The sequence below is a fragment of the Lampropedia puyangensis genome (assembly GCF_004833285.1).
Classification (GTDB): Bacteria; Pseudomonadota; Gammaproteobacteria; order Burkholderiales; family Burkholderiaceae_C; genus Lampropedia; species Lampropedia puyangensis.
Window position 1 is genome coordinate 1 of the sequence record NZ_STFG01000022.1, and the last position, 53,380, is coordinate 53,380.

Annotated in this window: 41 protein-coding genes and 1 tRNA gene; 23 read left to right on the plus strand and 19 right to left on the minus strand. The window is 56.2% G+C overall.

From position 1 onward, the window contains the following. Nucleotides 1-141 precede the first annotated feature (141 nt). Together E9531_RS14660 and E9531_RS14665 are read left to right on the plus strand one after the other, a co-directional pair. On the plus strand, nt 142-1,932 hold the full coding sequence (locus E9531_RS14660) for an acyl-CoA dehydrogenase C-terminal domain-containing protein (protein ID WP_136574521.1): 1,791 nt from the start codon (nt 142-144) through the stop codon (nt 1,930-1,932). A 208-nt stretch (nt 1,933-2,140) separates the two neighbouring features. Further along, a complete protein-coding gene (locus E9531_RS14665) occupies nt 2,141-2,743 on the plus strand; it encodes a cob(I)yrinic acid a,c-diamide adenosyltransferase (RefSeq protein ID WP_136574522.1) in 603 nt (200 codons plus the stop codon). 39 nt (nt 2,744-2,782) lie between these two features. Here the strand turns inward: E9531_RS14665 and E9531_RS14670 are convergent, their stop codons facing one another. From E9531_RS14670 to E9531_RS14735, 14 genes are all read right to left on the minus strand, one after another. Beyond that, a complete protein-coding gene (locus E9531_RS14670; RefSeq protein WP_136574523.1) occupies nt 2,783-3,208 on the minus strand; it encodes a hotdog fold thioesterase in 426 nt (141 codons plus the stop codon). Nucleotides 3,209-3,490: 282 nt separating this feature from the next. Continuing rightward, complete coding sequence (locus E9531_RS14675; protein ID WP_136574524.1) at nt 3,491-3,997, minus strand: universal stress protein; 507 nt, start codon at nt 3,995-3,997, stop codon at nt 3,491-3,493. 125 nt (nt 3,998-4,122) lie between these two features. Further along, nucleotides 4,123-5,481, minus strand: a complete 1,359-nt coding sequence (locus E9531_RS14680; RefSeq protein ID WP_136574525.1) for an XdhC family protein — start codon at nt 5,479-5,481, stop codon at nt 4,123-4,125. Then, nucleotides 5,474-6,058: a nucleotidyltransferase family protein gene (locus tag E9531_RS14685; protein ID WP_136574526.1), complete on the minus strand. Its 585-nt coding sequence runs from the start codon at nt 6,056-6,058 to the stop codon at nt 5,474-5,476. Before E9531_RS14685 ends, E9531_RS14680 begins: the two co-directional genes overlap by 8 nt. Before the next feature lie 4 nt (nt 6,059-6,062). After that, a complete protein-coding gene (locus tag E9531_RS14690; RefSeq protein WP_244610138.1) occupies nt 6,063-6,626 on the minus strand; it encodes a (2Fe-2S)-binding protein in 564 nt (187 codons plus the stop codon). Then, nucleotides 6,619-8,904 (minus strand): xanthine dehydrogenase family protein molybdopterin-binding subunit, encoded by a 2,286-nt coding sequence (locus tag E9531_RS14695; RefSeq protein WP_136574527.1) that lies wholly within the window; start codon nt 8,902-8,904, stop codon nt 6,619-6,621. Before E9531_RS14695 ends, E9531_RS14690 begins: the two co-directional genes overlap by 8 nt. 11 nt (nt 8,905-8,915) lie before the next feature. Continuing rightward, entirely contained in the window at nt 8,916-9,713 is a 798-nt protein-coding gene (locus tag E9531_RS14700) for an FAD binding domain-containing protein (protein ID WP_136574528.1), read from the minus strand. Between the two features lie 25 nt (nt 9,714-9,738). Continuing rightward, the gene (locus E9531_RS14705) at nt 9,739-10,269 is read right to left on the minus strand and encodes a nucleoside deaminase (protein ID WP_136574529.1); all 531 of its coding nucleotides are present in this window, start codon (nt 10,267-10,269) and stop codon (nt 9,739-9,741) included. A gap of 58 nt (nt 10,270-10,327) precedes the next feature. After that, on the minus strand, nt 10,328-11,194 hold the full coding sequence (locus E9531_RS14710) for an ABC transporter permease (protein ID WP_244610139.1): 867 nt from the start codon (nt 11,192-11,194) through the stop codon (nt 10,328-10,330). Between the two features lie 8 nt (nt 11,195-11,202). Then, nucleotides 11,203-11,976 (minus strand): ABC transporter ATP-binding protein, encoded by a 774-nt coding sequence (locus tag E9531_RS14715; protein WP_136574560.1) that lies wholly within the window; start codon nt 11,974-11,976, stop codon nt 11,203-11,205. 86 nt (nt 11,977-12,062) lie between these two features. Continuing rightward, nucleotides 12,063-13,055 (minus strand): ABC transporter substrate-binding protein, encoded by a 993-nt coding sequence (locus E9531_RS14720; protein WP_136574530.1) that lies wholly within the window; start codon nt 13,053-13,055, stop codon nt 12,063-12,065. Between the two features lie 41 nt (nt 13,056-13,096). Beyond that, nucleotides 13,097-13,972 (minus strand): alpha/beta fold hydrolase, encoded by an 876-nt coding sequence (locus tag E9531_RS14725; protein WP_136574531.1) that lies wholly within the window; start codon nt 13,970-13,972, stop codon nt 13,097-13,099. Between the two features lie 10 nt (nt 13,973-13,982). After that, a complete protein-coding gene (locus tag E9531_RS14730; RefSeq protein ID WP_136574532.1) occupies nt 13,983-14,933 on the minus strand; it encodes an isopenicillin N synthase family dioxygenase in 951 nt (316 codons plus the stop codon). A 208-nt stretch (nt 14,934-15,141) separates the two neighbouring features. After that, nucleotides 15,142-16,068: a LysR family transcriptional regulator gene (locus E9531_RS14735; RefSeq protein ID WP_136574533.1), complete on the minus strand. Its 927-nt coding sequence runs from the start codon at nt 16,066-16,068 to the stop codon at nt 15,142-15,144. A 352-nt stretch (nt 16,069-16,420) separates the two neighbouring features. Between E9531_RS14735 and E9531_RS14740 the strand changes: the two genes are divergently transcribed. From E9531_RS14740 to E9531_RS14755, 4 genes are all read left to right on the plus strand, one after another. Then, complete coding sequence (locus tag E9531_RS14740; protein WP_136574534.1) at nt 16,421-19,018, plus strand: Ig-like domain-containing protein; 2,598 nt, start codon at nt 16,421-16,423, stop codon at nt 19,016-19,018. A 400-nt stretch (nt 19,019-19,418) separates the two neighbouring features. Next, a complete protein-coding gene (locus tag E9531_RS14745) occupies nt 19,419-20,633 on the plus strand; it encodes an efflux RND transporter periplasmic adaptor subunit (protein ID WP_136574535.1) in 1,215 nt (404 codons plus the stop codon). A gap of 11 nt (nt 20,634-20,644) precedes the next feature. Further along, on the plus strand, nt 20,645-22,693 hold the full coding sequence (locus tag E9531_RS14750) for a MacB family efflux pump subunit (protein ID WP_244610141.1): 2,049 nt from the start codon (nt 20,645-20,647) through the stop codon (nt 22,691-22,693). Between the two features lie 18 nt (nt 22,694-22,711). After that, a complete protein-coding gene (locus E9531_RS14755) occupies nt 22,712-24,247 on the plus strand; it encodes an efflux transporter outer membrane subunit (protein ID WP_136574536.1) in 1,536 nt (511 codons plus the stop codon). Nucleotides 24,248-24,294: 47 nt separating this feature from the next. Here the strand turns inward: E9531_RS14755 and E9531_RS14760 are convergent, their stop codons facing one another. Then, nucleotides 24,295-25,215, minus strand: coding sequence for a DMT family transporter (locus E9531_RS14760; RefSeq protein ID WP_136574537.1), 921 nt, complete (start codon nt 25,213-25,215; stop codon nt 24,295-24,297). A gap of 150 nt (nt 25,216-25,365) precedes the next feature. Further along, nucleotides 25,366-26,790 carry a metalloprotease PmbA gene (gene pmbA / locus E9531_RS14765; RefSeq protein WP_136574538.1) on the minus strand — a complete coding sequence of 475 codons (1,425 nt, stop codon included), beginning with the start codon at nt 26,788-26,790 and terminating at the stop codon, nt 25,366-25,368. Between the two features lie 81 nt (nt 26,791-26,871). Between pmbA and yjgA the strand changes: the two genes are divergently transcribed. From yjgA to E9531_RS14785, 4 genes are all read left to right on the plus strand, one after another. Continuing rightward, nucleotides 26,872-27,540 (plus strand): ribosome biogenesis factor YjgA, encoded by a 669-nt coding sequence (gene yjgA / locus E9531_RS14770; RefSeq protein WP_136574539.1) that lies wholly within the window; start codon nt 26,872-26,874, stop codon nt 27,538-27,540. A gap of 73 nt (nt 27,541-27,613) precedes the next feature. After that, entirely contained in the window at nt 27,614-28,666 is a 1,053-nt protein-coding gene (locus tag E9531_RS14775; RefSeq protein ID WP_136574540.1) for an NAD(P)-dependent alcohol dehydrogenase, read from the plus strand. Between the two features lie 45 nt (nt 28,667-28,711). Next, the gene (locus tag E9531_RS14780; RefSeq protein ID WP_136574541.1) at nt 28,712-29,173 is read left to right on the plus strand and encodes an HD domain-containing protein; all 462 of its coding nucleotides are present in this window, start codon (nt 28,712-28,714) and stop codon (nt 29,171-29,173) included. A gap of 71 nt (nt 29,174-29,244) precedes the next feature. Then, entirely contained in the window at nt 29,245-29,832 is a 588-nt protein-coding gene (locus tag E9531_RS14785) for a TetR/AcrR family transcriptional regulator (protein WP_158291803.1), read from the plus strand. A gap of 31 nt (nt 29,833-29,863) precedes the next feature. On the opposite strand, the gene E9531_RS14790 is transcribed toward E9531_RS14785, so the two are convergent. Then, nucleotides 29,864-31,132: an ABC transporter substrate-binding protein gene (locus E9531_RS14790; protein ID WP_158291804.1), complete on the minus strand. Its 1,269-nt coding sequence runs from the start codon at nt 31,130-31,132 to the stop codon at nt 29,864-29,866. A 591-nt stretch (nt 31,133-31,723) separates the two neighbouring features. On the opposite strand from E9531_RS14790, the gene E9531_RS14795 reads away from it, so the two are divergent. The 8 genes from E9531_RS14795 (at nt 31,724) to rpoC (ending at nt 46,265) form a co-directional block, all read left to right on the plus strand. Continuing rightward, complete coding sequence (locus E9531_RS14795; RefSeq protein WP_136574544.1) at nt 31,724-33,370, plus strand: acyl-CoA dehydrogenase family protein; 1,647 nt, start codon at nt 31,724-31,726, stop codon at nt 33,368-33,370. 115 nt (nt 33,371-33,485) lie between these two features. Beyond that, the gene (locus tag E9531_RS14800; RefSeq protein WP_136574545.1) at nt 33,486-34,994 is read left to right on the plus strand and encodes a class I adenylate-forming enzyme family protein; all 1,509 of its coding nucleotides are present in this window, start codon (nt 33,486-33,488) and stop codon (nt 34,992-34,994) included. Nucleotides 34,995-35,258: 264 nt separating this feature from the next. Then, nucleotides 35,259-35,690, plus strand: coding sequence for a 50S ribosomal protein L11 (rplK, locus tag E9531_RS14805; protein ID WP_136574546.1), 432 nt, complete (start codon nt 35,259-35,261; stop codon nt 35,688-35,690). Nucleotide 35,691: 1 nt separating this feature from the next. Further along, nucleotides 35,692-36,390 (plus strand): 50S ribosomal protein L1, encoded by a 699-nt coding sequence (gene rplA / locus E9531_RS14810; RefSeq protein WP_136574547.1) that lies wholly within the window; start codon nt 35,692-35,694, stop codon nt 36,388-36,390. A gap of 253 nt (nt 36,391-36,643) precedes the next feature. After that, nucleotides 36,644-37,144 (plus strand): 50S ribosomal protein L10, encoded by a 501-nt coding sequence (gene rplJ, locus E9531_RS14815; protein ID WP_136574548.1) that lies wholly within the window; start codon nt 36,644-36,646, stop codon nt 37,142-37,144. A gap of 81 nt (nt 37,145-37,225) precedes the next feature. Then, complete coding sequence (rplL, locus tag E9531_RS14820) at nt 37,226-37,597, plus strand: 50S ribosomal protein L7/L12 (RefSeq protein WP_136574549.1); 372 nt, start codon at nt 37,226-37,228, stop codon at nt 37,595-37,597. A 313-nt stretch (nt 37,598-37,910) separates the two neighbouring features. Then, nucleotides 37,911-42,029: a DNA-directed RNA polymerase subunit beta gene (rpoB, locus tag E9531_RS14825; RefSeq protein ID WP_136574550.1), complete on the plus strand. Its 4,119-nt coding sequence runs from the start codon at nt 37,911-37,913 to the stop codon at nt 42,027-42,029. Between the two features lie 21 nt (nt 42,030-42,050). Next, on the plus strand, nt 42,051-46,265 hold the full coding sequence (gene rpoC / locus E9531_RS14830) for a DNA-directed RNA polymerase subunit beta' (protein WP_136574551.1): 4,215 nt from the start codon (nt 42,051-42,053) through the stop codon (nt 46,263-46,265). A 138-nt stretch (nt 46,266-46,403) separates the two neighbouring features. Here the strand turns inward: rpoC and E9531_RS14835 are convergent, their stop codons facing one another. Further along, nucleotides 46,404-46,790: a cupin domain-containing protein gene (locus E9531_RS14835; protein WP_136574552.1), complete on the minus strand. Its 387-nt coding sequence runs from the start codon at nt 46,788-46,790 to the stop codon at nt 46,404-46,406. Between the two features lie 90 nt (nt 46,791-46,880). Further along, complete coding sequence (locus tag E9531_RS14840; RefSeq protein WP_136574553.1) at nt 46,881-47,693, minus strand: AraC family transcriptional regulator; 813 nt, start codon at nt 47,691-47,693, stop codon at nt 46,881-46,883. 263 nt (nt 47,694-47,956) lie between these two features. On the opposite strand from E9531_RS14840, the gene rsmB reads away from it, so the two are divergent. The 5 genes from rsmB (at nt 47,957) to E9531_RS14865 (ending at nt 53,224) form a co-directional block, all read left to right on the plus strand. Beyond that, entirely contained in the window at nt 47,957-49,330 is a 1,374-nt protein-coding gene (rsmB, locus tag E9531_RS14845; protein ID WP_244610142.1) for a 16S rRNA (cytosine(967)-C(5))-methyltransferase RsmB, read from the plus strand. Between the two features lie 5 nt (nt 49,331-49,335). Continuing rightward, nucleotides 49,336-49,971 (plus strand): DUF4390 domain-containing protein, encoded by a 636-nt coding sequence (locus E9531_RS14850; RefSeq protein ID WP_136574555.1) that lies wholly within the window; start codon nt 49,336-49,338, stop codon nt 49,969-49,971. A gap of 12 nt (nt 49,972-49,983) precedes the next feature. Then, entirely contained in the window at nt 49,984-52,296 is a 2,313-nt protein-coding gene (locus tag E9531_RS14855; protein WP_136574556.1) for a sensor histidine kinase, read from the plus strand. 26 nt (nt 52,297-52,322) lie between these two features. Further along, on the plus strand, nt 52,323-53,018 hold the full coding sequence (locus E9531_RS14860) for a response regulator (protein WP_136574557.1): 696 nt from the start codon (nt 52,323-52,325) through the stop codon (nt 53,016-53,018). 130 nt (nt 53,019-53,148) lie between these two features. Beyond that, nucleotides 53,149-53,224 (plus strand) — tRNA-Phe (locus E9531_RS14865). Nucleotides 53,225-53,380: the final 156 nt, after the last annotated feature.

Sequence of the window (53,380 nt, forward strand, 5' to 3'; positions counted from 1 at the left end):
CCTCGTGGCTGATTTGTTTGCTGCTGTGCCTGAGTTGATTGAAAAGCTGTAAGCGCAGCGCGTATGTGTGTTTGATTGAAGAAATGGCATCCTCAGTGGTGCCATTTTTTCATTTTTGAATGAAAAGAGAATGAGGCAACTATGAGCTACAAAGCCCCCGTCAAAGATTTGCTGTTCAACATGAAGCACCTGGCCAATATCGAGGCCGTTGCACAACTGCCTGGCTTCGAGGATGCCGGTCTTGACACTGCACAAGCAGTGCTGGAAGAGTGCGCCAAATTCAATGAGGATGTGATTGCGCCGCTGAATGTGGCAGGGGATTTGCAGCCATCGAGCTGGAAAGATGGCGTGGTCACCACCACGCCTGGCTTTAAAGAGGCGTTCAAACAATACGCAGAAGGTGGCTGGCAAGGTTTGCAGCATGCCCCCGAGTTTGGTGGGCAAGGTTTGCCAAAGACCATTGGTGCTGCCTGCCAAGAGATTCTCAACAGCGCCAACTTGAGTTTTGCACTGTGTCCTTTGCTCACCGATGGTGCGATTGAAGCGTTGGTCACGGCTGGCAGCGATGAGCTCAAAGCCACATACCTGGACAAGCTCATCTCTGGCCAATGGACAGGTACGATGAATTTGACCGAGCCACAAGCCGGGTCAGACCTGGCATTGGTGCGCAGCCGCGCCGAACCACAGCCAGATGGCTGCTACAAAGTGTTTGGCACGAAAATTTTCATCACCTATGGTGAGCACGATATGGCTGAGAACATCATCCATCTGGTGCTTGCCCGTGTGCAAGGTGCACCTGAAGGCGTCAAAGGCATCAGCTTGTTTGTGGTGCCTAAATTCTTGGTCAATGCCGATGGTTCATTGGGCGCTCGCAACGATGCCCATTGCGTCAGCATCGAGCATAAATTGGGCATCAAAGCATCTCCTACTGCGGTGCTGCAGTTTGGTGATAACGGTGGTGCCACTGGTTATTTGGTGGGCGAAGAAAACCGCGGTTTGGAATACATGTTCATCATGATGAACGCCGCCCGTTACGCAGTGGGCTTGCAAGGCATTTCGGTGTCCGAGCGTTCTTATCAACAGGCCGTGGCCTACGCCCGTGAGCGTGTGCAAAGCCGTCCTGTGGATGGTTCGGTCAAAGGCAGTGCCACGATCATTCACCACCCAGATGTGCGCCGCATGCTGATGACCATGCGCGCCCTGATTGAAGGCACCCGCGCCACGGCCATCACGGCAGCTGCCGCCTACGATGCAGCCCACAAACACCCTGATGCGCAAGTGCGCCAGGACAACCAGACTTTCTATGAGTTTATGGTGCCATTGGTCAAAGGCTATAGCACCGAGATCAGTCAGGAAGTGACGGCCTTGGGCGTGCAAGTGCATGGCGGTATGGGGTTTATTGAGGAAACCGGTTCTGCTCAGCATTACCGCGATTGCAAAATCTTGACCATCTATGAAGGCACAACCGCGATTCAAGCCAATGATCTGGTGGGCCGCAAGACCGGCCGTGATGGCGGTGCCGTTGCCAAGGCCATTGCTGCGCAAATCGAGCAGACTGAAGCCCAGTTGAGCGCTTTGGGTGGCGAGCCTGCACAAGCGGTTGCCCGTGAGCTAGCCCTTGCCCGCCAAGCGTTTTTGGACGTTGTGGATTACATGGTCGCCAATGGCCGCGAGAACCCCAACGCCGCATATGCAGGCAGCGTTCCTTATTTGATGCTGGCGGGTAATTTGGTCGCAGGCTGGAACTTGGGCCGTGCCCTGTTGGTTGCCAGTGCACAATTGAGCCAAGGGGAAGACAAAGCCTTCTATGAGGCCAAGATCACCACGGCGCATTTCTACGCAGAGCACATCTTGCCGCGCACGGCCGCGTTGCGCAGTGCCATCGTTAACGGTGGCCACAGCGTGATGGAGTTGCCAATGGATGCGTTCTAAGCCCAACATAACCCTTGATTTGCAGTTACAAAACCTTGTCGTACTACCTGTACTGATTTGGTTTCGTACCTAGTCTCAATTGCAAACCTTTGGTTTGTAAGGGGGTGTTAGCAGTTCAAAGCGACCTTCGCTACCGACACCCCTTTGCGGCGCAATCGCAAAGGGGTTTTTCAACGTGACAGGGCATTGGCACCTGAGGAGGCTGGACATGGGCAACCGGTTGAGTGCGATTACCACGCGCACAGGGGATGATGGAACGACAGGGCTTGGCGATAACACGCGCTTGTCCAAGGCCTCAACACGCATTGATGCGATTGGTGAGGTGGATGAACTCAACTCCCACATTGGTTTACTGCTATGCGAGCCGTTGCCTGCAGATGTAAGCCAACTGCTTCAAGGCGTGCAGCACCAGCTTTTTAATTTAGGCGGTGAGCTGTCCATGCCGGGCTACCAGTTGCTGCAAGACGATGCGTTGCACACATTGGATGCAGCACTGGTGCAGTACAACGCCCATCTGCCCAGATTGAAAGAATTTATTTTGCCTGCAGGCAGTCGCTCTGCTGCGCAGGCGCATGTCTGTCGCACCGTAGCACGCCGCGCTGAGCGCGCAGTCGTGGCCATAGGCCAAACCGAATCTATGCTGCCCGGGCCGCAGCGCTACCTCAACCGCTTATCTGATCTGTTGTTTGTGTTGTCGCGGCACTTAAACTTGAACCATGGTGAGGGGGAGGTGTATTGGCAAAGCGAGCGCCTTAAAGCCCAAGGCGAAGGTGCAGACGGCGGCGACCGCGCTGAAAAGGCTGCTGATTAATCAATCAGCAAGCCGGCCTGAACACCTTATCAACTTCTTTTATTGTCCGTTGCCCAAAATCGCCATGGTGATGCGCGAGACGCACACCAGTTTTTGCGCTTCATCGTGGATATCAATTTGCCACACATGCGTGGTGCGGCCAACGTGCACTGGGCGAGCCGTGCCTGTCACCCAGCCAGAAGTCACGGCACGCAAGTGATTGGCGTTGATGTCAAGCCCCACTGCATGGTGTCCTTCTGGCGCCGAGTAATAGGCGCCCATGGAGCCTAGGGTTTCAGCCAGCACCACGCTACAGCCGCCATGCAATAAGCCAAATGGCTGTTTGGTACGTGCATCCACCGGCATACGGGCGCGCAGAAAATCTTCGCCAATTTCTACCACCTCAATGCCCAGATGGGAGACCGCGGTGTTGGCCTGACTGCGCTCCATGATGTCTTTGCTGATGTCTTTTTTCCAGATCGCCATGGCGCTACGCCCTTTATTCCAATAGAGGTCATGAGACAACATGCAAGCGCGCTGGGCTCTGATTCGGCGCATGCCGGTTTACTGCCGCACATGGGGCCGTGTTAGGCGGAAATTTGTCAGGCACAGCGGGCGCTCATGCTGTATGTTTGAGGCCCATCAAGCCGATAGGCTTGGGCATTGTACGGCGCTCAGCTTGTGCCAGGCTGTCGCCTATGTTGGGGCAGAAGATGGAGCAAGCGCATTGCCTAAACAGCGCTGCGCTTGTGCATGTTCTGATGTCCTTCAGATCAAGGGCGGCGCAATGGTGGGGGGCTCTTGGTTGGTAGACGCTGTTTTTTCGGCATCGTTGTTGCGCACCACTAAAACCGGCACCTGTACAGAACCCAGAACACGGTCTGTGGTGCTGCCAAGAAGAAATTTCTCTAAACCAGAGCGGCCATGCGAGGCCATGATGATCAGAGAAATACCACGCTCCTGCACCGCCTGTGAGATGGTGTTTTGCACAATGGAGCCTTCAAGCGACAAGGTCTCAACCTGCAAGTTGTCTGCCTCTAAAAGACTGCGGGCTTTTTGCAGGGCCTGTTCAGCTTGCTCGCTGGATTCAGCCACGTACTGGGCTTGTCCGTAAGCCAAGTCGGTACCAATGCCGGTGAACGGGTAAGGGTCAACGACATACAGCACCAGCACTGAACTGCCGAATGCCTTGCCAATGGCACGTGCATGGTCGATCGCGCAAAAAGAAGTGTCGGTCCCGTCAATGGGCACCATGATATGGGAGTAGTTGGGCATCGCTGAACCTCCTGTCAGTGGGTTGAGATGAATGCTGTCCAAGCACCACGGCTCAATAGTAGCGCGATTTTGCTGCTGTGTGGACGACGATATCCATCAAGACCAGTTGCACGTCTCAATATCGTTTATGCCGCAGGTTCAGTCTGGTTGCTGTGTGGTGGTGCGCAGGCAGGGCGTTGTGTGCGTTTGCGCAGTACAAAGTAGTAGCGGCCTGCTTGCAAACCGTGCTCTACCAAGGTATGTCCACTTTGCTGTGCATAACGGGGAAAATCTACGGCAGAGGCGGGGTCTGACGTTTCAACGCGCAGCAATTGCCCTGCGCTCAAGGTTTGCAGGGCTTGCCTGGCTTTCAAGATGGGAATGGGGCACTCGTCTGAGAAGGCATCCACAACCGCTGCCACTGCGGTCACTGTTGGTGCGCTGATAGGTGGTTGTACTGCTTTACTGCGCTGGGAGGCAACAATGGCGTGCTGCGGCATGGGAGCCTTGCGCACAACGTCGCAATGCCCAGCGGTCTGGGCCGTGTTGGTGTGATGACGCACAGCTAGCACCTGGGCCATGATGCTGACGGCTATTTCAGGCGGGGTTTTGCTGCCAATAGCGAGGCCGGCAGGGCCATGCAGGCGGGCGATGGCATTTGGCGAGAGACCACCAAATGCCGCCAGGCGGGCACGCCGCTTGGCGGCGTTGGTGCTGGAGCCGATAGCGCCTACATAAAACGCTTGGCTTTGCAGGGCTTCGATCAATGCCACGTCATCGAGTTTGGGGTCGTGCGAGAGGGTGATCACGCAACTGCGTGCGTCGGGCGCGAAAGCGTGCACGGCATCGTCGGGCATGGCACCCGTGGTGTGTATGTCCTGCGCGGATAAACGGGCCTGCATGCCGCTGCGCGGATCGCAGACAGTGACCTGGAAACCATTGAATTGCGCCATGGCGGCCAAATAGGTGGCAATATCGCCAGCCCCAATCAGCAGCATGCGCCAGGCGGGGCCCAACGTGCACTGCATGCTGTGGGCATCGCAGTGCAGTGCAATGGCTGTGCTGGCGGTGGCGCAGTGCACAGCGCCGGTATGCAGATCCACTCGCTTGTGCATCAATCCCCCGGCGGCGATGGCTTCTACCAACGTGCGCAGTACGTGCGCATCAGGGTTGAATTCCAGCAGCAATTCGAGTGTGCCGCCGCAAGGCAAGCCCAGTTGATGCGCTTCCTCGGAGGTGATGCCGTAGTGCCGCCGCTCTGGTGCTGCGTTGCTCCATGCGGGAGCGCCGGGGGTGGGCAGCAAGCGGGTGCGTAATGCGTCTTCAATACACCCCCCGGAAACGGAGCCGACGGTGTCTCCGTGGGCATTCAATGCCATGAGTGAACCCACGGCCCTTGGCGCGGAACCCCAAGTGCGCAAGACAGTCACCAATACGGCAGGAATGTGCTGTTCGCGCCATTGCATTGCACTGCGCAGAACGTGCAGCTCGGCATCATCAGGCATGATCAAACGGTCCTTTCAAGTGGTGTTGGTGCAGGGCTTTTGCCAGCAGGTATGGGGTGTCCACGTCGATCACGATGCCACTGTCAGGCACCGGCAGCTCATACACAGCCCCAATTTCACGGGTTTGCTGCACGATGGCCTTGGCGCCGCAATCGCCGCGCAGGTTCAGCAACGCTTGCTTGTGCTTGGCGGCAAAACCAACGGGATGGCCGCGCTGCCCTTGGTAGCACGGTACAACCACACTGGCAGGTTGCGTTTGCAATGTATGGGCCACTGCGCGCAAGGTTGCAGCTTGTACCAAAGGCATGTCGGCGGGCAGGATGAGCCAGCCCGCCGCGTTGGCTGTGCTGGCTACGCCTAGCGCGATCGAGTCGCCCATGCCGGGTGTGCCACCAGCGGGGCGCACAAGGTGCCATGCCAAACCGCTGCTGCGCACCTGGGCCAAGGTGCTCTGCAGCACGCTGGTGCCTGCAAAATCGGCATCAAGCTTGTGGCCATGCCCACCTGCAGCGCGAAAGCGCGTGCTTTGCCCGGCTGCAAGCACGAGGACGATGATCGGCTGCGGTACTGCAGGCATGGCGCTACACGGCTGGTGGCGGCAGGGTTTCGGCAGGGAACAGTTGGGCAATGGCGCGCCGGATGCCGCCATACCCAGTGCAGCGACAGAGGTTGCCACACATCATGCTTTCTGCTTCCTGCCTGTTGGGGAGTGGCAATTGCTGATGCAGCCAGCTCAAATGCACGACCATGCCTGCGCTGCAGTAGCCGCATTGCACGCCGCCGCAGGCGTCTAGCGCTTGCATGACAGGCTGGGCCACCGGATCTTCGCGCAGCGATTCGATTGTGCGTACACGCTGGCCTTGCAGTTGGTAGGCCATCAGCAGGCAGGCATTGGCTGGCGCATCGTTGAACCAGACCATGCAGGCGCCACAACGCCCCACCTCGCAGCCAGGTTTGGCCCCAACCAAATGCCAATGCTCGCGCAGCAAGGTTAGCAAGCGGGTGTCGGGTGTGCAGCGAGCGCTGACAGATTGGCTGTTGAGTTCCAGGCAGAGATCGATCCATTCAACAGCATCTGGCTGTGTGGGATACGGCTGCGCATGCGTTGTTTTGCAGGGCAATAAGGGCATTGAACAGTCAGACATCGGTGCGCTCCAGCATGGCAATCACATCGTTGGGCAATACGGGCAAGTGTGTGACCGGGTGGCGCAGTGCGCGGGCTAAAGCATTGGCCACAACGGGGGTCGCAAAGTTCACGCTGATCTCGCCTGCACCTCGTGGGCCAATGGGGTCGGCTTCTGGCAGGTTTTGGATGGCCAGTACGTCCATCTCCGGGGCATCGGCAAAGGTCGGTATGAAGTAAGCATCAAGATTGCGGGCGGTGTAGCGGCCTTGCACACAGGGCAGGTCTTCCTGTGTGCACATGGCCATACCCATCACCGCTCCGCCTTCCATCTGGCCGAGCATCCCTTGTGGGGACACTACAGGCCCCAGCGCTGAACACATGACCATTTTTTCTACCTGCACCATGCCGTTCCAGCAATCTACGCGTACCTGCGCCAGCGCAGCACAAGCGCCAAACACAAAGTGGGTGTCATGGGCATTGCACTGTGGGTCTTCAGCGTGTAATTCCACAGTAATGGATGGCAGTGCATGGACAGGCAAGGCGTGGGCTAATTGGGCATAGCTGATAGCGCATGTGTGTTCACGGTACAGTCCGCCAGCGCCGAGTTTGAGTTGGGCGGGCTCGCATGCCAGTACACGAGCTGCTGCTGCGCACAATTGTTGGTGCCAGCTGGCACTGGCCTGGGCTGCCGCACGCCATGCCAGTGTGGTGGCGCGCGAGGCTGCGACTGGCCCTGAATCTGGAGTGCAGCGCGTATCGCCCAACACGGGGCGGACGTCGGTAGCGGCGCAATGCAAATGGCGCACACACACATTGCGCATGCTGCCAATCAGGTTTTGACCCAATTCGGTAAAGCCGCAACGCAGTTCAATCATGCCGTCGGCGGCCAAGGCCAAGACCATGCGACTGTGGCTCGGACCCCCTTTGCCAAAACCGTCGCTGCGGTGTACCAAGGCAAGGCCCACGCCATGCAGATAGCGGCCACTGCCGCTGTGCCAACGCTTTGGCCCTTGCCACAGCGGGTGCTGGCGTGCCACGTCTAACGCCCGTTGGGGGCCATCAAAGGGCACAACGGTTTGCCCTAGCGGGCCGGGATCTGTGGGGGCGGTTAGGTTCAGAGCGCGAAAGGCTGCGGCATCGATGCCGACTTTTTCCGCCAGCAAGTCCATTTGTTGTTCCAGCGCGAACTGCACCTGCACGGCGCCAAAACCACGAAAGGCCCCAGCAACGCCGTTGTTGGTGTAGGCCAGGCGGGCATGCAGATCCACTGCGCAGTAGCGGTATGGGCCAGGTGCGTGTTCCAGGGCCGCATCCAGCACTTCGGGGCCATGGGTGGCGTAGGCGCCGGTGTCAGCCAAGATGTCGGTGTACTGAAAGCACAAACGTCCTTGCGCGTCGCAGCCAGTGCGCATGCGGATACGCATGGGGTGGCGTTTGACACCGAAATCCACCGATTGGGTGCGACTCAAGTGCATACGGACAGGGAGCTGGGTTTTCCAGGCCAGCAAGGCGGCAATGGGCTGGATGGTGAGTTCATCTTTGCCGCCATAAGAGCCGCCAACCGGCGTACCTACCGAGTGCACTTGCGTGCGTGCTAATCCGAGCATGTCGGCAATGACTTGGCATTCACGGGCAGGGTTGTGGCCCGCGAAATACAGGCGCAAGCCGCCGTGCCCATCCGGTTCGGCAACTCCCCCTTCGGTTTCCAGAAAGGCGTGCAGTTGGCGCGGTGTGGTGTAGATGTGTTCTACAACATGCGAGGCTTGTGCCTCGGCGGCACGCAGGTTGCCATGCTGGTAGTGCGTTTGGTGCAGTAAATTGCCGCCTTGGTGTACCCAGGCTTCGGGCGGCAAGTCCGTCTGCAAAGCCGCCTCAGGGTCGTCCACCAGTGGCAGCGCTTCGTAGTGCACTTCAATCGCTGCCAGCGCAGCATAGGCGGTGGCCAAATCGTCTGCTGCAACGGCAGCTACGGCATCCCCCACATACCGCACTTTGTCGCTGCACAGCACAGGGCGGTCTACTTTGCGCAAACCATACAAGGCTTCGCCAGGGATATCTGCATGGGTGAGCACGGCATGTACACCGGCGATGGCGCGTGCTTTGGTGGTATCGATGTGCACTATGCGTGCATGGGGCAAGGGACTGCCGAGGAATAAGCCACGCAGCTGGCCTGTGGCAATGCGGTCGCTCAGGTAGCCCGGCGTACCACCGAGTTTTGCACGGCTGTCAGGGCGACGATCAAGCGGTGCATCGTTGAGTCGCAGGATGTCGTGTGGCGTTGACCATGTGTGCGTCATGGGGTAACCCTCTATGGCAGACAGCCGCTGTGGCCTGCAATCAAACGGCTGGCGATGGCAGCCAGATCGACAGGCAGACTTTCAAGGCAGGCCGCGCGAATGCGGTGCAAATTGAGGGGGGCGTGTTGGCTGTCATGGCCATTCGCACACAGTGTTTCTACCGTAAACAGGCGGTGCGCTATGGTGCCAGGCGCTGCGGCAGCAACGCGCTCAAGTACGGGGCAAGCGCTGGTGCTCCAACGCATGGCGATACGGATGCGTGCGGGCGAGAATGCCGCGCGGTGGCCCACTTTTTCAAAGGCGGTGCGAGGCACAGCTAGGTCGTCATGGCGGGGCAACCAGAACGCTGTCATCAACGGGCGCACGGGCTGGGCCAGTAGGGTGTGCAGCGCCTCGCAGCTGCCGTTGGCCAGTTCGGCTTGGGCATCTAAGGCCAAAAGTACTGGGCAGGTGTCGCCTACCCCCCAGCCGAGGTTGCCGCCCAGCGTACCCACGCGGCGAATCCCCGGTGCGCCCAATTGCGCCAATGCCTCGCACAGCATGGGGGCGTGCTGGCGCACGATGGGGTGGGTGCGTACCGTTTCCAGTCTTGCCCCTGCACCGATGCGAAGCCCCGCGTTGGTCAACGCGATGCTTTGGGTTTGGGGCCAGCCCATGAGGTCAATGAAGTGCACGTCCAGCGGCGCCAGGCGTGGGTCAGCCCATTCTTGCTGTACGACAGTGCCGCCTGAGATAAAGCGGGCAGCAGGCCCCAAGTCATTGGCCCACTGCTGGGCTTGGACTGGCGTGTGGGGAGTGAGTAAACGCACCGTGGCCTCGCTGCTGTGTTGCTGATTAATGCTGCGCCCAAAAGCGTTGGTGCAAGGCCAGAATGTCGTCGTGAACAGCCGCCACTGGGCCGATCAACTCCACCGGTTTTTGCCCGTGTGCGAACACATAGCGCGAGTCCACACTCATGGTCGGGTTCTCGCCGTGGTTGCCGGTGCATTGCAACAGGTCGTGTTCGGTCATGCCAAACACCACTCGACCAATGTTGGCCCAGTAGGCCGTGCCTGCACACATGCAGCAAGGCTCAACGGTGGTGTAGAGGGTGCAGGCCCATAAATACTCGGCACTGTAGTTGTGTGCCGCTACCCGTGCCAGAGTGGATTCGGCATGGTTAACAGTGTCGATGTTGCATTGCTCCATCAAAACGGTTTCATGGTCCGGCGCAACCAGAATGGCACCGAACGGGTGTTTTCCCAAAGTCACAGCACGTTGCGCTACGGTGCCTGCATGACGTAAATGGCGCAGCAGTTGTTCTTCACTTGGTGGGCTGCGTTTTACCGCAGGTGCTGTGGTGGGGTGGGGTGTCTCGGCTGTCATGGAATTGAGGCTAGTCGATGGGGCTCAAGCAAGGCTGGTCAAGCGTGTGGATGAGGGGTCAATGGCCCGCGTTTTGGCTCCAGGGAAACAAACGCGCTTGCAGCCAGCGCACCAGGCCATACAAGACCAGACTGCTCAACACCAACAAAGCCAATGCGGCAAAGGCCACGGGTACACGAAAGGATGAGGTGGAAAACAAGATCAGATAGCCCAGCCCTTTTTCTGCGGCAACAAACTCCGCAACCACAGCGCCCACAATGGCCAGCGTGATGGACACCTTGAGCGCGGAGAAAAGGTACGGAACGGCATAGGGCATGCGAATTTGCCAGTACTGGCGTGACGTGCTGGCACGCAGCGAGCGCGAGAGCTCCACCAATTCAGCAGGTACAGAGGCTAAACCCAATGCCGTGGAGACTACCAGCGGGAAAAAGGCGATCAGGGTGGTAATGACCACGCGTGGCAACCAGCCTGCACCCAAGGTCACCACGATGATGGGGGCGATGGCCACAATAGGTGTGGATTGGATCACCACCAGCCACGGCATGATGATGCGTGAGAGCAATGGAGAACGTGTGATGGAAATGGCCAACGGCAGCGCCAGGGCAATCGCAACCAGGTAGCCAGCCAGTGCCACTTGCAACGTGGCGGCGGCATGTTCAAACCAGCGCGCCGGGCCAAGCCCGATGGCAGCCGAAACAATGGCACTGGGTGCAGGCAAGATGTATTCGGGCACTTGTGCGAATTGGCAAATCAATTGCCATGCGATCAGCACAACGATAAAAACCAAGGCCGAAGCGTAACGGCTGGCTAAAGCACGCAAACGCGAGGGCAGTGTTTGTGCGGCATTGTCTGCAGGTTCAGAGGCATGCGTGCGCACATGGGGGCTTGGCGCGGCGGTATGGGGGCTGCTGGTTGAGGTGGTCATAAGCGGGCTCAAGCAGGGGTGCGGCTGAAAACTTGTACGCGAATGTCATTGGCCATTTGCGTGAAGATGGGGTCGGTCAGGGTTGCCATGTTGCGCGGGCGGGGCAGCGGCACATCGATGATGTCGTCGACTTTGCCCGGGCGTGCGCTCATAACGACAATGCGGTCTGACAGCAACAGTGCTTCTTGAATCGAGTGGGTCACGAAAACGACGGTTTTGGGCCGTTCGTTCCAAATGCGCAGCAGCTCGAAACTCATTTCATCGCGTGTCAACGCGTCAAGGGCAGAGAAGGGCTCATCCATCAGCAAAATGTCAGGATCGTGCAGCAGCGAGCGCGCAATCGAGACGCGTTGCTGCATGCCGCCTGAGAGTTCGCCTGGACGCTTGTGGCCGAAGTCGGCCAGGCCAATCATTTCCAGCAGTTCGCGGGCGCGGGCATGCTCGGCATCGGTCACGCGGCCGTATTTGTGCTTCATCGGAAAGGTGATGTTGTCAAGCACCGACAGCCAGGGAAGCAAGGTTGGTTTTTGGAACACCATGCCGATTTCGTCGCGTGGCTCTGTCACGGGCATGCCGAAAATACGCACTTGGCCAGAGGTGGGTTGCAGCAAGCCCGAAATCAAACGCAAGATGGTGGATTTGCCGCAGCCAGAGGGGCCGATGAGGGAGACAAACTCATTCTTGCGCAAATGCAGGTCAACCCCTTGAAGGGCCACAATGCGGCCTCCGTCGCTGGCACCAAACACTTGGCCAACGGCATCAAGATCAATCACATGTTCCATGGCGAAGCCCATTCTCAGGCCTTTGTAAAAGGGGTGGTCAAACAGTGTGGTTGGTGGATTTTGTTTCTCCACCAACGCCGTTTCAATCAAGGCTTGAGAAAGCTGCGGTCAACCAGTTGTTCAGGTTGCACTTTGTCTGCAGCGTAGTCCATCGATTGCGATACCCAGCCCCATGTGGCTTGCAGCAAGGCGGGGTCAAATGTGCCGAAACCGAACTTCTCGCTGACTTCGTTTTTCAACAAAGGAATGGAGGATTCAAATTCCGCTTGAACCACAGCAGCATTGGCTTCGGGGACATTGGCCTGCAAGTCCTTGGCCGCTTGCGCTGGGTTGGCGATCGCAAAGTTCACCGACTTCACCAGTGCGCGCATATAGCGTTGCAGCACTTCTGGCCTGTCTTTGATGAGCTTGTCGCTGGCCATGGCAGACCAGCCGTAGCCATCAAGGCCAAATTGGGTCCACGGCAGAATGGCCAGTTCTTGTTTGGCTTGGCCCAGCACATCCACAAAGGCGGGCCCCACCGTGACCCAGTTGATGGTGGCGTCTACACGCCCTTGTGCCAGCATGGGGGCCATGGTGGAGGGGTCTGTCTTGATGACGCGGATTTTGCTGACATCCACCCCATTTTTCTTCAGCACCACAGGCCACAGCGCGTTGGACGATGAAAACGTGGGCATCGCGACGGTTTTGCCTTCCATGTCTTTGAGCGATTGGATGCTGCTGCTGGCGCGGGTGAACAAGGCATCGGGTTGTTTGGAGTACAACGACATCACTGCCTTGACAGGCACATCGGCTTCGGCCGCCGCCATCATCAAGGCGGAGAGGCCAGCAAAGCCGACATCTGCAGTGCCTGTAGCAATTTTGGTGACCGCATCAGAGGAGCCGCGACCGGTCAAGACCGTCACTTCCAAGCCCTCTTCTTTGAAAAAGCCTTGTTCTATGCCCGCGTATACGAAGGCTTTGTCGCCACCGGGCAACCAGTCCAGCTGGACGGTGAGTTTGTCTGCAGCATGGGCTGCTGTACCGAGCAAGCTGGCAGTGGCCAGAGTCAAGGCGGTCAACAAAGGGCGCAATGTCATGGGAATCTCCGAGGGGTAAAACAAGCCAGAAGTGCTGGCCATCATGGTTGGTAAGCCGTCTCTTGCGCTGCGCAAGCTTGTGCTGATGAGAGGGATACAGCAAAGTCCGCGCCAGTTTGTGTTGGAGCGATGAAATGGCGCTGCTCCAAGTGCAGCAGCAGTTGTTGTGTCAACAGCGCAGGGCATGCCAGTTGTGGCACATGGCCGCAATCGAGGCTCAAGCGACTGGCGCCTGGCGAGAGCGTTTGCATATGGCGCTGCAAGGCCAGCAAAATGGAGCGATCGCGCAGGCACTCCACATAAATGCGTGGCACTGTGCCAAAGCACTCGGGCGTCAAATGGTTGCGCATGGCACGGCCCGATTCGGGTTGCCATACGAAATGGCGAGCCACTTGCCTGGCGTGTTCAGGCTCGCAATCGTGTAAGAAAAAATGCTGCGCCACGGCCTCGGGTACGCTGCTGGCGTGGCCACTTCTGTCCCATTGCAAATGCGGGCCAATGCCTTCGTAAGCCCATTGTGGGTGGGCCTGTTGGCATGCGTCGATGGCATCGCCAAGGCTCCAGCCATGTGGCAACATCATTCCTGCCAAATACACCAGTGCAGCAACAGCATGCGGGCGTTCTTGGGCGACTTGTGATGCGGTCATACCGCCGCCACTGTGGCCCACCACAACGGCTGGGCCATCCAGACTGTCGAGCACGCGCAGCACATGTGCGGTGTAGTCTTGCAAGTGCGGCTGCACTTGGGTTGGCCAACTCAACGTGGCGGGTACGCCATTGCCAGGCAGATCCACCGCATGCACATTCCAGCCTGCGGCTTGCAAATGCGGCACCCAGGCCTGAAAGGCCCAGCTGCCCTGCCAAGCACCGTGGATGAGGACGATGTGGCTGACCTTGTTGAACGTGTTGTTGGGCATACCTCTGGCCTTATCCGTAGGTGCGTTGGTAGCAGGCGATTTGGTGCTGCTCAACCGTGACGGTGGGGTACTTGGGCTGTTGGCCTTTTGTCAGGCAGCTTGGAATGCAGCGGATTTCATGCAAAGGGTTGCCTGTGAAGAAAAACGGCACCGAATAGCGCTGCCCGCCTGAACGGTTGATGACGCGGTGCAGGGTGGAGACATAGTGGTCATTCGTCCAGCGGGCCATCAAGTCGCCGATGTTGACCACATAGGCGCCATCCACGGGAGGCGCATCCATCCAGTTGTTGTGCAAGGTATCCCATACCTGCAAGCCACCGGCTTGGTCTTGCAGCAACAAAGTCAAACCACCAAAGTCGGTATGCGCGCCACAGCCCTGTTCACGTTCGGCAGGCTGTACTGGCTGAGGTGGGTAGTGCAGCAGGCGCAAAGTGGCAGCGGCTTCGTGCAGATACGCATCAAAGTAATCGTCTTCGACCCCTAAGGAAAGGCCAAAAGCGCGTATTAGGCGTGCGCCTAACGCATAAGCTTGCGTGTAATACGCCTGCATGACGGTGCGAAACTGCGTTGGCTGTTCTGGCCATTGGTTAGGGCCCGTATTGAACCGTTTGGCCAATACGCGGGGATCGTCTGCCGGTACTTCCGCTCCGATGTAGAAGCTCTCTTTCAGATCAGGGGCAGCCCCAGCTTCCAGCGTTTGTGCGCGCAGTGGTTCGTAGCCTCGATTGCACATTGAATGGCGTTTGTCGAGTGCGTTTTTGGCGGCATCCTCTTGGGAAAAGAAAGCGCGGCTGCAAGCAAAAACCGATTCAATCAAGGCCGAATCCACCCCATGGTTGACCACATAGAAGAAGCCGCGTTCCTGACAGGCTTGCCCCAGTTGCTGGGCAACGCCTCTTTGCGCTGCGACGTCCCCGGTGCGCAAAGGGCCAATGTCGATGATGGGGAGTGCGGCAGACATAACGGAAAACCTTGTATGAGTGGGCTAAGGGGAGGTGATGGGGTGTGAGAGCGGGGCGTCAATGACCGTGGTGAAGGCAGTGTAGAAAGGCGTTGGTGCATTGAATAGCATCGTTTTTCGAACTGGGTGATGCCAAAAATCGCTCACCAAAATGGATGAACCGTATCGGTGCATAGGCACTGGCATGCCTCTTTTTGGTGCGTTTTTTTTAAAGGGTGGAGGAGCCCGCCACAGGAGGGTAGGTTTCGATGGCGCGCAAGGTGATTTGCAGGAATGCATCGACCGCAGGTGGCAGCGAGCGGCCTGCACGCACATACACCCCCAGCTCCGAAAAGGTCGCTTGTGGTGCATCCAGTGGAATATGGGCCAAAGCGCCTTCCGCGATTTCTGTTTCGATTCCAATACGGCTTTGGAAGAAAATCCCTACGCCTTGTGAGGCCAAACGCTTGCCCAACTCCACAGAGGAGACCTCCATGCACACATGCATGCGGCCTTTGTAGTGTTGAATAGCTGGTTGCAGCAGGGCCCAGATGGACAGTGCCTGCGTAGGCAAAATCAGTGGATACTGGGCGCAGTCTGCAAAGCTCACGCGTTGCGATGGTGCCAGCGGATGCCCGCCGGGGACAACGGCCCCCAATCCAAAATGCCGAACCGCGCATTGGCGGATATGGTCGTGGCGTTGAATGGCAAAGCCAATGCCCACATCGGCATCCCCTGCGATCAAGGCGCGCACGACTTCGTCAGATCCGCAGGTGAGCACGCGCAATGTAATACCTGGGTAGCGCTGGCGCATTTGGGCAAGTACGGCGGGCAAAATGTCTGCATTCAGCCCTTCAACCGCAGCGATGGCGATGGCGCCACGGTGCACGCCCCGTAGCAACTCCAGCTCAGATAGCAAGCGATTCTGGTCTTGCAGCACGGTCAGCACATGGCGTGAGAAAGCTTCTCCTGCCACGGTCAATTGCAAGCCTGTGGGCAGACGGTCGAACAAGGCGGCGTTGAGCTCGCCTTCAAGCTGCAAAAGCTGCCGGTTCACTGCCGAAGACGATACATGCAAGCGTCGCGCAGCCTCGCGAATGGAGCCGCAGCGGCGAATCATGTCGAAGTAAACAATAGAGCGGGAATGGATGTGCATGCCCTTTGTAGAGCATTGACTGTGCCAAGTGCATTCGCACGCTGATGCATTGCGGTGGCGCAGCCATCCTGCTGCAGGAACTTGTGTCCAGGAGGTGAGGTCGTGACAACGTTTTACGCGTTTGTATCTTAGAGCGGCGCATTAGAAACTGGCTTGTGCCCACTCAAAGGTGAATGGGTATGAAGCTTATTGGTTGCTTTCCAGTGCGTTGAAATAGCCTCAGGTTGAGTCGCGAGGCGCAACATATTCACATTAAAATAACATTTTGTTATTGGGGTTACCAATGCGCGCATTGACCGTCTCGCGGCTTACTCAAACTATGGCTTGCATGCGAAGCATGCGTTGGGCATCCATGGCCGCATTGGCGATGGCTGTAGCGATACAGGCTGTTGCCAATCCACTCCCCATACACATTAGCAGCTCCTCTGCCTCTGCCGATACCGGCGTCTCCAATTCTGGCTTTAATGCTGCGCCGCAGACCATTTACCCAACGCTTTGGGAGGACCTGAGCAAAGACGCACCGGTGGTCACCCTCACCGCGACCAACCCGACCTTTACCGAGAACGGCGCTGCGGTAACCCTGTTCAGCAACGTAGCCGCAAATACCAACGACAGCGGGCAGGCCTTCACGGGCGCGCAATTTACCGTCAGCAACGTGGCAGGAAGCAGCGAATATCTGACCATTCACGGCGTGAACATTGCGCTGATCAACGGCAACAGCGTCTCGCTGGGCAGCGGCTATGGCACGGCAAGCGTCAGCCTGAGTGGCGGGATGGCGAGCATCACCCTCAGCGGGGCGACGCTGAGCAATGCCGAAATGAGCAGCCTGCTCTCTGGTATGACCTATGGCAACAGCAGCGATGATCCGGGCAGCGCCACGCGCACCGTCACCCTGACCCAACTGACCGACTCCGGCAGCAGCGATAACACGGTATCCACCAGCATCAGCAGCGCGGTGACGGTGGTCCCGGTCAACGACGCACCGGTCATTGAACAGACATCAGTAAACAGATACCTTAGTGAGGATACGGCGCTGCGCTTTTCCGCCTCGGATTTTGGTTTCAAGGATGTGGATAGTGGGGATACGCTGCAATCCATCACCATCGTCGAGGCGCCCAATGCAGGACGTCTGTTTATCGATGCCAATGGCAATGGCGTATACGACTCAGGCGACACCTTGCTGGGCAATGGTGCGGTTGTCAGTGTCGCCAATATTGTCAAGCTCACCTTTAGGCCACTCGAAAATGCCAGTGGGTCGCCTTACGCCTTCTTTACCTGGAGTGTCAGTGATGGCACAGCCTCGTCCGCAAATGTGGGTACCATGACTTTCCACGTCATTGCGGTCGACCGTGCACCAACCATCAGCGCCGAGGCCTCGCTGCCGGTCAAGGAAGACACACCGGCGCCAATCAACCAGATCAGCTTCCACGATGTCGACTCCACCCAGGGCACGGTTATCTTCTCGGTCGGCAGTGGCAACCTCAGCGCCATGAGTTTCAATGGTGTGACCGTGGGCGGTACGTCGAAGGCGCTGACCCTGACCGGCATCCTGACCGACATCAACGCCTTCATCGCCAACGACCACCTGCTCTACAACCCGGCGGCCAACGCCAGCGGCGATGTGACGCTGACCATCAACGTCAATACCGGCAGCGTGTCCGACGCCACCACCACCATGACCCTACAGGTACAGGCGGTGAACGATGCGCCGGTGGTCAGCGTGCCGGGTGCCCAGACCACCAAGCAGAACGAGGTCCTGGCGTTCAACACCCTGAAAGGCAACGCCATTTCGGTCAGCGATCCGGATGCCGGCAGCAGCAACGTGATCGTGATCCTGAACTCGGTGAACGGCACCATGTCGCTGACCGCTGCCGGCGGCGTGAGCTTCCTGACCGGCGATGGCGTCGACGACACCTCCATCCGCATGCAGGGTACCCTGGCTGATCTCAATACCACGCTGCAGAGCCTGACGTTCAAGCCGACCACCGGCTTCCTCGGAAATGCTCAGATGAGCATCCAGACCAACGACAACGGCAACTCCGGCAGCGGTGGTGCCAAGACCGATTTCGACCTGATCCTCATTACTGTGGTTCCGGCGAATCCGGTGGTCACCAGTGTTTCTGCCCAGGGGCTGGACCGTACCGTGAAGATCGGCGACGAGGTGCTGATCAGCATGACCTGGGACCAAGTGGTCAACGTCGATACCGCTGGCGGCACTCCGAGTCTGCTGCTGGAGACCGGGCTGGTCGATCGCGAGGCGGTCTATGTCGACGGCAGCGGCAGTAACACCCTGGTGTTCAAGTACACCGTGCAAGCCGGAGATATCAGCGCCGACCTGGACTTTCAGAGCACTGCGGCACTGCAAATGAACGGCGCGGTGATCAGCAACAACGCCAGCGACCTCGCGGTCTTGACCCTGCCGACCGTGGGCGGCGCCGATTCCCTCGGCGGGCGCAGCAATATCGTGGTGGATGGCGTGGCGCCGGTGGTCACTAGCGTGAGCGTGCCGGTCGATGGCACTTATAAGGCCGGGGAAAGCCTCGACTTCACCGTCCACTTCAGCGAAAACATAGTGGTCGATACCACGGGCGGCATACCGCGTATTGCGGTGACGCTGGACACTGGTGGCACGGTTTATGCCGAGTACATCAATGGCTCAAGTTCTAGCGCGTTGGTCTTTCGCATGACGGTGGTCAATGGCCAGCGCGATACCGACGGCATCACGCTGGGCACCAGCTTAGTGGCCAATGGCGCAACCCTGCAGGATGAAGCGGGCAATAGTGCCTTGCTGCTGCTCAACAGCGTTGCGGCGACCGACCAGATTTTGATTGCGGCTGCCAATGTTGAGATTGCGCCAGTACCCTTGGGGTCTGCCCCTGCGCAGGCATTGCTGGTTTTGTCGCTTTCCCTGCTCGCCTTGCGCAGAATACGTCGCGCCCAGCAAGGCTAAACCCGCAACGGTGTTGCGCAGTGGCGGGCAGCGAAAGGCTTTGAGGGCGCATTATTGTCCGTTCAGCCACTGTGCGTTAATGGCGATGTTCACGGCATAGGCCATATTGCAGCAAGCCTTCGTGAGTGCTGCACTTTAGGGTATACCCAAAAGTATGTCTTGCTGATGTGCCTGATCAGCCTTGCTGAGTAGCGCTACCGAGCCGTGTGGACGCAAGGATTTCAGCCCATATGCGCACAATATCCCGCAGCTTGCCCAAAGGCTGCGGGCCTTTACACACTATTTACCACCCAGCGCACAAGCCAGTAGCGAGTGGCTTGGCACAATGCCGTTCAGAAAAGAACTTTTAGACGTTCTTGACGCTCTTACTTACTTTTTGTTATCGATCAAAGAGAGACCCATGCGGCAAAAAACAAAACGATGGTGGCTGACAGTGCTGGTTCTGTTGGCTTTGGGAGGAGGGGCTTACTATGCCAAACAACAGTGGTTCACCCCTAATACGGCGCCAACTTACGCTACGGCGGCGGTGGTGCGTGGCAATGTGGAGAAAAGCGTTCTGGCTTCGGGCAAGTTAGAAGCATTTCAGCAGGTGAGTGTGGGAGCACAGGTTTCAGGCCAGGTCAAGCATTTGGCGGTGGAGTTGGGGCAAAACGTCAAGGCCGGGGATTTGATTGCAGAGATCGACTCACTGACGCAACAAAATGCACTGCGCAACGCCGAAGCTGCGCTGACAACGGCTAAGGCAGAGCTGGCTTCGCAGCAAGCGACACTGGCTCAGGTCAAAGCCAATTACGAGCGGCAAAAGCAGCTGCGTGCAGCCGATGCTTCTTCCCGCGCAGAGTTTGAGGCAGCAGAACAGTCTTACAAAGTGGCCCAGGCCAGCATCCAGTCCCAGAAGGCGCGTATTGCCCAAGCGGAGATTGCCCAAGATACCGCCCAGCTCAATCTGGGCTATACCCGCATCGTGGCACCCATGGATGGGCAGGTGGTGGCGATTGTGACCAAGGAAGGCCAAACCGTGAATGCCAACCAGTCGGCGCCGACCATCATCATTTTGGCGCAGCTCGATACGATGACCATTAAGGCTGAGATTTCGGAGGCCGATGTCACCCGCGTCAAACCCGGCCAGCCTGTGTATTTCACCATTCTGGGGGAGCCGGACAAGCGCTATGACGCGACGTTGCGCAGTATTGAGCCAGCACCTGAATCCATCAGCAGTACCAGTACGGCCAGCAGCACCAATGCCAACAGCACTTCCACGGCGATTTACTACAACGGGTTGTTCGACGTTCCCAACCCGGACCATAGTTTGCGTATTTCCATGACGGCACAGGTTTACATCGTGCAAGGCGCAGCCAAAGATGTACTGACTGTTCCTGCCAGTGCTTTGGGGCGTAAAGGGCCTGATGGCAACTACATGGTGCGAGTGGTGGGGCCAGATGGCAAAGTCACGCCAACACGGGTTGAGGTGGGCATTAACAACAACATCACGGCGCAAGTCATGAGTGGTTTGAGTGAAGGCGACCGTGTGGTGATTTCGGACTCCAGTGGTGCCTCTGCTGCGCGCACGCCAGGCGCACGGCCAGGCCCGGGTGGCCCAGGCATGCGCATGTAAGGAGGCCGGTTGTGACTGAAACCATCAAGGCAGGGCAAGCGCTGCTGTCACTGCGCAATCTGCGCCGGGAGTTCCCCGCTGGGGAGGGCACGATTGCGGTGCTCAAGGACATCAACCTGGATATACAAGCTGGGGAGATGGTGGCCATTGTAGGCCAGTCGGGCTCGGGCAAGTCCACCTTGATGAATATTCTGGGGTGCCTAGACCAGCCTACCAGTGGCAGTTACCAAGTACATGGCCGCGAGACAGGGCAACTTGAGCCCGATGAGTTGGCGCAATTGCGGCGTGAATATTTTGGTTTCATTTTTCAGCGTTACCACTTGCTGTCAGACCTGACGGCGCAGGGCAACGTGCAAGTGCCTGCCATTTATGCGGGCACGCCAACGGCCGAGCGCGATAGCCGCTCTTTGGCACTGCTGGGCCGCTTGGGCTTGGGCGAGCGTACTGGGCACACGCCCGGAAAACTCTCGGGCGGGCAACAGCAACGGGTGTCGATTGCTCGTGCATTGATGAATGGTGGGCAGGTCATTTTGGCTGATGAGCCCACCGGGGCGTTGGATTCTGCCTCCGGTGTTGAGGTCATGAAAATTCTGGCCGAATTGCATGCCGAGGGGCACACCATCATTCTGGTCACGCACGACATGCACATTGCCGAGCATGCCCAGCGCATCATTGAAATTCGTGATGGAGAGATCATCAGCGACAGGGCCAATGCAGCGCCTGTTGATATCGCAGCTTCAGCGGATCAGCGCCTCTCTGCCACAGCGCTTGCAACGGCGCCAGAGCAGGGCATTGCCGCTGCGCAATTGCATGGAAGAACACGCGCTCAACCACCATCGCGCAATGGTTTTGCTGCCGCATTCGATCGTTTCCTGGAAGCGTTCAACATGGCTTTACTGGCCATGAATGCACACCGGCTGCGGACCTTTTTGACCATGTTGGGCATCATCATTGGGATTGCTTCGGTTGTCTCGGTGGTGGCGCTGGGGGAAGGGTCACGGCGCGCCGTTCTGGAGAACATTTCATCCATTGGCACCAACACCATCGACATTCGACCTGGAACTGGTTTTGGTGACCGCACGGCTGGTCGCATCCGTTCGCTGGTCGCCTCGGATGCGGATGTGCTGGCGCAGCAAAGCTATGTGGACAGTGTCACGCCCAGCGTGAGCAGCTCGGCCACGATTCGTTTTGGCAATGTGGAGTCGTCAGGCCAAATCCAGGGCGTGGGGGAGCAGTTCTTCCAGGTGCGTGGCATGAAGCTCGATGAAGGCAGCCTGTTTGAACAAGATGCCGTGCATGAGCGCAGGCAAGTGGCCGTGATTGATGACAACGCCCGCAAAACTTTTTTCCCAGACAATACCGACCCGATTGGCCAAGTGCTGTTTTTGGGCAAAGTTCCTGTGCAAGTGATTGGCGTGCTGCAGGCCCAAGCGGCCTCGTTTGGGCTCAACAGCGGTAGCGTGACTGTGTATGTGCCCTACACCATGGTGATGAGCCGCATTTCAGGGCAGAACTACCTCAGCACCATCACAGTGCGGGTGAGCGACAGTGCTTCCTCGCAAGCAGCAGAAGCAGGCATTACGCAACTGCTGACGCAGCGCCATGGGCGTGAGGATTTCTTTTTGATGAACTCTGACACCATTCGTCAGACCATTGAAAACACCACACGCACCATGACGCTGCTGATTGCATCGATTGCGGTGATTTCGCTGGTCGTGGGCGGTATTGGTGTGATGAACATCATGCTGGTGTCTGTCACTGAGCGCACCAGTGAGATTGGCGTGCGCATGGCCGTGGGCGCGCGCCAAGGCGATATTCAGCAGCAATTCTTGATTGAGGCTGTGCTCGTGTGTGTATTGGGCGGCTTGATTGGTATTGGCTGTGCCTTGGCGTTTGGCGAGGTGTTTGCGCATTTCAGTAAAGACTTCCGATTGGTCTTTTCTGCGCAGTCGATGGTGACCGCTTTTGTCTGCTCTTCCCTGATCGGCATCGTTTTTGGCTACCTGCCTGCACGCAGTGCCGCGCGGCTGAACCCGATTGATGCGCTTTCACGCGATTGATTTTTTGAGTTGTTTCACATGTCCACCTTTTCCTCTTCTTCCTCAGTTGCGACTTCGATCGCGCGTGGGCCTTCACACCGTGCCCGAACCGTGTGTGCGTTGCTGTGTCTGGCATTGCTGGCTGGCTGCAGCAATTTGAAAACGCCGTATCAGCCTGGCCATAGCGTGGCCGTTCCCAACCAATGGAGTGCGAGCGTTGCAGGCCAGGCAGGGGAAGGGGAGCGCGTTTTGCCGCCCCAGTCTGCCGTTGTGCTGCAAGAGGCCTGGTGGCACCAGTTTGGCGATGACATCCTCAATCAACTGATTGAGCAGGCGTTGGCCCGCAACAGTGATTTGGTCGCCGCGGCGTGGAATTTGCGGCAAGCCCAATTGGCTTTGGGGCTTTCGCAAGACCGGCAAACCCCCTCGGTAGGCGCCAGCGCCTCTACCAATGCCAGCCGCAATCTTGATGGTGGCGGCAGTACCAACCGGAGTTATTCGGTGGGCCTGAATGTCAGTTATGAACTGGATTTATGGGGCCGCTTGTCCAGTCAAAGCGATGCCGCGGCATGGCGCGTGGCTGCCAGTGAGCAAGATGTACAAAGCACTGCAGTGGCTTTGGTTGCCAGTGTGGCCACGTTGTACTGGCAACTGGCTTACCAGAATGAGCAGATTGCCAATGCGCAGCAAAGTCTGGCGTATGTTCGCGAAACGCAGAAATTGGTGCAGGCGCAGTACGACGCAGGCAGTGTTTCTGGGCTGGAATTGCAAGAGGCACGCCGCAGCATTGCCAGTCAAGAAGCGGCATTGGCGCAGTTGCGCCAGTCGCATGCCAGCACACGCAACGCATTGGCGGTGTTGTTGAAGCTGCCCCCGACGGATGCAACATGGCCACAAATGCTGGCGCAAGAACCCCAAGCCTTGCCCGTTGCCGACGTACCGGACATTCCAGCGGGCGTGCCGGCTGTTGTGCTGGCACGCAGGCCTGATGTGCAGGCTGCTGAAGCCCGCTTGCGCGCTACGCTGGCAGACGGCGATGCGACCCGCGCGAGTTACTACCCCACCTTCAGCTTGACCGCAGGGCTTGGCAGTTCTAGCAATTCTTTGGGGCAGTGGCTGTCTAACCCGGTGGGCAGTTTGGGGGCCAGTTTGGCGCTGCCGTTCTTGCGCCAAACAGAAATGCGTTTGAACAATGCCGCTTCCAAAGCGACTTATGAGGCCGCCTTGAATGGCTTTGAGAAAACCTTGCTTACAGCGTTGCAAGAAGTAGAAGATGCGCTTGGAACCCGCCAGCAACTGGCCCAGCAACGGCAGTGGTTACAGCAGCAACTCGATGCGGCAGATAAAGTGCAGGCACTCAATGAAGTGCGCTACCGTACAGGTGCCACTGCCCTGAAAGCGTGGCTGGATGCGCAGGAAGCGCGCCGTAGCGCGCAATTAGCCCTGTCCGCCAACCGTTTTAACCAGCTGTCTAACCAACTGACGCTTTACAAGGCTTTGGGGGGCGATGCCGTATTGCCAGCACCAGATGTGCCGGCGGTAGAGGCGTTAACGATCGCATCGCACCCAGCATGATGTACTCAGGCAGGCGCTGCTGCGCGGTGTGGCACCCCACACTTTTTTTATTTGCGACTCGATAGCAGCAGCCCGCCCACAATGCACAGCATGCCCACGGCATGGTAGAGATGCAGTTGTTCACCCAGAACGGCCACGGATAGCAGGGTGCCGAAAACCGGCATGAGGTGTATGAACAAGCCTGCCCGCGCTGCGCCTGCACGGGCTACGCCCCAGTTGTAGAACAGGTAGGCCAGCACGGAGGGGAAAATACCGATGTACAGCAACGCGCTCGCTGATTGCCACGTCCAGACCGGTTTTGCGCCAGAACTGGCTTCCCACAAGTACAGTGGCAGTAAGGCCACAATGGCCAAGGCCATCTGTACCACCAGCAGCCCCAGGCGGTTGATGTCTGCCGGGATGGCACGAAGCCACAAGGTATAGACGGCCCAGCACACCATGGCAGAGAAGATGATCAGGTCTCCTTGACCAAATGCAAAACTGGCCACGCGCGCCCATTCTCCATGGGTGATGATGGTGAGCACCCCTGCAAAAGATAAGGCCAGCCCTATGGCTTGTATCACCGCTAAACGCTGGCGGTACAACAAGGCGCCGAGCAGCACGATCAATATCGGAATAAAGGAATTGAGCAAGATTCCATTGGTGGCGGTAGTGCTTTGCAAGCCCGTGTACACCAAGGTGTTGAATGCCGCGACGCCGACGATGGAAACGCCCACAATACGCCAGCGATTACGCCAGTACAGAGCTTTTTCGCGCAGCACGGTGCGCCAGGCAAAGGGCAGCAGGCACAGCAAAGCGATGACCCAGCGCAAAAACGACAGGGCAATCGGGGGCATGGTGCCACTCATTGCCCGCCCTACGATGAAGTTGCCTGCCCAGAACAAGGGCGGCAGTGCCAAGACCAAAAGCAGGCCCGGTGACATGGGGGATGCAGCAGGGGATGCGGCGTTTGATGAGGGAGAGGTCATGGCAAAAAGGCGGTCAAAACTTAAAGCGCGCCAAGACTAGGTTCTGGCGTGGTCTGCGGCGGCATTGGCCTGTTTGGTGTCTGTGTAGGCGCGATGCACATGACACCGCATGCGCATGCGCATCGCGCAGTGGCAGGCAGGGGCAGCGGGTTAGCCGCCCGCGATGGTCATGCGGTTGATCAGGATCGAACCGGTTGTTTTGGCGCCATAGTTGTAGGTGTCTGCTCCCACTGCTTCAATGCCCATGAACATGTCTTTCAAGTTACCAGCAATGGTGATTTCTTCTACTGGGAAGGCGATGCGGCCATTTTCAACCCAGAACCCGCTGGCGCCGCGTGAGTAATCGCCCGTGACACCATTGACGCCCTGGCCCATCAGTTCGGTGACGAACAGGCCGGTGCCCAATTTCTGCAGCATCACATCCAGGTTGTCGCCCGATTGGGTGCGCTTGGAGCTGAGCGTCAAGTTGTGCGAGCCTCCTGCATTGCCTGTGGTGCGCATGCCCAGCTTGCGTGCGGTGTAGCTGGAAAGCAAATAACCTTGTACACGGCCATCGCGTACCAGTTTGCGTGGTGCCACGCGTACGCCTTCAGAGTCAAATGGAGAGCTGCCTTTGCCGCCCAGAATGAAGGGGTTTTCCTCGATTTCGATGTGTTCGGGAAAGACTTGCTGGCCCAGCGAGTCCATCAGGAAACTGCTCTGGCGGTATAGCGCGCCGCCATTGATGGCGTGTGTGAAAGAGCCCATCAGCCCTGCAGCCAGGGGCGATTCAAACAGCACCGGGCATTGGCGGGTTGCGATACGGCGGCCATTGAGACGCGAGAGGGCGCGCTCGGCTGCGTAACGGCCTACGATTTCGGGCGCTGCCAGACGCTGCGCATCGCGCATGGAGGTGTACCAGTAGTCGCGCTGCATATTCGCACCTTTGCCTGCAATCGGGGCGACTGACAGGCTGTGGCGTGAGCTGGCGTAGCCACCCTCAAACCCATTGGTATAGGCCGCGTAGAAGTGGCTGTGCTGGGCTGAAACGCTGGCGCCTTCGCTGTTGCTGATGCGGCGGCTGGTGGCCATGGCGGCTGCTTCTGCACGTAAGGCCAGCGCTGCAGCGTCTTCGCTGTTGATGGCCCACGGGTGGTACAGGTCCAAATCCAGGTGGGTACCGGGCGTGGCAATGTCTTGTGCATCGGCTAAGCCGGCGTGGGGGTCTTCTGCGGTATAGCGGGCAATGTCGTAGGCTGCTTGCACGGTCTTGGCAATGGCCTCATCGGAAAAATCCGACGTGCTGGCGTTACCTCGGCGTTGGCCGACGAACACGGTCACGCCCAAAGACTTGTCGCGGTTGCGCTCTACGGTTTCCAGCTCACCTTTGCGCACACTGACGGACAAGCCGCTGCCTTCAGAGACTTCAGAGGCGGCATCTGAGGCCCCCAATTTTTTTGCATGTGCCAGTGCCTGGTGGGCCAACGCCTGGAATTGCTCTTTGGTAAAAGAAAACGCATTGAAAGGCGCTGCAGCGGGCGCTTTTGCGGTATTTTTTGCGCGCTTGCGCGGGGAATTTTGAACGTCTGGTTTCATGATGGCCGGTATGATACTTGGATGGCGTGCACACCCACCGGCGCAATGCCAGCTAACCCTGCCGCCATCCACACGATCACTATGTCTAGAAAATCCACTAAAGGGTACTTTGTTCGCGGCCGTTTTGTCACGGCAGGCAGCGAAGAAGACCAGCAACTGAAAATTGAGCTCAAAGGCCGCGATGTCAGCCGGGCTGATAAAAAACGTGAAAGCGACGAGCTGCAAGACTTGGGTGAAGCCCTGCTTGGCTTGCGCTCGGACCTGTTTGCCAAACTGGAGCTGCCAGCGAATTTGGTCGAAGCCCTGGCCGAGTGCAAGCGCATCAGCAATTTTGAAGGCCGTCGCCGCCAGATGCAGTACATCGGCAAATTGATGCGTCGTCTGGATGAAGAAGAGATTGAAGCCATTCGTGCTGCACTGGAAATTCAGCGCAATGGCAGTGCTGAGGAGAAAATGGCGCTGCACCAGGCCGAGCAATGGCGCGATCGCCTCATTGCAGACGACGACGCGCTGACCGAATGGTTGCAGGCGCATCCTTCGGATGATGTGCAGCAGATGCGCACCCTCATTCGTCAAGCCCGCAAAGATGCACCCGAGGCGACTGCTACTGAAGTTTCACAAGGTTTGGCGCAGCGCAAAGGCAAGGCCTATCGCGAGTTGTTCCAATGGATTCAGCGGGCGCGTCGTCTTCAGGCAGAACAAGCCGAAGATCTGCAGCAACACCGCGACGATTTCGAACGTCTGGATTAACCAGAAAACGCGCACGCCCTAGGCCAGTAGCGCGTTGACTTTCTCACTTGGCTTGTACTCAAAGGATCTGCACATGTTGAAAACGTACGCCTACGCTGCCCAATCTGCTCAGAGCGATCTTGCACCTTTTACGTTTGATGTCCGCGAGTTGGGCGATTATGACGTGCGCTTTGAAGTGCTGTTCTGTGGGGTGTGCCATTCCGACCTGCATGCTGCCCGCAACGAATGGGGTGCAAGCAGTTACCCGCTGGTGCCCGGCCATGAAGCCGTAGGCCGGGTCGTGGAGGTGGGCGCTAAAGTCAGTCGCTTTGCTGTTGGCGACCATGTTGGCGTGGGGTGTTTGGTCGATTCTTGCCGCACGTGTGCCGATTGCGCTGAAGGCGTGCAGCAGTTTTGCAGCGCTGCTGTGTGGACCTATGACAGCAAGCATCCGAAAACGGGCGAAACCACCCGTGGTGGTTATGCCAGCCAAATGGTGGTGGACGAAGCGTACGCCTTGCGTATACCGGCTGGACTAGACCTTGCGGCTGCTGCGCCCCTGCTCTGTGCGGGCATCACGACTTGGTCGCCTTTGCGTGAATGGGGCGTGGGGCCTGGCACGAAAGTGGGGGTCGTGGGCTTGGGCGGTTTGGGACATATGGGGGTGAAGCTGGCTGCTGCGCTGGGCGCGGAGGTCACGCTGATTACCACCTCCCCCGGAAAAGCTGCAGATGCCGCCCGGTTGGGCGCCTCCAGGGTACTGATCTCTACTGACAAAGTGCAGATGAGAGCCGCATCTAACCAGTTTGACTTCATTTTGGATACAGTGGCCGCGCAGCATGACCTCAATGCGTTGCTGTCGTTGTTGCGGCGCGATGGCACCTTGGTGTTGTTAGGCATTCCTGAAGACAACCAACCCAGCATTCGGGCCACCCAACTGACCACACGCCGCAAGCGTCTGGCAGGTTCGCTGATTGGCGGTATTGCGCAAACCCAGGAAATGCTGGATTTTTGTGCGGAAAAAGGCATCACCGCCGACATCGAGTTGATTGCCATGCCTGAGATCAACACGGCCTATGCGCGCATGCTCAAAAGTGATGTGAAATACCGTTTTGTGATTGACATGGCGACTTTGCCGCGTGCGTAAGCGCACGCTGGAGGCTCCCCCTAAGCAGTAGTTGGCAGGATGGACATGGCGTTCAATTCCCTCAGTGTGCTTGAGCGGGCCATTGCGCTGGCCGTGCAGGCCCATGCGGGCCAGCTTGATGACGACGGCTCCCCTTACATCCTGCATCCGTTGAGGGTGATGTCGTTGCTTGCCAAACCGGCCACGCAGGAGCAACGCATGGCGGCAGTGCTGCACGATACGCTGGAGCAAACCAGTCTGAGTGCGGCCGACTTGCTGGCGCATGGCATTCCCGCAGAGGTGGTGCAAGCCGTGCAAGTCTTGACCCGTCCCGCGCATGAGTCCCGACTGTCGGCCACCAAACGGGCAGCAGCGCACCCCATTGCGCGTGCCGTTAAAAGGGCTGACATTTTGGACAACATGGACCTCTCGCGTATTCCTTGCCCTTCAGCAGACGATGCTTTGCGCATGCAGGAGTACCAAACGGCACTGGCCTATTTGGATGGGCAGTCAGCCCCATGCGTGTGATTGAAAGGCGGTGAAAAGCCATGTCCAGTGCCCACAAAACCCGTCGAAAGCCCTCGCAATCGAGAGCGTGGATGACCTCCATTGCCATCCAGGATGCTTTCGTCATCAGCTTGCTCGAGCGTGGCTATGAACAGGTGTCCATCCGCGATATTGCCAATATTGCAGGCGTGGGTTTGGGCACCTTGTACCTGTATTTCCCCAATAAAGAGTCGATTGCCGCGGTCACTATTCGGCGTTGGCTACGGCATTTGGCGCGTGAGCTAGAGCGCAGCGGCAAAGCCGAAGGCCAGTCGGTGCAGCAACGCTGCCATGCCTTGGTGCAGCATTACCTGGACGATGTGTTTGCCAAGCCCAAGGCGTGGCAGGCGTTGGTCACTCTGGAGCGGCGCATCACCGATCCTGAGCTGTACCGACAGATGTACACCCATTTTGTAGAGGTGGTGGCTGTGAATTTGCAATCGGCCAGCGACTGGCCAGTAGGGCGCGATCCTTTTCCTGTGGCTTTTCTGGCGTTCTCGCTGTTGTGCTCTGCCGTGCGCGATGCTTTGCTGGTGTTGCAGACGCTGCCGCAGCGTGCAGGTTGGCAGTTGCAGTTGGAGGGCGCCATTGCAGGTGGCGTGGTGTGCGCGCTGCAGACGCCTGAACCAGACTGCCCTTGATGGGGCGCTATTGGTGGATGAGGCGGCGTAGTTACGACGGTCGCTTCATCTGGCATGTGGAGGGCAAGCTGGCCTGTTCGGGGGCAATCACGGCTTGGGTTTGCCAACCAAAGCCACTGTTGTCTTGGTCAACCACCACGGCCTTGCCGTCTTTTGCACTCCATACATCCACATAGATGGGGGTTTGCAGTTGGTGGTCTTGCGCGCGCATGGTGACTGGGCCTGAAATGGTATGCACAGTCAGGCCGGACATGGCGGCGGCCACTGGTACTGGGTCAGTGCTCTTGGCTGTTTTAATCCCTTCGGAGAGCAGCCGCATGGCGAATTCAGACGCGCCGAAGAAAAAATCCTCTTGCATGCGTGCTTTGTATTGCAGTGCCAGATCCGTTGCCCCATAGGTGTTGCTGTTGAAGTTGGAAACGCCCGCGAGCAGAACGTTGCCAACGGCCTTTTCCCCAAACGAAGGGGCCATGCCTGGGCTGTTGCCCGATAACGTGAAAATTTGCGTGCGTGCCATGCCCAAATCATTGGCGGCTTTGACCATCAGAGCCAGATCGTTGCCAAACGACACGGTCACCAGTGCATCTGCGCGCGCTTGCATCATTTTGCTGATGTAGGGGGCGAAGTCTTTGACTTGGCCTGTGGCGTGGTAGTCGTCACCAACGATCTCGATATCGGGCCGCAACTGGGTCAAAAACTGGCGTGCTGCTCGTGCAGACTCTTGTCCGTATGCATAGTTGGGGTTGAACAGGTACACGCGTTTGATGGCTGTGTTGGAGGCCAGATGCTGCATCATGGCTTTGATTTTCATGTCCACATGTGCATCGGTGCGAAAGTGCCAATAGCTGCATTTCTCATTGGTCATGGCAGGCGCGGCAGCGGCGTAATTGATGTAGACGATCTCACTGCCGGGGTTGCGGCTGTTGTGGCGGTCAATTGCCTCTTCCAATGCCAATCCGACAGAGCTGGAGCTGGCTCCTTGCAGAACATAGCGGATGTTGCTCGATTGCACTTGCCGCAGCAGTGAAAGCGCTTCTTGCGGAGACATTTTGGTGTCGAAGGGGACGATTTCAAAACGCACATCGCCTGCCCACTGCTCGGCATTGGCTTTTTCACTGAGAAACTGCAAATGCTTGAGTGCTGATAGGCCAAAGCCAGCCAGTCCTCCTGAGCTCATGTCCAGCGTGGCAATGCGAACGGTTTCTGTGGCGTGCGAGGGAGATGCAAGTGTGAACGAGCACATCAGTGCGGTGCAGGCGGCCAACACAGCCCGATGAGTAGGGGCGTTGAAGATAGGCATGGTTGTCTCCAGTATTTTTGTAGTGATTGCGCTTGTTTTTTTCGGGCGCATCACAGTGTAGGAAAGGCCCACGGTTGAGGTGTTCATGTTTGCGTTTCTATACGCAATGCGGCTCTTGATGGGCATTGCAAGGCTGTAGGCAAACACTTGTTCATGTTTAGCCATTGGCCTGCAATCGTGCACACGTTCTCAGAGGCAGCGAAAACCTGAACACAGGTCGCATATGGTCTTTTGTTGTGGCGCATCGCAAGGCAGACAGCATGCAAAGTGGCCGCACCAAGGCTGGCGTAGGGCTGGAGATGCGATGGTGAAATGGTCTTGCTGTTGCGATTAATTTGAAATATTGATTAAAAATCAATGTCTTGCGTTAATTCCTCCTCGGTGTGACGGCTTACAGCCGAATTCCCTGGCGTACAGGCGGCGCAGACCTTATGCAAAGCTGAACACCTGGCGATGGCTCTATGTCTAGAATTTTTTCGTTGTGCAGACTGCAGACGCTGTTTGGTAAAGCCTGTACCAAGCGCTCTCAAATCAACCCATGCGATGTGTTACGCCTGCGTGCGTGCCATGCTTATAACCAGCGAGACACCTATGACCGCCTCAATTGCTTCAGACAACCAAGTCCCCGAATTGGTCAACTACAACGTGTACAGCACAGACCCTGTGTTGCGGCAGGCGGTATTGCGCGCCGGTGCGCAGTGGCACGATGCAGAGTTGCTGCGCCAAGGCGATGAATATGGTGCTGAGGCTAGCCTGCGCATGGCCGAAGATGCAGAACACTATGCGCCTGAGCTGCACACCCATTCGCCTGCGGGAGAGCGGATTGATGCGGTGAAGTTTCACCCATCCTGGCATGAGGCCATGCGCATTGCCAGACACAACGGCATGACCAATTTGCCATTTGCCCTCGCCCAGCAGCCAGGCGTGTGGGCTGCTTATGGTGCGACCTTGTACATGCATGCTCAGATTGAATCAGGCTCCACTTGTCCGAGCACCATGACCAAAGCCTCCATCCCAGTGTTGCAACGCAACCGAGCATTGTTTGAGGCACTTTGGCCCAAACTGCGCGATACCCGGCATGATCCGCGTGATATTCCTGCGCAGCACAAGCACTCCATCACAGTGGGTATGGGCATGACGGAAAAGCAAGGTGGCAGCGATGTGCGCACCAATACTACGCGTGCAGAGCCACTTGGAGATGGGCCTTGGGGATCGGAGTTCGCCATCACAGGGCACAAATGGTTTTTCTCTGCGCCTATGTGCGATGCCCATTTGGTGCTGGCTAAAACAGACGAACGTGGCGCCTCGTGTTTCTATGTGCCGCGCTGGCGTCCTGACGGCAGTAAAAACCCGATTCACATTCAACGCTTGAAAGACAAAGTAGGCAACCGCTCGAACTCCAGCAGCGAAGTCGAATTCGATGGCGCTTGGGGTGTCTTGCTGGGGGAGGAGGGGCGTGGCATTCCTACCATCATTGAGATGGCAACCTACACGCGCTTGGACAATGCTTTGTCGAGCGCAGGTTTTATTCGACGCGCATTGGTGCAGGCGTTGCACTACGCCCGCCACCGTGTGGCGTTTGGTAAACCATTGGTAGAGCAGCCGCTGATGGCCGAGCTCTTGGCGGATATGGCGCTGGAATCCCAGGCGGCCACGTTGCTTGCAATGGATTTGGCAGCACGTTTCGATTCTGATGCTGCGCTGGATCTGGCTTGGCGGCGCATCGTGACGCCGGTGGCGAAATTCTGGAACTGCAAACGCGCTGTAGCCATCACGGCTGAAGCCATGGAGGTCTTTGGTGGCAATGGCTACGTTGAGTCTGGCCCAATGGGGCGCCTGTTCCGCGAAGCGCCGGTTAACTCCATTTGGGAAGGTTCAGGCAATGTCATGTGCCTGGATGTGCTACGGGCGGTCTCGCGCAATCCTGAGGACGTTTTTGTGCTGCTCGATCACCTTGATGCGGTAGCGACCAGTGCGCCCATGCTGCAGGCACAGGTGCAGGCATTGCGCGATGTGTTTTCCAGTCCACCTGCACAGCTTGAAGCACAGGCCCGCCGGATCACCCAGCAGTTGGCCTTGTGCGTACAAGCTGCATTGATGCTGCAGTATGCAAGCGCTCAGGCTGCGCAGGCATTTATCGAGAGCCGTTTTGCCACTGGCTGGGGCGTGGTCGTGGGCGCCACAGCCGGTGGTGCCAATGCTAAGACCTTGATGGAAGAGGTGTGGACAGTCGCTTAATGCTCGGTACACAGAGCGTGAAGAGCTGATGTGTTGAAGAACAGATTCAACAGCTTGTACAAAGACAAAGCCTGAGCAGGCTTTGCATGGCGGTAGTACTGAAAAGGAGACAACAATGACGGATTTCGTAGCTTTGCTAGAGCAGCATGCGCGCTGCCAACCTGAGAAACTGGCACTGCGTACTGCGCAGCGTGACTGGAGTTACCACGCATTGGCCGATGGCGGCAGGCGTGCCGCTTCGGTGCTGCAAGCACACGGCATTGGTGCGGGCGATCGGGTGGCCTTGCTGTGCTTTAACACGGCAGGTTTCATGCTGGCACTATTGGGTGCGTGGCGATTGGGGGCCACCGTGGTGCCAATCAACCACAAGTTGCAAGGGCCAGAGGTACAGTACATTTTGGCGCATGCCCGCGTGAAACTGTGCGTGGTCGATGGAGCGCTGGCCTCTATTGCTGCGCACAACGCGCAGTCGTGTGGTTGGCTGAGTACCGACACGGCCATAGACGGCATGCCGGATTTCGATGCCGAATGTGCCGCTGCCACAGCCATGCAAGGGGATGTGGTGCTGGATGGCCAATCTGTTGCGGAAATTCTCTATACCTCAGGCACTACAGGTAAACCCAAGGGGTGCCTACTCAGCCACAGTGCGGTGCTTCAGACCGCCATGAGTGCCGCGGCCAGCACTAGCTTGACGCGCACAGACCGTACGCTGATTGCTATGCCAATCTGGCATTCTTCACCTTTGAATAATTGGTCACTCGGCACGTTGCTCATGGGCGGCAGCTTGGTTTTCCTGCGCGAATACAGCCCACAGGCTTTTGTGCAGACCTTGTCTGACGAAAGAATCACGTTTACGTTTGGGGCTCCGATTGCTTATTTGGCGCCGTTGGCCGTAGTGGGGGATTTGAGTGTGTATGACTTCAGCGCCATTCGGCTGTGGGCTTATGGCGGCGGGCCACTGGGGGCCGAGATGGTACGCAAATTGGCACAAAGTTACCGCAACGACCGATTCATCCAAGTCTATGGTATGACTGAGACAGGGCCTTTGGGCTCAGTCTTGTACCCGGAAGAGGCCCAATCCAAAGCTGGTTCTATTGGGCGTATTGGCACGCCGGGCGTGGTGATTGAGGTACGCAACACCGAAGGCGCACGTTGCGCGGCAGGCGAGGTGGGGGAAATATACCTGCGCTCACCCGGCATCATGTTGGGGTATCTGGATGACCCACAGGCTACCGCCAAGGCCTTCGATGCGCAGGGGTGGTATGCCAGTGGTGATTTGGCACGCATTGATGAAGAGGGCTATTTGTTCATTGTCGATCGCTTGAAAGACATGATCGTCACTGGCGGTGAGAACGTCTATTCAAAGGAAGTGGAGGACGCCATTGCTGGCCACCCTGCCGTGCAGGATGTGGCAGTGGTCGGGCGCGCGCATCCGGAATGGGGAGAGACTGTGGTGGCCATGTTGGTTCTCAAGCCGCAACAAAACCTCAGCGACGAAGAGCTCAAAGCGTATTTGTCGCCTAAGCTCGCACGTTACAAAATTCCCCGTGTGTTTGAGTGGCGCGACCAACTGCCCCGTACAGTGACAGGCAAATTACTCAAGCACGTTCTGCGCGCTTCTTGATGTGGCGATGGCTTGGGCTGTCTGGCTGGCCGCATGGAGGTGGGGTTTTCGCTGTGTAGCCCTGGCATGAGTGGCCATGAGGGGTTGAGGGCACGCAGCGCTGCGCAGGCCATGTGGTGCGGAGAAAGGGACAATCAATGATTTATTGGTTGCATAAAATATAATCAGCCAGTACAATCCGAGGTTCGCCCTTTTTTGGCGATTTTCATACATCCGGGGAGCTGGTGCACATCACTGGCGTTAGAACCCGAATTGGAGTTTTACATGGCAAAGAAAATTGTCGGCTTTATTAAGCTGCAAGTTCCAGCAGGCAAGGCTAATCCTTCGCCTCCAATCGGTCCAGCGCTGGGTCAGCGCGGTCTGAACATCATGGAGTTCACCAAGGCGTTTAACGCGCAGACACAAGGCATTGAGCCAGGTCTGCCGCTGCCAGTGGTGATTACAGCCTACGCCGATAAGAGCTTTACGTTCATTATCAAAACCCCGCCAGCAACAACATTGATCAAAAAAGCGATCAAGCTGGACAAAGGCTCCTCCAATCCAAACAAGCAAAAGGTCGGCAAGATTACTCGCGCTCAATTGGAAGAGATTGCCAAGACCAAAATGGAAGATCTCAACGCAGCCGATTTGGACGCTGCTGTTCGTATCATCGCGGGTTCGGCTCGTTCGATGGGCGTGACTGTGGAGGGCGTGTGAGATGGCAAAGTTGACTAAAAAACAAAAAGCCCTGCAAGGCAAAATTGATAGCAACAAGCTGTACGCTTGGGGCGATGCCATTGCATTGGTGAAAGACGCTGCAACAGCTAAATTCGATGAGTCTATCGACGTGGCTGTGCAATTGGGCGTTGACGCTAAGAAGTCTGACCAGGTTGTGCGTGGCGCAGTGGTGCTGCCTAACGGTACTGGTAAGACTGCTCGCGTGGCTGTGTTTGCCCAAGGCGCTAAGGCTGATGAAGCCAAAGCTGCTGGTGCAGATGTGGTTGGTATGGATGAATTGGCTGCTGAATTCAAGACAGGCAATATTCCTTACGATGTGGTGATTGCTGCTCCTGATGCGATGCGTGTTGTGGGCGCTTTGGGTCAAATTTTGGGTCCACGTGGCCTGATGCCTAACCCTAAAGTTGGTACCGTGACTCCTGATGTGGCTACTGCGGTGAAAAACGCCAAGGCTGGTCAGGTGCAGTTCCGTGTGGACAAAGCCGGTATCATCCACGGCACAATCGGCCGCCGTTCTTTTGATAACGCCAAGCTGCAAGAAAACTTGCAAGCTTTGCTGGATGCTTTGAATAAAGCCAAACCGGCAGGCGCTAAAGGTGTTTACCTGCGTAAAGTGGCAGTGTCTTCTACGATGGGCGTTGGTGTCCGCGTTGAAGCGCAAAGCATTACTGCTGCTTAATGCGTTAAAAAATTCCAAGCGGTGGCCCTGCCATTGCTTGGTTCAGGTGGGCTGTTTGCAAGGTGTAGCTTTGTGGACAGGTCATCCGAGACCGCTGGTGCAGGCTTGCCTGCTTAAGCTAGTTGATGGGCCAGCGTAGATGGTGCCCACTGATTGGAAAATATTGATTCGATATTCTCTGGCAGTTGGTCGCTTAACTGGGCGCAACGAAGAAAGCGAAAGCTCAATTCTGTTGCATTGAAAGGAGAGGACCTTGAGTCTGAATCGCAGTGAAAAAGAGGCGGTCGTTGCAGAAGTGACTGACCTCGTCGCCAAATCCCAGACACTGGTGGTGGCGGAATACCGTGGTATCACGGTCGCTGACTTGACACGACTGCGCGTCAAGGCTCGCGAGCAAAACGTGACATTGAGCGTTCTGAAGAACACTCTGGCGCGTCGTGCCGTGGCTGGAAGCGCATTTGAAGTGGTGTCTGACCAGCTGACTGGTCCACTGATCTATAGCTTCTCGGAAGATGCAATTGCTGCTGCCAAAGTGGTGGCTGAATTTGCAAAAACCAACGACAAGCTGGTGATCCGTGGTGGCGCATACGAAGGCAAGGCCTTGGATGCTGATGCGGTCAAGCAATTGGCAAGCATCCCATCGAAGGAAGTGCTGTTGGCTCAATTGTTGGGTCTGATGCAATCGCCTATTTCGCGTACTGCACGCGTGCTGGCTGCATTGGCAGAACAAAAAGGCGAAGCGCAAGCTGCTTAATTCGTCGCTCCTGTGGCACAGGGTTGCCGCGCGCAGAGTGACAAACGATAAAACTGAAATTTTTGCTAGAGGATATTCAAAATGGCATTCGATAAAGACGCATTCCTGACAGCTCTGGATAGCATGACTGTTCTGGAACTGAACGACTTGGTTAAAGCAATCGAAGAAAAATTTGGCGTGAGCGCTGCTGCTATGGCCGCTCCTGCTGCTGGTGGCGCTGCTGCCGCTGCAGTGGAAGAGAAAACAGATTTTGACGTGGTCCTGAAAGACGCTGGCGCTAACAAAGTGTCCGTGATTAAGGCTGTTCGCGAAATCACAGGTTTGGGCTTGAAAGAAGCCAAAGAACTGGTTGACGGCGCTCCAAAAACAGTGAAAGAAGCTCTGCCTAAGGCTGACGCTGAAGCTGCTTTGAAGAAGCTGGAAGAAGCTGGTGCCAAGGCTGAATTGAAGTAAACACTTCTTTTTAAGCTGGTAAGCCAGGTGCTTGAAAAAGCGCCTGGCTTTTGTGGTTTAGTGGTTTTTATGTTTTAGAGTGCAGACAAAAACAAAATCGCGAGAGATGTTTTTGTGTGCTTTCTGAATTCACGACACGGCAAAGCACCTTGGTCGGGCGGTGTGCAATGCACCGCCGTCAGCCATGGTTGGTAGTGGCCAACCGCCAAGACTTGAGACGCCACGTTTTTACACATTGACTGGACATGTTGTAGAACTGCGTCTGTAAGTGAACCGTCGAAGAATCCCCTGAAACCTTCAGACCGGAGATCTCATGGCTTATTCCTTTACCGAACGCAAACGCATCCGCAAGAGCTTTGGCCGCCGCGATAGCGTTTTGACTATTCCTTATCTGCTGCAGATGCAAAAAGATGCCTATACCGCATTCTTGCAAGCAGAAGTTGCCCCTAAGAAGCGCCTTGATGAGGGCCTTCAAGCAGCGTTTAACTCCGCATTCCCCATTGTTTCGCACAATGGTTTTGTGGAAATGAAATTTGTTGAGTACAACTTGGCCAAGCCCGCATTCGATGTGCGTGAGTGCCAGACCCGTGGCTTGACTTTTGCTTCTGCAGTACGCGCGCGTTTGCAGTTGATCATCTACGATCGTGACTCTTCGACCGCACAGAACAAAGTGGTCAAAGAAGTCAAAGAGCAGGAAGTCTACATGGGCGAAGTACCCCTGATGACAGACAAAGGCTCTTTCATCATCAACGGTACTGAGCGCGTGATCGTGTCGCAGTTGCACCGCTCGCCTGGTGTGTTCTTTGAGCACGACAAGGGCAAGACCCACAGCTCGGGCAAACTGTTGTTCTCTGCGCGCGTGATTCCTTACCGCGGCTCTTGGCTCGATTTTGAGTTCGATCCGAAAGACCTGCTGTACTTCCGCGTTGACCGCCGTCGCAAGATGCCGGTGACAATTTTGCTCAAGGCGATTGGCTTGACGCCTGAGGCGATTCTGGCCAACTTCTTTGAGAACGACAACTTCACTTTGATGGACAGCGGCGCTCGCATGGAGCTGGTGGCTGACCGTTTGAAGGGCGAAGTCTCTCGCTTTGATATCACAGACGCCAAAGGCAATGTGATTGTGGCAAAGGAAAAGCGCGTTACAGCACGCCATATTCGCGAGCTGGAACAAGCGGGCCTGAAGGAAATTTCTGTTCCTGAAGACTTCTTGATTGGCCGTGTCGTGGCCAAAAATATCGTTGACCCTGACACTGGTGAGATCATTGCCAAGGTGAACGAAGAACTGACTGAAGCGCTCTTGAAGAAGCTGCGCACAGCCGGTGTTAAATCGCTGCCATGCATTTACACCAATGAGCTGAACAAAGGCGGCTACATTTCCCAAACACTGCGCACAGACGAAACTGCTGATGAGTTTGCCGCACGTGTGGCCATCTACCGCATGATGCGCCCTGGTGAGCCACCAACCGAAGAAGCGGTGCAGGCTTTGTTCTTCCGCTTGTTCTTCAACCCTGACACGTACGATCTCTCGCGCGTGGGGCGTATGAAGTTCAACGCCAAAGTGGGCAATCCAGACGCCAAAGGCGCCATGGTGCTGTCCAACGAAGACATTCTGTCGGTCGTGAAGATCCTGGTGGATCTGCGTAACGGCATTGGCGATGTGGATGATATCGACCACTTGGGTAACCGCCGCGTGCGTGGCGTGGGCGAATTGGCTGAAAACCAATACCGCACCGGTTTGGCACGTATTGAAAAAGCTGTGAAAGAGCGTTTGGGCACTGCAGAGCAAGAGCCTTTGATGCCACACGACTTGATCAATTCCAAGCCGATTTCTGCTGCACTGAAAGAATTCTTTGGTGCGTCGCAGTTGTCGCAGTTCATGGACCAGACCAACCCGCTGTCCGAAATTACCCACAAGCGCCGTGTATCGGCCCTTGGCCCAGGTGGTTTGACCCGCGAACGTGCTGGCTTTGAGGTGCGCGACGTGCACGTGACCCACTACGGTCGTGTGTGCCCAATCGAAACGCCTGAAGGTCCAAACATCGGTTTGATCAACTCGCTGGCGTTGTATGCGCGCCTGAACGAGTACGGTTTCATCGAAACACCATACCGTCGCGTAGTCGATGGCAAGGTGACGATGGATATCGACTACCTCAGCGCCATCAAAGAAGGCGACTATGTGATCGCTCAGGCCAACGCTGAACTCGATGGCGAAGGCCGTTTGACTGGTGATTTGGTCTCCGCCCGTGAAAAAGGCGAATCGATTCTGGTCAACCCAAGTCGTGTGGAATACATGGACGTGTCGCCAGCACAGATCGTGTCTGTGGCGGCGTCACTCGTGCCATTCCTTGAGCACGATGATGCGAACCGTGCGTTGATGGGCGCCAACATGTCGCGCCAAGCTGTGCCTGTGTTGCGCCCTGAAAAACCATTCGTGGGTACAGGTATTGAGCGTGTTGCGGCTGTGGACTCCGGCACCGTGGTGACTGCCAAGCGTGGCGGTATCGTCGATTACGTGGATGCGGCTCGTGTCGTGATTCGCGCCAACGACGCCGAAGCGATTGCCGGTGAAGTGGGTGTGGACATCTACAACCTGATCAAGTACCAACGTTCCAACCAGAACACCAATATCCACCAGCGTCCTATCGTCTCCAAAGGCGATGTGCTGGCCAAAGGCGATGTGATCGCTGACGGTGGTTCGACTGACTTGGGCGAATTGGCATTGGGTCAGAACATGCTGATCGCCTTCATGCCATGGAACGGCTACAACTTTGAAGACTCGGTAATGCTCTCTGAGCGTGTCGTCTCCGAAGACCGTTACACCAGCATTCACATCGAAGAGCTGGTGGTGATGGCACGCGATACCAAGCTGGGTTCGGAGGAAATCACTCGCGATATTCCCAACCTGTCTGAGCAGCAACTCAACCGTCTGGACGACTCCGGCATCATCTACGTGGGCGCAGAAGTGCAACCCGGCGACGTGCTGGTGGGCAAGGTCACACCAAAAGGTGAAACCACGCTGACGCCAGAAGAGAAACTGCTGCGCGCGATCTTCGGTGAAAAAGCCTCTGACGTGAAAGACACTTCGCTGCGCGTGGACCAAGGTTCTTCCGGTACTGTGATCGACGTGCAAGTGTTCACCCGTGAAGGCATTGACCGTGACAAGCGTGCTCAGCAAATCATCGAGGACGAACTCAAGCGTTACCGCCTGGACTTGAATGACCAGTTGCGTATTGTGGAAGCCGATGCGTTTGACCGTGTGCGCAAGTTGCTGATTGGCCAAGTGGCCAACGGCGGTCCGCAAAAATTGGCCAAAGGCAGCAAACTCGAAGCGGCATATCTGGAATCTGTGGAGAAATACCACTGGTTCGATATCCGTCCAGCAGACGAAGCGATTGCCGCGCAACTGGAATCAATCAAAAATTCGATTGAGGCCACACGCCACAGCTTCGACCTGTCATTCGAAGAAAAACGCCGCAAGCTGACCCAAGGCGACGAGTTGCCACCGGGCGTGTTGAAGATGGTCAAGGTGTACTTGGCGGTTAAACGCCGTCTGCAGCCTGGTGACAAAATGGCCGGCCGTCACGGTAACAAGGGTGTGGTTTCCAAGATCACACCTATCGAGGACATGCCATACCTGGCTGACGGCACGACTGCCGACATCGTCTTGAACCCACTGGGTGTGCCTTCACGTATGAACGTGGGTCAGGTGCTGGAAGTGCATTTGGGTTGGGCTGCCAAAGGTTTGGGTGAGCGTGTTGCTGCCTTGCTTGAAATCGAGAAGGACAAGCAAGTCAAGGAAATCCGTGCATTCCTTGCCAAGGTGTACAACCAGGCAGGTCACGTGGAAGACTTGGATTCATTCAGTGATGACGAAATCATCGACATGGCTAAAAACCTCAAGCGTGGCGTACCGTTCGCAACGCCTGTGTTTGACGGTGCCGATGAAGCCGACATCCAGAACATGCTGCAACTGGCATTCCCTGAAGACGTCGCCAAGGCCAAAGGCTTGACCGAATCGCGTACTCAGGCGTATCTGTACGATGGCCGCACTGGTGAGCGTTTTGAGCGCCCAACGACCATCGGCTACATGCACTTCTTGAAGCTGCACCACTTGGTGGACGACAAGATGCATGCCCGCTCTACAGGACCATACTCGTTGGTGACGCAACAGCCATTGGGTGGTAAAGCCCAGTTCGGTGGTCAGCGTTTCGGGGAGATGGAAGTGTGGGCGTTGGAAGCCTACGGTGCGTCTTACGTGCTGCAGGAAATGCTCACCGTCAAATCCGACGACGTTACTGGCCGTACCAAGGTGTACGAATCCATCGTCAAGGGCGAGCACGCGATCGAAGCCGGTATGCCGGAATCGTTCAACGTGTTGGTCAAGGAAATCCGTTCGCTGGGTCTCGATATCGAGCTCGAGCGCAACTAATAGGGAAAAGGAGTTAACGCAATGCAATCCTTACTCGACCTGTTCAAGCAATTTACCCCTGACGATCACTTCGATGCGATCAAGATCGGTCTGGCTTCGCCAGAGAAAATCCGCTCTTGGTCCTTTGGTGAAGTGAAAAAGCCAGAGACCATCAACTACCGTACCTTCAAGCCTGAGCGCGATGGTCTGTTTTGCGCCAAAATTTTTGGCCCGATCAAAGACTATGAGTGTTTGTGCGGCAAGTACAAGCGCCTCAAACACCGCGGCGTGATCTGCGAGAAGTGCGGCGTTGAAGTCACTCAAACCAAAGTGCGTCGCGAGCGCATGGGCCACATTGATCTGGCCGCGCCTTGCGCCCACATCTGGTTCCTGAAATCACTGCCATCGCGTTTGGGCCTGGTGCTCGACATGACGCTGCGTGACATTGAGCGTGTGCTGTACTTTGAAGCGTATGTGGTGACTGAGCCTGGCATGACGCCGCTGAAGAAATTCAGCATCATGAGCGAAGACGAGCACGACGCCAAACGCGAAGAGTACGGCGACGAGTTCGAAGCGCGCATGGGCGCCGAAGGCATCAAAGAACTGCTCGATGGCATCGACATCGACGCGGAAATTGAGCGCCTGCGTGGCGACATGACCGGCTCTGAAGTCAAGGTCAAGAAAAACTCCAAGCGCCTCAAAGTGCTGGAGTCGTTCAAAAAGTCCGGCATCAAACCCGGCTGGATGGTGCTCGAAGTGCTGCCTGTGTTGCCACCGGACTTGCGTCCGCTGGTGCCACTGGACGGTGGCCGCTTTGCGACCTCCGACTTGAACGATCTGTACCGCCGCGTCATCAACCGCAACAACCGTTTGCGTCGCTTGCTGGAGCTCAAGGCCCCAGAAATCATTGCGCGCAACGAAAAGCGTATGTTGCAAGAGTCGGTTGACTCGCTGCTGGACAACGGCCGTCGTGGCAAAGCCATGACAGGCGCCAACAAGCGTGCGTTGAAGTCGCTGGCAGACATGATCAAAGGCAAGGGCGGTCGTTTCCGTCAGAACTTGCTGGGTAAACGCGTGGACTACTCTGGTCGTTCCGTGATTACCGTGGGTCCTTACCTCAAGCTGCACCAGTGCGGTTTGCCTAAGTTGATGGCCTTGGAATTGTTCAAGCCGTTCATCTTTGCGCAGCTCGAGCAGCGCGGTATCGCCACGACCATCAAGGCGGCCAAAAAAGAAGTCGAGATGGGCACCCCCGTGGTGTGGGACATCTTGGAAGAGGTGATCCGCGAGCATCCGGTCATGCTCAACCGTGCGCCTACTCTGCACCGTTTGGGTATTCAGGCGTTTGAGCCGATCCTGATCGAAGGCAAAGCCATTCAGTTGCACCCACTCGTTTGCGCGGCCTTCAACGCCGACTTCGACGGTGACCAGATGGCCGTGCACGTGCCACTGTCTGTGGAAGCGCAGATGGAAGCACGCGTTCTGATGCTGGCCTCGAACAACGTGTTGTTCCCAGCCTCTGGCGAACCATCGATTGTGCCGTCGCAAGACGTGGTGCTGGGTCTGTATCACGCTACCCGTGAGAAGATCAACGGCAAGGGCGAAGGCATGGTGTTTGCCAACGTCAGCGAAGTGATTCGCGCGTTGGATTCTGGTGTCGTTGAACTCAATGCCAAAGTCAATGTGCGCTTGACCGAATGGGTCAAGAACAAAGCCACTGGCGAGATGGAATCGAACACCAAAGTGCGCGAGACCACTGTGGGCCGTGCGTTGCTGTCAGAGATTTTGCCTAAAGGCTTGCCGTTTGAAGTGATCAACCGCGCCTTGAAGAAAAAAGAAATCTCCAAGCTCATCAACACGTCTTTCCGTAAGTGCGGTTTGAAGGACACAGTGGTGTTTGCAGACAAGTTGCTGCAAAACGGTTTCCGTCTGGCGACGCATTCCGGTATTTCGATTGCGATTGAAGACATGCTGGTGCCACCGCAGAAGTACGAAATCGTGGCCCGCGCCGAAGGCGAGGTCAAAGAGATCGAACAGCAGTACACCTCTGGTCTGGTGACCGCTGGTGAGCGCTACAACAAGGTGGTGGATATCTGGGGCAAGGCCGGTGACGAAGTCTCCAAGGTCATGATGCAACAGTTGGCCAAGGAAAAAACCATTGACCGCCATGGCAATGAGATCGACCAAGAATCGTTCAACGCGATTTATATGATGGCCGACTCCGGTGCCCGCGGCTCTGCGGCGCAGATTCGTCAGCTCGCGGGGATGCGTGGTCTGATGGCTAAGCCAGACGGCTCTATCATTGAGACGCCAATTACGGCGAACTTCCGTGAAGGCCTGAACGTGTTGCAGTACTTCATCTCCACCCACGGTGCTCGTAAGGGTCTGGCGGATACGGCGTTGAAGACAGCGAACTCGGGTTACCTGACACGTCGCTTGGTCGATGTGACCCAAGACTTGGTGATTATTGAAGACGATTGCGGCACAGCCAACGGTACGTATATGCGTGCGGTGGTTGAAGGTGGTGAAGTGATCGAGTCGCTGCGTGACCGTATTTTGGGCCGCACGGCTGCAGAAGAAATTCTGCACCCAGAAACACGCCAAGTGTTGATGCCTGCAGGTACTTTGCTGGAAGAAGACCAACTCGACGAGTTGGAAGCCGCTGGCGTAGACGAAGTGAAAGTGCGTACAGCACTGACCTGTGATACCCGTTTCGGTCTGTGTGCAACCTGCTATGGCCGCGACTTGGGCCGTGGTGGTGTGATCAACCTCGGTGAAGCCGTGGGTGTGATCGCTGCGCAGTCCATCGGTGAACCAGGTACCCAGTTGACCATGCGTACCTTCCACATTGGTGGTGCGGTGAACCGTGCTGCGATTGCCTCCAGTGTTGAAGCGCGTTCCAACGGTATTATTGGCTTCAATGCCACGATGCGTTATGTGACCAACTCCAAAGGCGAGTTGGTGGTGATTGCGCGTTCAGGTGAAATCATCATCCAGGACGAGCATGGCCGCGAGCGCGAGCGCCATAAAGTACCGTACGGTGCGATTTTGACCGTCAAGCCAGATCAAACGATCAAGGCCGGTACTATTTTGGCCAACTGGGATCCGTTGACACGCCCAATCATTACCGAATTCGCCGGTCAGGTGAAATTCGAGGGTGTGGAAGAAGGTTTGACAGTAGCCAAACAGGTGGATGATGTGACTGGTCTGTCTACCCTGGTGGTGATTGATCCGAAGCGCCGTGGCTCCAACAAAGTGGTGCGTCCATTGGTCAAGCTGGTCGATGCCTCTGGCAACGAAGTGAAGATTCCTGGTACCGACCACTCTGTGGCTATTGGTTTCCAGATCGGCGCTCTGGTGCAAGTGCGCGACGGTCAGGATGTGGGCCCAGGCGAAGTGCTGGCACGTATCCCAATCGAAGGTCAGAAGACTCGCGATATTACCGGGGGTCTGCCACGTGTGGCCGAGCTGTTTGAAGCCCGTACGCCGAAAGACAAAGGCACCTTGGCTGAAATCACTGGTACGGTTTCCTTCGGTAAAGAAACCAAAGGCAAGATCCGTCTGCAAATCACCGATCCAGAAGGCTCGGTGTGGGAAGACTTGATCCCCAAAGAGAAGAACATCTTGGTGCACGAAGGCCAGGTGGTCAACAAGGGCGAATTGATTGTCGACGGCCCAGCCGATCCGCAAGACATTCTGCGTCTCTTGGGTATCGAAGAACTCTCGCGCTACATCGTTGATGAAATTCAGGACGTGTACCGCTTGCAAGGTGTGAAGATCAACGACAAGCACATTGAAGTGATTGTTCGTCAGATGCTGCGCCGTGTGGTGGTGGAAAATCCAGGTGAGTCCAACTACATCCAGGGTGAACAGGTTGAGCGTTCTGAGATCCTCAATACCAATGAGGCATTGCAGAAGGAAGGCAAGATTGCGGCGACCTACACCAACGTGTTGTTGGGTATTACCAAGGCTTCTTTGTCGACCGATTCGTTCATTTCTGCGGCTTCCTTCCAGGAAACCACTCGCGTGTTGACCGAGGCAGCCATCATGGGCAAGCGCGACGAGTTGCGTGGTTTGAAAGAAAACGTGATCGTGGGTCGTTTGATTCCTGCCGGTACCGGCTTGGCTTACCACCAAGCGCGCAAAGCCAAAGAGCAAATGGACGATGCGGAGCGCCGTTCCATCAGCGAACAAGAAGCCGCAAATGGCTTTGGTTCGCAAGATGCGGAGTCTGATATCGGTTCAGAGCAAGCCTAAATAGGTTTGGGTTTGCACAGGCAGCGCGACAAGAAATGGTCGCGCTGTCATTTTTCACATGAAGCGCTCACCGATGGTGAGCGCTTTTTTTTGCCCGTGGCTGTCTTGCCCAACAGCATGGCTGAGGTCAGTGCACCATCAAATCCACTGGTCGTTTTGCGCTGTACGGGCACCTGTGGTGTCGCCTGTATTGAGTACACCACGTGGCTCAATCAGCATGAGTTTGACTTCTTGCGCGGCAAATGGCTTGTGCTCGATCCCTTTGGAGACGATGTATAGCTCACCTTCACGCAGCAAAACCTGACCATCGCGAAAGTCAATGCGAAGCTCACCCTCTAGTACGAGGAAAGCTTCGTCAGTATCGGTATGCGTGTGCCAGATAAAGTCGCCTTGGAGTCGAACGATTTTGAATTGGTACTCGTTCATCTCGGCTACAACCTTGGGGCTCCACTGCTCATGAAACAAAGCAAATTTTTGCGTAAGGTTGATGGCGTGGCCGTGCTTAGACTGGGGTGTTTGCGTCATGCTGCAATCCTGAAGTGGTTGAGATGGCGCATGCTAGAGATTGGCTGCTTTTTCGTCTTGTACGATCGTGCAGTATCTTGGATTTTGTGATCAGGACGCCTGGAGCCGCTTGAGCCATCGCGCTGGTGTTACGCCATAAGTCGCATTGAAGTGGCGTGCCATATGGCTTTGATCGAAGAAACCTGCCGCCAAGGCTGCTTCAGAAATAGCCTGGCCTGACTGCAACAGCTGTCTGACGAGATCAAGGCGGCGCATGGTCAAGTAGCGATAGGGGCTGGTTCCGTAGAGACTTCGAAAATCACGGCACAGTTGCCAGCGGTCAATTGCACAAGCCGCAGATAACGTGTCGAGGGTTATGGTTTGCTGTAGCGCATCATGGATGAAGTCGCGGGCGCGCTCTACTGCAACGAAGTCTGGTTGCCGTTTGATGTGACGATGCCCTGCTATACCAACCAATGCACATGCCAGTGCGTGCAGTGCATCATCCTCTTGCATGGGATCGATAGGCGCGTGCATGTCTTGCAGCAATGGTATTAATGCATTCAGAAGCCGAATGTCGCGGGAAAGCCCCCCTTCAATGAATGGAAGGGGCTGACCGCCCAGTATTTGTTGAATCAGTGAGGGAGAGATGTACGTCATTCGGTAGTGGAACCCCGCATCGGTGCCGGCCTTGCCGTCATGCAGTTCATCGGGGTGCAGCACCATGACGGTTCCCGGCAGGCTATGGCGTTGGGTTCGACGGTACTGAAAGCTCTGAACCCCAGCAAGAGTGAGTCCTATTGCGTAGGTGTCGTGCCGGTGTGGCGTGTAGCCGTGCCCGCTGAAGTAAGCTTCGATACGTTCGATTTTTCCTTGCTGGGATCCGTGTTGAACCCAGTCACCGGATGTTGTTGGTTTGGTCATAGGACTGGTAAAGGGAGGCACGATTCGACACGGATGAATACACCAAGTTTAGTTGCTCATGCGCATGGCGCGTCTTCTTATGGCTTTGTGTCAAAGTCAGTTTGCGCTGCATTTTTTTGGAGACTTGTGTGACGCTTAGATGCGTTTGGGAAGATGGAAGAATGCCCTAGATTGGTATTTTGTGCGTGGCCGTAGTGTTTTCGCTGGACAATGGCAGTGCTGTGCCTTCACAGCACGCAGCCTTGCCCTAACTGTTCATGCCGATGACCGCTCAACCTTCTTCTTCGCACACCAAAGCCCCTTCGTTGAAAGAGCAGATTGAATGGGCCGCATTGGGCCTGCAGCGGGTTGCTCAAGGGCAGTCTGCTCGCGATGTAGTGACCACTTGGCCCACAGCGTCGCCTGTGCGCCCTGGCGCGCAAGCGTTGCTCTATACCGCTTTGCGCCATTGGGGGCAAACGCGTGCAGTGATTGCACTGCTGGCGAAGAAGAAGCCTCAGCCACCGATAGACATGTTTTTGGCGGTTGCACTGACCTTGCTGCTGGAGCCGCAAGGCGTGTCTTACGCTCCTTTCACTGTGGTCAATCAAACGGTGGAAGCGTTGCGGCGTAGCAAAAAATGGCAAGCCCAAGCAGGATTTGTGAATGCGTGTTTGCGGCGGTTTTTGCGCGAGCGTGACACGCTGCTTTCTGCCATAGATGGTGATGTTGCGGCGCGAACGAACCATCCGGCGTGGTGGGTTGAGTGTGTGCGTCAGGACCATCCGCACGACTGGGAGCGCATTCTGGAGGCAAGCAATGCGCGTGCACCACTGACCTTGAGAGTTAATGTTGCACGCATCGATCGCGATGCCTATTTAGCGTTGCTGACTGGTGCTGGAGTAGAGGCCATTCCCGTGCTTGAGGCGGGAGTGATGTTGCGCAAGGCTGTGGACGTTAGAGATTTGCCTGGTTATGCGCAAGGTTGGTTTTCTGTGCAGGACGCTGCGGCGCAAAGAGCAGCAGCGTTGTTGCTCGGTGGGTGCGGGCGTTCGCAGCAAGAAAGTCAACCTTTATTGATATTGGATGCGTGCGCCGCGCCTGGTGGAAAAACAGCACATCTGTTGGAATGGGCTGCTGCGCACCAGTTGCATATTGAGCTGATTGCGATGGAAGTGGATGCGCAGCGTGCAAGCCGCATTGCCGATAACATGCAGCGTTTGGGTTTTGATGGTCAATTACAAGTTGAAGTGGCAGATGCGGCAAACACTGGCTCTTGGCAGCAGCCGGTCTTGAAGGGCCGGCTGCTTGATGCGGTGCTGCTGGATGCACCATGCTCGGCCTCAGGCATCGTGCGCAGACATCCAGATATCCGTTGGCTGCGCAGGCCCCAGGATCTTGATGCATTGGTCAGTATTCAAGCACTTATTCTCAAGAATTTGTGGGCTTTACTGAAGCCAGGAGGTCGTCTTTTATACTGCACCTGCTCGATTTTTCATCGTGAAGGCCAAGACCAGATTCGGCAATTTCTCGCGCAGCATGCTGATGCGACGCAGGTTGGAGAGCTACTGCAGCTGTTGCCTGGTGGGCTTGAGGCAATGCCCTTGGTGGAAGATCACGATGGTTTCTTTTATGGCTTGTTGCAGAAAGCCTCTTGAGTTGTATGTTCGGCTTTTCCTTCAAACGCGTTTTGCTCGTACAGCTGTCTCTATGGTTGATGGCTTGGGCGTTTGCGACCCAGGCGGTTGCGCAGACAAACTTAGATGTCAGCGGTGATTCTGTTTTGCAAGAGGTGCATTGGAGTGTGGAGCCCGACGGGCAGGTTTTGGTCAGTGCGCAAATGGTGTTGCTGTTGCCCCAGGCTATGGTGGATGCTTTGAAGCAAGGCATTCCTGTGTATTTTGTTGCACATGCGTGGCTTACCCGCCCGAAGTGGTGGTTATGGGAAACAACAGAAGTCGAGGCGCATCGATTCTGGCGCTTGAGTTACCAGCCTTTAACCCGTGTGTGGCGATTACAGTTTTCGCAAGAATCTTCCAAACATACCGACTCATCCCAAGGGTTGGCGCAGTATTTCGATAGTCTGGAGCAAGCGCTGGCGGTGATGCAGCGGATATCCAACTGGCCAGTTGGAGACAGTGCCAAGTTGCAAAAAAATACCGAGTATGAAGCGGAGTTTTCGCTCGGAATCGACAAAGTGCGTTTGCCAAGACCATTGCAGTTTGATGTGCAAGGGCGCAATGACTGGGATTTGCAGTTGAGATCAGGTTCTTTCCGCCTCTCTGTGGGTGCACACTGACGCAGGCATTCGATGAGTTACGCACCTTCTTCAGCCTCTCAAGGAAGCAAGCGCCTGAGCTGGATGCTCGGCATCATCGTGGCGATTGCAAGCGCAATTGGCTTGGTGCTGCTGTTTTTGCTGGCGTTGGCGACCAACAGCCAAGGCCTGTATGAGCAGTACTACCCTTGGTTGCTTTCGATCAACAGTATTGTGGCGGTGACTTTGTTGTTGATCTTGCTCTGGGGCGCGTGGCGCTTGTTCCATCGCTTGCGGCAGAACAAGTTTGGCAGCAAGTTGTTGGTGAAACTGGCGGCATTGTTTTGTGTGGTCGGCATTCTTCCTGGCGTGCTGATTTATGTCATTTCCTACCAGTTTGTATCCCGCTCCATAGAAAACTGGTTTGATGCACGGGTTGAAAGTGCATTAACCGCAGGCGTCGGTATGGCACGTACTACGTTGGATGCCTGGGTGGTTAATAACACAGCACGGGCGCGGTACTCGGCGAGCCAACTGGAGCAAATTGGCTTGGCTAATTTAGGGATTGCACTCGAACAAATTCGTGAGCAATTTGGTGCCAGTGAGGTGGTTCTGTGGCGTTCTAACGGTGAGGTTGAGCTCAGCATGGGGCCAACAGATGCCCAATTGATGCCGCAACGCCCTTCAGCAGTGGCATTCAAGACAGCGCGAGAGCGGCGTGAATGGGCGATTCTGGAAGGAATGGAAGAGGCTGAGCGTGATGGCGATGCTCAGGTCCAGGTGCAATCATTAGTCTTGGTACGCGGCTTGGGTGGTTCGCTGAGCTTGGGCAGCGATGACGTACGCTTTCTTCAGGTGACCGTCCCTGTTCCGCAAGTATTGATTCGAGACGCCTTTGCGGTTCAGCAAGCCAATCGCGAATACCAGCAACGTGCATTAGGGCGCGAGGGTTTGCGACGCATGTATATAGGCACCCTAACGTTGAGTTTGTTCTTGGCGGTTTTCGGGGCGATCGTGCTGGCCATTTTGTTGGGCAACCAACTGCTGCGACCGGTTTTGATTTTGGCTGAAGGGGTTCGAGAAGTCGCCGCGGGCAACCTCAACCCTAAAGTGGCCTTGCCGCGCAATGATGAATTGGGCGGATTGACGCGGGCTTTTGCATTGATGACACACCAGCTTTCTATGGCCCGCGCCTCAGAACAAAAAAGCGTTGCTGCGCTAGACGCTGCGCGTGGGCAGGTGCAGACCATACTCGACAACCTGACTGCAGGCGTAGTCGTGTTGAGTGATGCTGGCACAATTTTGTCGATCAACCCTGGTGCAACGCGCGTGCTGCGTGCCCCGCTAGCTGCTTATGTGGGACAAGCACTTGCGGATGTTCCTGATCTACAGGATTTCGCTTTGCTGGTTGCGCAGCGTTTTGATTCCTTCTTGGTGGGTGATGGTTTGCGTCAAGAAGAGCATTGGCAGCAAAGTGTGGAGCTGTATGCATTGCCTCATGGGGCTGCACCAGATGCGGCACGTGACTTCTCTGTAACGATTGTGGCACGGGGGGCCATGCTTCCAGATGGAAACCGTTTGTTGGTGATGGATGACATCTCTGACGTCGTCTCTGCTCAACGTGCCCAAGCTTGGGGCGAGGTTGCTCGACGTTTAGCGCACGAAATCAAAAATCCCCTCACACCAATTCAACTCTCCGCAGAGCGGTTGGAGTTGCGATTGACAGGCAAGCTGCCTGAAAAGGAGGAAGCCATACTGGCGAAATCGGTTAAGACCATTGTCGACCAGGTTGAAGCGATGAAGCGGCTCGTCAATGAGTTCAGAGATTACGCGAGATTGCCGACCGCAAATCTGGAAGATGTTGATTTGAATATGCTTATCCAAGATGTGCTGCAGCTGTATGGCATGGAAAATGCCAGTTTCCAAGTGCAGGCCCATTTGGATTGGAATTGCCCCCTTATTCGCGGCGATGCTATGCAATTACGCCAAGTCATCCACAATCTTTTACAGAACGCGCAAGATGCAAGTCTGCAAGCGCAAGAGAATCGGGCAGAATCTCCCGCAGCCGTCATGATTTCAACGCACTGGAGTCCTTCGGCAAAGCGCGTGAAGCTGGCGGTGGAAGACAACGGAACAGGATTTCCGGCTAACATGCTTCAGCGTGTTTTCGAGCCCTATGTGACAACGAAAAGCAAAGGTACCGGACTTGGATTGGCTGTAGTCAAGAAAATTGCCGATGAGCACCATGCTTTGATTGAGTTGACTAATAGACAAAATGAAGAGGGTATGGTGATAGGCGCTAAGGTTTCGCTATCATTCAATCCAGCGGCATCCAATGCGCGTAGCGCAGAGCATGCACAAGCTTAAGAACCAAAGCAGGACACATTCTAGAAATGGCAAACATATTGGTTGTAGACGATGAGTTGGGAATCCGAGATTTGCTCTCCGAGATTCTTAATGATGAAGGACACCATGTTGACCTCGCGGAAAACGCAGGCCAAGCACGCATCGCTTGCCGAGATAACCAGTACGACCTTGTACTGCTGGACATATGGATGCCAGACACCGATGGCGTGAGCTTATTGAAGGAGTGGTCCCTCAATGCACAATTGACCATGCCAGTCATCATGATGAGTGGGCATGCAACGATTGATACTGCAGTCGAAGCAACCCGTATAGGTGCATTTTCATTCTTGGAAAAGCCTATTACGCTGCAAAAGTTGCTCAAGTCCGTAAACCAGGCTTTGGAGAAGACGCAAGCCGCAGATCCAACTCCTGTGGCCGGGGCTGCCTTACGTTTGATGGCGACGGAGGTCTCTGAAGAGGTTGCAACGGCAGCGACTTCACATTTGATCCGTGCAATGCCCCGTGAGGAGTTACTTCCAGATCCTCATCAAGGTTTTGATTTAGATCGTCCTCTACGTGAGGCAAGAGATGATTTTGAGAAAGCCTACTTCGAATTTCATCTGGCAAGAGAAGGGGGCTCCATGACTCGGGTTGCGGAAAAAACCGGGTTAGAGCGAACGCATCTTTACCGCAAGCTAAGGCAGCTGGGTGTTGAGTTGGGAAAGCGACGCATGAATCGCTGATAAGAGATGGGTCCAGTTTGACTGGTTTGCTGAGTGGGCAAATCAGCCTATTTATAAAAAACAAAGAATTTGAATTAAAAATCTCAAAATTTCCCAAAAAGGCTAAAAACGCTGATATACTTCATGGCTTGGCTCGGTAGCTCAGTTGGTAGAGCAGCGGATTGAAAATCCGCGTGTCGGTGGTTCGATTCCGCCCCGAGCCACCAAATTTGTTGCTTTAATTTAAAATTTAAATTGTCAAAACTGTTTAAATTTTCTGTTATAGTAGCGGGCTTGGTTGATGAGGTGTTTGACTGAGATTTTGGTTGAATGTTTTGTTGGTTGAGAGGGGTTTTGAGTTGGTTAGAGATTATTTTAAATTT

What these genes read in the sequence shown, in the direction of transcription:
- E9531_RS14660 (WP_136574521.1), top strand. Translation starts at nt 142, where the DNA reads ATGAGCTACAAAGCCCCCGTCAAAGATTTGCTGTTCAACATGAAGCAC.
- E9531_RS14665 (WP_136574522.1), top strand. Translation starts at nt 2,141, where the DNA reads ATGGGCAACCGGTTGAGTGCGATTACCACGCGCACAGGGGATGATGGA.
- E9531_RS14670 (WP_136574523.1), bottom strand. Translation starts at nt 3,208, where the DNA reads ATGGCGATCTGGAAAAAAGACATCAGCAAAGACATCATGGAGCGCAGT.
- E9531_RS14675 (WP_136574524.1), bottom strand. Translation starts at nt 3,997, where the DNA reads ATGCCCAACTACTCCCATATCATGGTGCCCATTGACGGGACCGACACT.
- E9531_RS14680 (WP_136574525.1), bottom strand. Translation starts at nt 5,481, where the DNA reads ATGCCTGATGATGCCGAGCTGCACGTTCTGCGCAGTGCAATGCAATGG.
- E9531_RS14685 (WP_136574526.1), bottom strand. Translation starts at nt 6,058, where the DNA reads ATGCCTGCAGTACCGCAGCCGATCATCGTCCTCGTGCTTGCAGCCGGG.
- E9531_RS14690 (WP_244610138.1), bottom strand. Translation starts at nt 6,626, where the DNA reads ATGTCTGACTGTTCAATGCCCTTATTGCCCTGCAAAACAACGCATGCG.
- E9531_RS14695 (WP_136574527.1), bottom strand. Translation starts at nt 8,904, where the DNA reads ATGACGCACACATGGTCAACGCCACACGACATCCTGCGACTCAACGAT.
- E9531_RS14705 (WP_136574529.1), bottom strand. Translation starts at nt 10,269, where the DNA reads ATGACAGCCGAGACACCCCACCCCACCACAGCACCTGCGGTAAAACGC.
- E9531_RS14710 (WP_244610139.1), bottom strand. Translation starts at nt 11,194, where the DNA reads ATGACCACCTCAACCAGCAGCCCCCATACCGCCGCGCCAAGCCCCCAT.
- E9531_RS14715 (WP_136574560.1), bottom strand. Translation starts at nt 11,976, where the DNA reads ATGGAACATGTGATTGATCTTGATGCCGTTGGCCAAGTGTTTGGTGCC.
- E9531_RS14720 (WP_136574530.1), bottom strand. Translation starts at nt 13,055, where the DNA reads ATGACATTGCGCCCTTTGTTGACCGCCTTGACTCTGGCCACTGCCAGC.
- E9531_RS14725 (WP_136574531.1), bottom strand. Translation starts at nt 13,972, where the DNA reads ATGCCCAACAACACGTTCAACAAGGTCAGCCACATCGTCCTCATCCAC.
- E9531_RS14730 (WP_136574532.1), bottom strand. Translation starts at nt 14,933, where the DNA reads ATGTCTGCCGCACTCCCCATCATCGACATTGGCCCTTTGCGCACCGGG.
- E9531_RS14735 (WP_136574533.1), bottom strand. Translation starts at nt 16,068, where the DNA reads ATGCACATCCATTCCCGCTCTATTGTTTACTTCGACATGATTCGCCGC.
- E9531_RS14740 (WP_136574534.1), top strand. Translation starts at nt 16,421, where the DNA reads ATGGCCGCATTGGCGATGGCTGTAGCGATACAGGCTGTTGCCAATCCA.
- E9531_RS14745 (WP_136574535.1), top strand. Translation starts at nt 19,419, where the DNA reads ATGCGGCAAAAAACAAAACGATGGTGGCTGACAGTGCTGGTTCTGTTG.
- E9531_RS14755 (WP_136574536.1), top strand. Translation starts at nt 22,712, where the DNA reads ATGTCCACCTTTTCCTCTTCTTCCTCAGTTGCGACTTCGATCGCGCGT.
- E9531_RS14760 (WP_136574537.1), bottom strand. Translation starts at nt 25,215, where the DNA reads ATGACCTCTCCCTCATCAAACGCCGCATCCCCTGCTGCATCCCCCATG.
- pmbA (WP_136574538.1), bottom strand. Translation starts at nt 26,790, where the DNA reads ATGAAACCAGACGTTCAAAATTCCCCGCGCAAGCGCGCAAAAAATACC.
- yjgA (WP_136574539.1), top strand. Translation starts at nt 26,872, where the DNA reads ATGTCTAGAAAATCCACTAAAGGGTACTTTGTTCGCGGCCGTTTTGTC.
- E9531_RS14775 (WP_136574540.1), top strand. Translation starts at nt 27,614, where the DNA reads ATGTTGAAAACGTACGCCTACGCTGCCCAATCTGCTCAGAGCGATCTT.
- E9531_RS14780 (WP_136574541.1), top strand. Translation starts at nt 28,712, where the DNA reads ATGGCGTTCAATTCCCTCAGTGTGCTTGAGCGGGCCATTGCGCTGGCC.
- E9531_RS14785 (WP_158291803.1), top strand. Translation starts at nt 29,245, where the DNA reads ATGACCTCCATTGCCATCCAGGATGCTTTCGTCATCAGCTTGCTCGAG.
- E9531_RS14790 (WP_158291804.1), bottom strand. Translation starts at nt 31,132, where the DNA reads ATGCCTATCTTCAACGCCCCTACTCATCGGGCTGTGTTGGCCGCCTGC.
- E9531_RS14795 (WP_136574544.1), top strand. Translation starts at nt 31,724, where the DNA reads ATGACCGCCTCAATTGCTTCAGACAACCAAGTCCCCGAATTGGTCAAC.
- E9531_RS14800 (WP_136574545.1), top strand. Translation starts at nt 33,486, where the DNA reads ATGACGGATTTCGTAGCTTTGCTAGAGCAGCATGCGCGCTGCCAACCT.
- rplK (WP_136574546.1), top strand. Translation starts at nt 35,259, where the DNA reads ATGGCAAAGAAAATTGTCGGCTTTATTAAGCTGCAAGTTCCAGCAGGC.
- rplA (WP_136574547.1), top strand. Translation starts at nt 35,692, where the DNA reads ATGGCAAAGTTGACTAAAAAACAAAAAGCCCTGCAAGGCAAAATTGAT.
- rplL (WP_136574549.1), top strand. Translation starts at nt 37,226, where the DNA reads ATGGCATTCGATAAAGACGCATTCCTGACAGCTCTGGATAGCATGACT.
- rpoB (WP_136574550.1), top strand. Translation starts at nt 37,911, where the DNA reads ATGGCTTATTCCTTTACCGAACGCAAACGCATCCGCAAGAGCTTTGGC.
- rpoC (WP_136574551.1), top strand. Translation starts at nt 42,051, where the DNA reads ATGCAATCCTTACTCGACCTGTTCAAGCAATTTACCCCTGACGATCAC.
- E9531_RS14835 (WP_136574552.1), bottom strand. Translation starts at nt 46,790, where the DNA reads ATGACGCAAACACCCCAGTCTAAGCACGGCCACGCCATCAACCTTACG.
- E9531_RS14840 (WP_136574553.1), bottom strand. Translation starts at nt 47,693, where the DNA reads ATGACCAAACCAACAACATCCGGTGACTGGGTTCAACACGGATCCCAG.
- rsmB (WP_244610142.1), top strand. Translation starts at nt 47,957, where the DNA reads ATGACCGCTCAACCTTCTTCTTCGCACACCAAAGCCCCTTCGTTGAAA.
- E9531_RS14850 (WP_136574555.1), top strand. Translation starts at nt 49,336, where the DNA reads ATGTTCGGCTTTTCCTTCAAACGCGTTTTGCTCGTACAGCTGTCTCTA.
- E9531_RS14855 (WP_136574556.1), top strand. Translation starts at nt 49,984, where the DNA reads ATGAGTTACGCACCTTCTTCAGCCTCTCAAGGAAGCAAGCGCCTGAGC.
- E9531_RS14860 (WP_136574557.1), top strand. Translation starts at nt 52,323, where the DNA reads ATGGCAAACATATTGGTTGTAGACGATGAGTTGGGAATCCGAGATTTG.